General features: G+C 43.6%; 49 protein-coding genes, 3 pseudogenes and 1 other annotated feature (1 of these 53 running past the window's edge). Of the genes and pseudogenes, 10 read left to right on the top strand and 42 right to left on the bottom strand.

Translation table 11 applies throughout. The features are described 5' to 3' along the window. The 8 genes from ACR8BL_RS00260 to ACR8BL_RS00225 all read right to left on the bottom strand — a co-directional run. A protein-coding gene (locus ACR8BL_RS00260; protein WP_434750745.1) for a GntR family transcriptional regulator crosses the window boundary here: on the bottom strand, window positions 1-72 show its 5' portion. It extends 603 nt beyond the left edge of the window; 72 of the gene's 675 nt are visible here — the first part of the coding sequence; its start codon is at window positions 70-72; its stop codon lies beyond the left edge, outside the window. A gap of 105 nt (window positions 73-177) precedes the next feature. Beyond that, window positions 178-1,821: an ABC transporter substrate-binding protein gene (locus ACR8BL_RS00255; protein WP_434750744.1), complete on the bottom strand. Its 1,644-nt coding sequence runs from the start codon at window positions 1,819-1,821 to the stop codon at window positions 178-180. 38 nt (window positions 1,822-1,859) lie between these two features. Then, the gene (locus tag ACR8BL_RS00250; RefSeq protein ID WP_434750743.1) at window positions 1,860-2,732 is read right to left on the bottom strand and encodes a carbohydrate ABC transporter permease; all 873 of its coding nucleotides are present in this window, start codon (window positions 2,730-2,732) and stop codon (window positions 1,860-1,862) included. Between the two features lie 12 nt (window positions 2,733-2,744). Next, window positions 2,745-3,674 carry an ABC transporter permease gene (locus ACR8BL_RS00245; protein WP_434752961.1) on the bottom strand — a complete coding sequence of 310 codons (930 nt, stop codon included), beginning with the start codon at window positions 3,672-3,674 and terminating at the stop codon, window positions 2,745-2,747. Between the two features lie 658 nt (window positions 3,675-4,332). Continuing rightward, entirely contained in the window at window positions 4,333-5,124 is a 792-nt protein-coding gene (locus tag ACR8BL_RS00240) for an HAD family hydrolase (RefSeq protein ID WP_434750742.1), read from the bottom strand. A gap of 28 nt (window positions 5,125-5,152) precedes the next feature. Continuing rightward, window positions 5,153-5,665 (bottom strand): hypothetical protein, encoded by a 513-nt coding sequence (locus ACR8BL_RS00235; RefSeq protein ID WP_434750741.1) that lies wholly within the window; start codon window positions 5,663-5,665, stop codon window positions 5,153-5,155. A gap of 132 nt (window positions 5,666-5,797) precedes the next feature. Next, window positions 5,798-6,007 (bottom strand): DUF896 domain-containing protein, encoded by a 210-nt coding sequence (locus ACR8BL_RS00230; RefSeq protein ID WP_434750740.1) that lies wholly within the window; start codon window positions 6,005-6,007, stop codon window positions 5,798-5,800. A 95-nt stretch (window positions 6,008-6,102) separates the two neighbouring features. Beyond that, on the bottom strand, window positions 6,103-6,486 hold the full coding sequence (locus ACR8BL_RS00225; protein WP_434750739.1) for a LysM peptidoglycan-binding domain-containing protein: 384 nt from the start codon (window positions 6,484-6,486) through the stop codon (window positions 6,103-6,105). A gap of 294 nt (window positions 6,487-6,780) precedes the next feature. Here ACR8BL_RS00225 and lexA point away from each other — a divergent pair, with 294 nt between their 5' ends. Then, on the top strand, window positions 6,781-7,407 hold the full coding sequence (gene lexA, locus ACR8BL_RS00220; protein WP_056689962.1) for a transcriptional repressor LexA: 627 nt from the start codon (window positions 6,781-6,783) through the stop codon (window positions 7,405-7,407). 155 nt (window positions 7,408-7,562) lie between these two features. On the opposite strand, the gene ACR8BL_RS00215 is transcribed toward lexA, so the two are convergent. The 3 genes from ACR8BL_RS00215 to ACR8BL_RS00205 all read right to left on the bottom strand — a co-directional run bounded on the left by ACR8BL_RS00215 (window position 7,563) and on the right by ACR8BL_RS00205 (window position 12,867). Then, a complete protein-coding gene (locus ACR8BL_RS00215) occupies window positions 7,563-8,867 on the bottom strand; it encodes an aldehyde dehydrogenase (RefSeq protein WP_434750738.1) in 1,305 nt (434 codons plus the stop codon). A 600-nt stretch (window positions 8,868-9,467) separates the two neighbouring features. Next, window positions 9,468-9,812 carry a hypothetical protein gene (locus ACR8BL_RS00210; RefSeq protein WP_434750737.1) on the bottom strand — a complete coding sequence of 115 codons (345 nt, stop codon included), beginning with the start codon at window positions 9,810-9,812 and terminating at the stop codon, window positions 9,468-9,470. Between the two features lie 4 nt (window positions 9,813-9,816). Next, the gene (locus ACR8BL_RS00205) at window positions 9,817-12,867 is read right to left on the bottom strand and encodes an RHS repeat-associated core domain-containing protein (RefSeq protein ID WP_434758303.1); all 3,051 of its coding nucleotides are present in this window, start codon (window positions 12,865-12,867) and stop codon (window positions 9,817-9,819) included. A 239-nt stretch (window positions 12,868-13,106) separates the two neighbouring features. Here ACR8BL_RS00205 and ACR8BL_RS00200 point away from each other — a divergent pair, with 239 nt between their 5' ends. Next, complete coding sequence (locus ACR8BL_RS00200) at window positions 13,107-14,567, top strand: hypothetical protein (protein WP_434750734.1); 1,461 nt, start codon at window positions 13,107-13,109, stop codon at window positions 14,565-14,567. Window positions 14,568-15,108: 541 nt separating this feature from the next. Here the strand turns inward: ACR8BL_RS00200 and ACR8BL_RS00195 are convergent. Then, window positions 15,109-16,152, bottom strand: coding sequence for a fibronectin type III domain-containing protein (locus ACR8BL_RS00195; RefSeq protein ID WP_434750733.1), 1,044 nt, complete (start codon window positions 16,150-16,152; stop codon window positions 15,109-15,111). Window positions 16,153-16,343: 191 nt separating this feature from the next. Between ACR8BL_RS00195 and ACR8BL_RS00190 the strand changes: the two genes are divergently transcribed. Next, window positions 16,344-16,661 (top strand): SOS response-associated peptidase, encoded by a 318-nt coding sequence (locus tag ACR8BL_RS00190; protein WP_434750732.1) that lies wholly within the window; start codon window positions 16,344-16,346, stop codon window positions 16,659-16,661. A gap of 172 nt (window positions 16,662-16,833) precedes the next feature. Here ACR8BL_RS00190 and ACR8BL_RS00185 read toward each other — a convergent pair. Then, window positions 16,834-17,831, bottom strand: a pseudogene (locus tag ACR8BL_RS00185) (arsenic resistance protein). 107 nt (window positions 17,832-17,938) lie between these two features. On the opposite strand from ACR8BL_RS00185, the pseudogene ACR8BL_RS00180 reads away from it, so the two are divergent. Together ACR8BL_RS00180 and ACR8BL_RS00175 are read left to right on the top strand one after the other, a co-directional pair. Further along, a pseudogene (locus tag ACR8BL_RS00180) lies at window positions 17,939-18,289 on the top strand (Ada metal-binding domain-containing protein). An 8-nt stretch (window positions 18,290-18,297) separates the two neighbouring features. Continuing rightward, a complete protein-coding gene (locus ACR8BL_RS00175) occupies window positions 18,298-18,477 on the top strand; it encodes a helix-turn-helix transcriptional regulator (RefSeq protein WP_434750731.1) in 180 nt (59 codons plus the stop codon). Window positions 18,478-18,649: 172 nt separating this feature from the next. On the opposite strand, the gene ACR8BL_RS00170 is transcribed toward ACR8BL_RS00175, so the two are convergent. The 9 genes and pseudogenes from ACR8BL_RS00170 to ACR8BL_RS00130 form a co-directional block, all read right to left on the bottom strand. Next, window positions 18,650-18,820: a hypothetical protein gene (locus tag ACR8BL_RS00170; RefSeq protein ID WP_434750730.1), complete on the bottom strand. Its 171-nt coding sequence runs from the start codon at window positions 18,818-18,820 to the stop codon at window positions 18,650-18,652. 225 nt (window positions 18,821-19,045) lie between these two features. Next, on the bottom strand, window positions 19,046-19,492 hold the full coding sequence (locus ACR8BL_RS00165) for a hypothetical protein (RefSeq protein WP_434750729.1): 447 nt from the start codon (window positions 19,490-19,492) through the stop codon (window positions 19,046-19,048). A gap of 22 nt (window positions 19,493-19,514) precedes the next feature. Next, window positions 19,515-20,168, bottom strand: coding sequence for a hypothetical protein (locus tag ACR8BL_RS00160; protein ID WP_434750728.1), 654 nt, complete (start codon window positions 20,166-20,168; stop codon window positions 19,515-19,517). A 125-nt stretch (window positions 20,169-20,293) separates the two neighbouring features. Then, on the bottom strand, window positions 20,294-20,587 hold the full coding sequence (locus tag ACR8BL_RS00155; RefSeq protein WP_434750727.1) for a hypothetical protein: 294 nt from the start codon (window positions 20,585-20,587) through the stop codon (window positions 20,294-20,296). A gap of 370 nt (window positions 20,588-20,957) precedes the next feature. Beyond that, on the bottom strand, window positions 20,958-22,088 hold the full coding sequence (locus ACR8BL_RS00150; protein ID WP_434750726.1) for an IS4 family transposase: 1,131 nt from the start codon (window positions 22,086-22,088) through the stop codon (window positions 20,958-20,960). A gap of 395 nt (window positions 22,089-22,483) precedes the next feature. Next, window positions 22,484-23,029, bottom strand: coding sequence for an SMI1/KNR4 family protein (locus tag ACR8BL_RS00145; RefSeq protein WP_091000102.1), 546 nt, complete (start codon window positions 23,027-23,029; stop codon window positions 22,484-22,486). A 122-nt stretch (window positions 23,030-23,151) separates the two neighbouring features. Beyond that, window positions 23,152-24,000, bottom strand: a complete 849-nt coding sequence (locus tag ACR8BL_RS00140; protein ID WP_091000104.1) for an HNH endonuclease signature motif containing protein — start codon at window positions 23,998-24,000, stop codon at window positions 23,152-23,154. A gap of 190 nt (window positions 24,001-24,190) precedes the next feature. Next, window positions 24,191-25,145, bottom strand: a pseudogene (locus ACR8BL_RS00135) (IS30 family transposase). A gap of 153 nt (window positions 25,146-25,298) precedes the next feature. Next, window positions 25,299-26,468, bottom strand: coding sequence for a hypothetical protein (locus tag ACR8BL_RS00130; RefSeq protein ID WP_434750724.1), 1,170 nt, complete (start codon window positions 26,466-26,468; stop codon window positions 25,299-25,301). A gap of 708 nt (window positions 26,469-27,176) precedes the next feature. Here ACR8BL_RS00130 and ACR8BL_RS00125 point away from each other — a divergent pair. After that, entirely contained in the window at window positions 27,177-28,361 is a 1,185-nt protein-coding gene (locus ACR8BL_RS00125; protein ID WP_434750723.1) for a tyrosine-type recombinase/integrase, read from the top strand. Window positions 28,362-28,430: 69 nt separating this feature from the next. Here the strand turns inward: ACR8BL_RS00125 and glnA are convergent, their stop codons facing one another. The 19 genes from glnA to ACR8BL_RS00030 all read right to left on the bottom strand — a co-directional run bounded on the left by glnA (window position 28,431) and on the right by ACR8BL_RS00030 (window position 53,453). Further along, window positions 28,431-29,759, bottom strand: a complete 1,329-nt coding sequence (gene glnA / locus ACR8BL_RS00120; protein WP_090916813.1) for a type I glutamate--ammonia ligase — start codon at window positions 29,757-29,759, stop codon at window positions 28,431-28,433. A gap of 130 nt (window positions 29,760-29,889) precedes the next feature. Continuing rightward, entirely contained in the window at window positions 29,890-30,303 is a 414-nt protein-coding gene (locus ACR8BL_RS00115) for a MerR family transcriptional regulator (protein ID WP_056689944.1), read from the bottom strand. Window positions 30,304-30,385: 82 nt separating this feature from the next. Further along, window positions 30,386-31,639 (bottom strand): aminotransferase class I/II-fold pyridoxal phosphate-dependent enzyme, encoded by a 1,254-nt coding sequence (locus tag ACR8BL_RS00110; RefSeq protein ID WP_434750722.1) that lies wholly within the window; start codon window positions 31,637-31,639, stop codon window positions 30,386-30,388. Window positions 31,640-31,730: 91 nt separating this feature from the next. Further along, window positions 31,731-33,017, bottom strand: a complete 1,287-nt coding sequence (hflX, locus tag ACR8BL_RS00105; protein WP_434750721.1) for a GTPase HflX — start codon at window positions 33,015-33,017, stop codon at window positions 31,731-31,733. 112 nt (window positions 33,018-33,129) lie between these two features. After that, complete coding sequence (locus ACR8BL_RS00100) at window positions 33,130-34,101, bottom strand: AAA family ATPase (protein WP_434750720.1); 972 nt, start codon at window positions 34,099-34,101, stop codon at window positions 33,130-33,132. A 113-nt stretch (window positions 34,102-34,214) separates the two neighbouring features. Then, complete coding sequence (locus ACR8BL_RS00095; protein WP_110899344.1) at window positions 34,215-34,778, bottom strand: DUF402 domain-containing protein; 564 nt, start codon at window positions 34,776-34,778, stop codon at window positions 34,215-34,217. Between the two features lie 302 nt (window positions 34,779-35,080). Then, on the bottom strand, window positions 35,081-37,726 hold the full coding sequence (locus tag ACR8BL_RS00090; RefSeq protein WP_434750719.1) for a PBP1A family penicillin-binding protein: 2,646 nt from the start codon (window positions 37,724-37,726) through the stop codon (window positions 35,081-35,083). 167 nt (window positions 37,727-37,893) lie between these two features. Then, a complete protein-coding gene (gene hfq, locus ACR8BL_RS00085) occupies window positions 37,894-38,136 on the bottom strand; it encodes an RNA chaperone Hfq (protein WP_090916826.1) in 243 nt (80 codons plus the stop codon). A 570-nt stretch (window positions 38,137-38,706) separates the two neighbouring features. Beyond that, on the bottom strand, window positions 38,707-39,663 hold the full coding sequence (miaA, locus tag ACR8BL_RS00080) for a tRNA (adenosine(37)-N6)-dimethylallyltransferase MiaA (protein WP_434750718.1): 957 nt from the start codon (window positions 39,661-39,663) through the stop codon (window positions 38,707-38,709). Further along, a complete protein-coding gene (locus ACR8BL_RS00075) occupies window positions 39,644-40,429 on the bottom strand; it encodes a class I SAM-dependent methyltransferase (protein WP_434750717.1) in 786 nt (261 codons plus the stop codon). Before ACR8BL_RS00075 ends, miaA begins: the two co-directional genes overlap by 20 nt. A 17-nt stretch (window positions 40,430-40,446) precedes the next feature. Beyond that, a complete protein-coding gene (gene mutL, locus ACR8BL_RS00070; protein ID WP_434750716.1) occupies window positions 40,447-42,753 on the bottom strand; it encodes a DNA mismatch repair endonuclease MutL in 2,307 nt (768 codons plus the stop codon). Window positions 42,754-42,775: 22 nt separating this feature from the next. After that, window positions 42,776-45,523, bottom strand: a complete 2,748-nt coding sequence (gene mutS, locus ACR8BL_RS00065) for a DNA mismatch repair protein MutS (RefSeq protein ID WP_434750715.1) — start codon at window positions 45,521-45,523, stop codon at window positions 42,776-42,778. Window positions 45,524-45,724: 201 nt separating this feature from the next. Next, window positions 45,725-46,975 (bottom strand): putative amidoligase domain-containing protein, encoded by a 1,251-nt coding sequence (locus ACR8BL_RS00060; protein WP_434750714.1) that lies wholly within the window; start codon window positions 46,973-46,975, stop codon window positions 45,725-45,727. 217 nt (window positions 46,976-47,192) lie between these two features. Beyond that, on the bottom strand, window positions 47,193-47,753 hold the full coding sequence (locus ACR8BL_RS00055) for an outer spore coat protein CotE (RefSeq protein ID WP_090916840.1): 561 nt from the start codon (window positions 47,751-47,753) through the stop codon (window positions 47,193-47,195). Between the two features lie 75 nt (window positions 47,754-47,828). Beyond that, the gene (locus ACR8BL_RS00050; protein WP_434750713.1) at window positions 47,829-48,806 is read right to left on the bottom strand and encodes an aromatic acid exporter family protein; all 978 of its coding nucleotides are present in this window, start codon (window positions 48,804-48,806) and stop codon (window positions 47,829-47,831) included. 350 nt (window positions 48,807-49,156) lie between these two features. Beyond that, window positions 49,157-49,918 carry an ABC transporter permease gene (locus tag ACR8BL_RS00045; protein WP_434752960.1) on the bottom strand — a complete coding sequence of 254 codons (762 nt, stop codon included), beginning with the start codon at window positions 49,916-49,918 and terminating at the stop codon, window positions 49,157-49,159. Between the two features lie 80 nt (window positions 49,919-49,998). Then, window positions 49,999-50,793, bottom strand: a complete 795-nt coding sequence (locus tag ACR8BL_RS00040; RefSeq protein ID WP_434750712.1) for an ABC transporter ATP-binding protein — start codon at window positions 50,791-50,793, stop codon at window positions 49,999-50,001. A gap of 6 nt (window positions 50,794-50,799) precedes the next feature. Further along, window positions 50,800-51,807, bottom strand: coding sequence for an ABC transporter substrate-binding protein (locus ACR8BL_RS00035; RefSeq protein ID WP_434750711.1), 1,008 nt, complete (start codon window positions 51,805-51,807; stop codon window positions 50,800-50,802). Window positions 51,808-51,938: 131 nt separating this feature from the next. Continuing rightward, window positions 51,939-53,453, bottom strand: a complete 1,515-nt coding sequence (locus ACR8BL_RS00030; protein ID WP_434750710.1) for a carboxypeptidase M32 — start codon at window positions 53,451-53,453, stop codon at window positions 51,939-51,941. Between the two features lie 224 nt (window positions 53,454-53,677). Here ACR8BL_RS00030 and ACR8BL_RS00025 point away from each other — a divergent pair, with 224 nt between their 5' ends. The 4 genes from ACR8BL_RS00025 to ACR8BL_RS00010 all read left to right on the top strand — a co-directional run bounded on the left by ACR8BL_RS00025 (window position 53,678) and on the right by ACR8BL_RS00010 (window position 55,880). Continuing rightward, window positions 53,678-54,253, top strand: coding sequence for a beta-class carbonic anhydrase (locus tag ACR8BL_RS00025; RefSeq protein WP_434750709.1), 576 nt, complete (start codon window positions 53,678-53,680; stop codon window positions 54,251-54,253). A gap of 173 nt (window positions 54,254-54,426) precedes the next feature. After that, window positions 54,427-54,993 (top strand): PadR family transcriptional regulator, encoded by a 567-nt coding sequence (locus ACR8BL_RS00020; protein WP_434750708.1) that lies wholly within the window; start codon window positions 54,427-54,429, stop codon window positions 54,991-54,993. A gap of 102 nt (window positions 54,994-55,095) precedes the next feature. After that, entirely contained in the window at window positions 55,096-55,593 is a 498-nt protein-coding gene (locus tag ACR8BL_RS00015; RefSeq protein WP_434750707.1) for a hypothetical protein, read from the top strand. Window positions 55,594-55,598: 5 nt separating this feature from the next. Beyond that, window positions 55,599-55,880, top strand: a complete 282-nt coding sequence (locus ACR8BL_RS00010) for a YxcD family protein (protein ID WP_090916857.1) — start codon at window positions 55,599-55,601, stop codon at window positions 55,878-55,880. Window positions 55,881-56,049: 169 nt separating this feature from the next. Here ACR8BL_RS00010 and tyrS read toward each other — a convergent pair whose 3' ends face one another. Continuing rightward, window positions 56,050-57,312 (bottom strand): tyrosine--tRNA ligase, encoded by a 1,263-nt coding sequence (gene tyrS / locus ACR8BL_RS00005; protein WP_434750706.1) that lies wholly within the window; start codon window positions 57,310-57,312, stop codon window positions 56,050-56,052. A 114-nt stretch (window positions 57,313-57,426) separates the two neighbouring features. Then, window positions 57,427-57,667 (bottom strand) — a binding site (T-box leader). Window positions 57,668-57,671 lie beyond the last annotated feature (4 nt).

Genomic DNA, 57,671 nt, shown 5'->3' with positions numbered 1-57,671 from the left:
AAGAATTCGTTCTTTTAATAAATTATAAGAATAAGCCCGGGTAGAGCCTCTCTTTTTTTGATTAAGTACCATGCCTTGACCTCTTTCTCTAAGCCATATTCCCTTCATATTAGCACAAACTACCGTTCCACTTAAATATTCTTAGTGAAACGGTAGCTCGGCTTCAAATCATACAAATTATTGTTTGTTTTCCTTATACGTCTTATAAGTGTCGTTAGCCATCTTCACATAATTAGACAAGCCCTGACTCTCCAGCTCTTTTAGAAACATATCATATTCGGATAACTTCCGTTCACCTATTATAAACTTCAACGTATTTTGGTCTGTGTAGTCTTTGAGCGGCGTGCTCATAAGTGTTACACGTTCACGATCTTCGGAAGAATACGGGATAGGCGGTTCAGCCGGAATTACTTCTTTTGTCTCTTTCATATTTTTCTGGAACTCAAGTTCTTCATCGCTAAACATGGATTGAAGCAGTTCTGTTGTGCCTCCGTAAGCAAATACGCCGCCAGAGAATCCGAAGTCAATGCGAAGGTCTTTCGTACCTTTAGGATTCAGTCCATTGTAGTTAATATCATCTGCCAACTTACGTTTGCCGCCTTCTTTAGTGTAAGTCTCGTTCTCTACACCCCACTTGGTGAATTCCTGTCCTTCGTCACTATAATACAACCAATCGATAAATTGTAAAATAGCTTTGAAATTGTCACTATCTTTAATCTTCCCAGAAATCATCACACCGTTTTCGAGTCTGGATCCCGACATCAACTGCCCTTTCGGCCCACCCGGAACCGTAATCTTGGCAATCGAGAATTTCCCTTCACCCAACGTTTTATTCATATCATTCCGATGCAATACAAGTGTCTGTGAGTTACCGTTAATCATAAATGATTTACCCGAAACGAACTTTTGAATAGCTTGATCATCACCTTGTGTGAAGCTTTCCTTATCAAGGAGCCCTTCTGCTACCATTTTGTGAAAAAACGTCAGCAATTCTTTGTACTCGGGCGTCGTTGCCGTGGCGACAAATTCATCCTGATCGGCTTTGTAGGTCAAGCCGTTTCCATATCCCCAGCCAGCCTTAGTCCCGAAACCAGTAGCTGCAATGTTAAGTGTACTGTTGAATTTGAAACCGTCTGAGAACGGCATGGAGTCAGGATAGATTTCTTTTAATTTTTTCGCTGCGGTATAAAGCTCATCCCAGGTTGTAGGAATGGCAATATTATTCTCTTTAAAAATATCTGTTCTTACGATCAGTGTATAATCCGGCCATACTTCCTCATGTAACCCAGGTAAAACGTAATACTTGCCGTCCTCCTGACGCAGTCCTGCAAGTTCAGGTTCGAGTTTCCACTTTTCAATTTTGTCCTTGAAGTTTGGCATCAAATCGATGTAATCACTGATCGGCAGAACAGCTCCAGAAGATACAAAGGCAGACTCTTCACCCCGATAAGTCTTTGGAATAACCAACGGGGCATCGCCAGAACTGATCAAGAGCGATCGCTTCTGCGGATAGTCACTCATCGGCACGATGGTTGGCTCCAACGTAACCCCTGTCATCTCCGTTATTTTTTTGAATAAGAGCCAGTCTTTTTTGTAAGGATACGTCGGTTGATCACTATATAAAATAGAAAGATTAAAGGGTTCCGTCGCTTTGAAGGTTTTGCCCACTTTATAACTCTCCATCGCTGATTTCGTGCCCACTTCCGAAACATCTGGTCCTGTTCCAGCACCACTGCTGCAAGCAGCAAGTACAGCCGACATTGTCATTGCCAGAATCATCTTACCAATCAATTTACGAGGCTTTCTTTTCAATCCATTCATCCCCTTTTGTCTAGTTTCTAAACCTATGTGTGCACAGGTTACTGCTTAACAGAACCCAACATGATACCGGTTACAAAATATCGCTGTACAAATGGATAAATGGTTAAAATAGGCAGAATCGTTAACACCATCGTTACCGATTTGATGTTGGCGGCAATCTGAGTCAGATTATCCGCTGAAGTTGCTCCGGCAGTAGCACCGCTTGTTGCTCCGGCAATCATATTACGTAAATAGATCGTAACTGGAAACAGCTCTTTTTTGTCCAAATACAAGAAGGCCGGGAACCAGGAGTTCCAATGTCCAACAGCGTAAAACAGCACCATCGTAGCCATGACCGCTTTACTGAGAGGCAAAATGATACGCAGCAAAATACCGTATGTGTTCAACCCGTCAATGGCCGCGGCTTCCTCTAACTCTTCGGGCATGTTTTCAAAAAAGGATTTCATGATGAGCATGTTATATATACTTATTGCACTTGGGACAACCAGTGCCCACATGGTGTTATTGAAACCAAGGGAATTGATCAGAACGTAGTTAGGAATCAAACCACCGCTGAAAAACATCGTGAACACGGCAAACATGGTTAGAAATTTACGGCCCATCAATCTTTTTTTAGACAGGGCGTAGGCGAAAATGGTCGTCATAAACATGGATATTAACGTACCTACCACCGTGTAAATGATCGTATTTTTATAGTTCAACCAGAACATGTTGTCCTTTGAAATAGTTTTATACGTATCCACATTGAACCCTCGCGGGAACAAACTTACCTTGCCTGAGTTGATATATGCTTCACTACTGAAGGATTGGGCAACAACGTTAAGGAAGGGGTAAAGTGTTATAAAAACGATAAACAGCAAGAAAGTAACATTGAACACTTTAAATACTTTGTATGATCTGGATTCCTGCATGGTGCTCCTCCTTTACCATAAACTTCGTTGTGTCAGTTTGCGTGAAATTGCGTTTACAGTGAAAACCAGAGTCAGCCCAATAATCGATTCAAACAAACCAATCGCTGTGGCATAACTAAAGTTGCTAGATTCAAGACCTACACGATATAAATAAGTCGATATTACATCTGAAGTCTCATAAATAAGCGGATTATACAAAAGCAAGATTTTTTCGAAACCTACAGCTAGGAAGTTCCCCATGTTCAAAATCAGTAACGTGACAATCGTTGGCAAGATGCCTGGAATCGTTACGTGAATGGTTTGCTTCCAGCGATTCGCTCCATCAATACGAGCTGCTTCATACAAAGAATCATCAATCGTCGTTAGTGCTGCCAGATACAAAATGGCTCCCCAGCCCATACCTTGCCAGATTTCTGAAGAGATATAAATGGTTCTGAACCACTCTGCTCGTTGCATGAATGGAATGTTATCGCCAGTAAAAAAAGCAACAAGGCCGTTGATTGAACCATTCACTGCCGTTAATTGCAGAACCATACCGGCTACGATAACAATCGATAGAAAGTGAGGCAGATACGACGCTGTTTGCACAAATTTCTTGAATCGTTTACTCTTCACCTCGTTGAGCAACAGTGCAAAAATAATCGGCACCGGAAACGTAAATAACAACGCAAGCCCGCCGAGCATAAGGGTGTTACTGAAAACTCGCCAGAACGTAGGGTCCTCAATGAACATTTTGAAGTAACGCAGGCCAACCCATGTTTCTCCAAAAATATTGCCACCTGGCACAAACCGTCTAAAGGCAATAATATTGCCTAACATCGGGCCATATTTGAAAATAATCAGATAAATGATGGGAAGAACTAACAGCGAGTACAATTGCCAATCTTTACGAATCAATGCGCCGGCTGTTCGCAGCCTACTTTCTTTACGTGAAGATATCATCGGTGTAGTTGCCTTAGATGTTTCAGACTCCATGTGTCATTCACTCCGATCCATAACTTGATTAAGAAATAATATTTATTCGTTGCCTAGCATGGATATCTTTGCTCATAATGCAGAGGATACCCGTGCTGTTCGATTCACCCCCACTACAAAATAAAATCTAAACGGTCTCATAATTTTGTTTTTATGTACAATCAAACACATGAAAGATTGTGCAATCTAATTAGCTTATATTGCTTGAAAGCTGTTAGACTTAGAAATCTTCATTATGAAGCGCTTACAAAATCATAAATGAATTATTATTCATTTCAGTTTCTTACGGGTTCGTATGTTATTACTTTTATAGGGTTGAACATACACTTACACATAAACTTATAGATGATCTGAATTAGATTGGATGAGGTTACAAAACAGATATGAAAAAACTAGTCATACTAGTATGTTAGTTTTATTTTAAATCAGCTGTTTTTGAATTTCAACATCTTTCGACAAAAAAATACATAATCACCTCTAACAACAGTTTATAAACATAAATATGCTGAGTATGAGCAGACAAAAAAAACATTGGTCATGACTCATGAACAAACGATCATTCATGTCATAACCAATGTTTGATAATTAAACGAAATGTGTACAGACTTGCTTGAGTATACTTTTTTTAGAAATTAGCGATTAGACCGTCTAATTCAGACAAATGTTTAATCTCATGATTCGGCGAATAAGTTTCATTGTTCACTTTATTCTCACGGTTAATCCATACAGCACGAATCCCCGAAGATAGTGCCCCACGAATATCTGTTGTTAACTTGTCGCCTACCATCATGCTTTCTTCAGGTTTAACACCTAGTCTACTTAGAGCATGTTCGAAAATGGACGGATCCGGCTTCCCCTTACCAAAGCTGCCCGATATAATAATCTCATCAAAGAAAGGTGATAATTCCGGAACACCATCCAGTTTCTCTTGCTGCAGAGCAGGACATCCGTTAGTTAAAAGCAACAATTTGTACTTTCCTTGCAAATGACGCAGCGTATCCAGCGTTTCTTCATAAACATGCGGCCTGGATCTGCGTTGTGCCCCAAATTGGGAGGCCAATCGTTCTGCAAGCTCTTCCTGATCGACACCCAACTTAAGTAAACCACGGCGCCATGACTCTTTACGATAGATCGGCGCCAATTGTTCTAACTGGCGAAATTCCGGTTGTTCTCCTCCCGTAAAGTTCGCCCAGAGTCCTTCAAAAGGGTTGATTCCAATCATTTTGGTAAAAGGAAATGTTTCATAGGATTCATATAGTTCACGTGCTTCGTGACGAACAGCCTCTTCGAGTGCTTCAGCATTAACACCTGTTTCTGTTGCCGCAATCAGACAAGTTTCATGAAATGCTTCTCGAACACTGCGTTCGTCCCACAATAAGGTATCATCCAGGTCGAACATAATCGCTTTCAACGCCATTCCGATCATCTGCCCCTTTATACATTAATTACTTATCAATGGTTTCCACGGTGATCTGGTGTGCTTTTGCAAATTTCTGCAATCGCTCGGTTATTGCATCTGTATCGTAACGGTTTAATAACTTGGTGAAGACCCATCTTTTTCCGCGACTATTGTGTTCAATCACAACAGTACCTGGTTCAAATCGGAACTTGATAATATCTTCAACACCTATAGAGCGTTCGCGATTACCCTTCGTTGTAATGATCCGATTGCTGCTGATTTTAATGTAAGGACGGCGAAGCATAAAAATGACTGCCAAAAATACATAAAGCAACATCGTGACCCAATCCCATGTTGTCATTGGTTTTTGAACCAAAAAAGTACTCATGAACAGGTACAGAAACGCCAGACCAATCAAAAAGATGGGGAATAACAGGCTTCTGCCTTTGTACATATCCTCACCTGGACCTCGTGTGATTGGTTGACCACTTTTTTTACGTTGCTGATTCAATTGCTTCGAATTCTTCCGAACCGTTCTCTCAAACGAACGCCGCGACATGTAACTCCCCCTTATGTGTCTTGTATCGGCTTACATAACTATACTGCAAACCGATATTCCCCCTTATACTAAGCATTCCCAACTAACATGAAGAAACCTAAATATCATGACGATATGTTTAGGTTTCATTAATTAATGTTTGAGTTTGCCTTGGTGGCCTTGGTCTTTGTCGTCATCAACAATCTCAATCGAATCGAGCTGCTGTCTGAAGTTGCTACGAATGTTACCCAAATAAATCTCCCTCAACTTGGCACGTTCAACAAGTTCTTCCTCTGACAGTCCAGTGGATTTCTGCTTGCGAGCCAATTCGTTAATGCGTGCTACCAGACTATCTATATCCAAGCTTGTCCCCTCCAAAAATACAAAGTCATATTAACTTTGACATGATAGAGGCAGCTTGTCAAGTTGGCACGCGTCAACGCACATTGATCCGAATTTTATTTAACAAACAGAGGTAATGTTAGGACTTGACCTGTCTGAATTGTCGTTGATTCCAGTTGATTTACTTTTTTGATTGCTTCTATATAAATACGTGTGTCCATCGTCGGTGGTTTATGTTCCAAAGAAATACTCCATAACGTTTCTCCCTGAGATACAGCGATCTTGCCTCCGGGTAGCAGATCATTCTCATTCTCATTACCAGCAAACACAGTTAGAACAGTGCTGCACCCAATAAATATAATTAATGATGCAATAACCAGTTTTATTAATCCCTGAGAAAGTTTAAACCGAGTTATAAACAGTCTAAATTCCCCTATATTAGACTTCACAGCTTCTGAATTTACTGGTTCATAAATGCTCTGATACGTAGAATATCTCATTTCCACTCCGCCTCCAAACGTTTGTTCCTATCTCTTGTAAACAATATAACACGAACATTTGTTTTGTTCAAGACTTTTTCAGAACAATTGTTCGCTATTTTTGCGACATTAAATCGTCATTTTCCGAATTAATATGATGTATAGATTCGTTTTGAACGCTCTTTTCCAGCGAAAAATGAGTCTAAATAGAAAAAAACCTTGAAATAATGCGCACTCTTTAGAACTTATGTTTGTACGAACGGAGGTTCTATGTTATAATTTTCCCAAACGTTACTAAAATGGGGTTGATACGGTATGTCGAAGATATCCAGCAGGCAACAGGCTATCCTGGAGTTTATACGAAATGAAGTCCGTTTGAAGGGGTATCCTCCTTCCGTACGAGAAATTGGCGAAGCCGTTGGACTGGCTTCCAGTTCCACAGTGCACGGACATTTGGATCGTTTGGAGAAGAAAGGGCTGATCAGACGTGACCCGACCAAACCAAGAGCGATTGAGCTATTGAGTCAGGAAGAGTCTGAGCATTCTCATCAGTTCGCCCATAGCGTTGCACGTATTCCAGTTGTGGGTAAAGTAACAGCGGGTGTTCCGATTACAGCAACAGAGAACATTGAAGATTACTTCCCTCTTCCTACTCATTATGTAGGTGAACAGAAAGTGTTTATGCTTTCCGTTGTTGGTGATAGTATGATTGAAGCCGGAATCGTTAATGGAGATTATGTAATTGTTCGTCAGCAGCAAACAGCTGACAATGGTGACATTGTCGTTGCCATGACTGAGGATGATGAAGCAACAGTGAAGACGTTTTATAAGGAAAAAGATCATATTCGCCTTCAACCGGAGAATGCCACGTTTGAACCGCTACGGTTGAAACACGTTAGCATTTTAGGCAAGGTCATCGGTCTTTTCCGAGATATTCATTAATGCACCTGATCTATTAAATTTACTAATTCGTTATACCTGATGTAATACGAAAGAGGTTGCCCTGACTACAGGACAACCTCTTTCTTTTCATGCAACAATTCGAATCATATAATCTGCTGACAAATATCGAATTAAAAATTGCGTTAGAAACAAAATTATTTGCTGCGTTTAAGAATACTTTTGTGATGCGAAAATACTTCAAAGCTTTGTTGTCCATGATATGACCCCATCCCGCTCTCTCCCACACCGCCAAAAGGCAAATAATGCGAGGTCATATGGAACAATGTATCGTTGATGCAACCTCCACCAAAGGAAACCTGATTCAATACCTGTTCCTGCATTACTTCATTCTGAGTAAACAGGTACAATGCCAGCGGCTTAGGCCGGCTGACAATTTCCTCAACCATCGGATCAAGATCAATGTATTTTAACACAGGCAAAATAGGCCCAAAGATTTCTTCCTGCATCACTGGTGAATCCCAGGCAATATCGCCCAGAACAGTCGGTTCAATCATAAGCTGATCACGATCTGAGCGTCCTCCCATTAACGTCTTGCCATTCGTAAGGAAAGCGGACAAACGATCAAAGTTTCGTGTGTTGACGATATGCGGAAAATCAGCATTTTGCATCACATCATCCCCATATACATTACTTACCTCGGCTCTGATCTGTTCGATCAATTGATCATGTACCTCTTCATGTACTAATAAATAGTCTGGCGCAACACAAGTCTGGCCTGCATTAAGAAATTTACCACGCACAATGCGTTGTGCCGCCAATTGCAAATCAGCATCCTGATGTACAATTGCCGGACTTTTGCCGCCTAGTTCTAACGTCACCGGAGTCAGGTGCTCTGCAGCAGCCCTCATAACAATACGGCCAACTCCTGTACTGCCTGTGAAGAAAATGTAATCAAACTTCTCTTTAAGGAGAGCTGTGCTCGTTTCAACCTCACCTTCCATAACTGCAATGTACTCCTGAGGATATATTTCCTGGATGAGATCGTAGATCATACGAGATGTAGCTGGTGTAAGCTCCGAAGGTTTGATGACTGCACAGTTCCCTGCGGCTATAGCACCGATCAGCGGCCCAAATGCCAATTGAAAAGGATAATTCCATGGTGCAATAATCAATGCAACTCCATAAGGTTCAAGGTAAATTTTACTAACGGCATCTGCCATTGCTGAGTTCGTTGGAACGTTACGCGGTGCAGCCCACTCACGCAAATGTTCCAGCGTATAGTCCAGTTCACCTAGCACGATACGAATTTCGGAGCTAAATCCTTCAGCCTCTGATTTGTTAAGATCAGCACGAAGTGCATCCAGAATACGCTGTTGATACTTCTCAATCCCTTTTCTTAAATTATGCAGAGCCTGAATCCGATACTCTACTGGTTTGGTCTGTCCTGTATTAAAAAACGTACGTTGTGTAGTCACAAGTTGTTTCGCTTGTTGTTCCAAGAATATCATCTCCAATTAATTTCTAAAAATTATATTGTTCAAAATTTAAAATAAGTATATCTCTTATATATGAAACTTACAACATATTATTGAAACAGGTTGGATGTAAAAGAGAGAGAATGAGCACTGATTACAGATAACATCCTTACTCTTTTCAATTATTACTTGCATTTTAAGATTTTTTTATAAATTTTCATATGTTGAATTTATTAAATTTATAATCCTACACATTTTTATTTAGTTTAGTTTTCATTCTCCTAAAGGATTTAACAAAGACATGACCATAATTTCACACAAAAAATGATATACATAATAATTTGTGTAATTTAAAGGCGTAGTATATTTCGACTTTCTTAATTCATCTCTGTTTATGAGAGATATAATTTGAACAAGAAAACTATAGTAAATCATGTGATAATACTGTTTAAAATACTGAATTTAAACTACTGACATAAAGAAAAAAAATGCACCCTCAAGAACTTCATCGGATAAACCATGGGTTTAATCCAATGTCTATTCTAAGGGGTGCACTTCATACGCAACTCAGACTAATGATGGCCTCAGTATGTTGCTAAATCCACTCTATAATACACTCTAAATTCACTCGGTTACACTCAAAGCTTGATTAATTATTTTCATATCAAACACCTCTTTACTATGATCTGCAACTGACAATATTTTTAACCAAAAAGCGTCACCTCCAGCATAACTTTCAATGGCCTCTTGAATGTTCTTTTCTGTCAGTTCTTTGACAATAATATCGGGTTGCGCTGGGGGGATGAAAGTAATTCCCTCCCTCTCCATGAAATTAGATAAACCTAAAGGAGTAGTGCATACGAATGTGTATCTGCTATTATCCTCCAATTGAATAAAAACATCACAATTTCCGTTAGATGGGTTAAGTTTATCTAATGGAGTTGGGAAAGTTATTTTTTTAATTTTCATTTTATCAGTCTCCATATATTTTTTTAATGATATCAATTACATCTTGTTCATTTTTTTTATTTGATTTAGCTAATACTTGCATTTGATTACCTCTCATTCTGAAAAAGACTCTAGCTCCACTGTTTCCACGTAAATAGCTTATCCCCCCCGTCAGAGTCTCAGTACCTTTCCCAGGATTCGTATTACCAGCCAAATATTTTTTGACTAGTGAGTTGGCTTCTTTTTGAAGATTTTTATCCTTGCCCATTTCCTTATCATATTTAAATAACCCTACATCGTTTTTTATCAGATTAGTAACGCGACTAGTTGAACTCGTAGAAAGTGCAACTCCAATTATCATATCTTCCATTGTGTATACATCTTTAAACATTTTTGATAATTCACCGCGTGCCCAAGCCTTTTTTTTTGGAGTGTTATCTTTTTTGACATAATAACTTCCAGTAGATAAGCTATATAAATACTTGAACCTCGCATTATTTTCAAAAATATTATATCTATACCCTTGAACTTGTTCACCTAGAACACTTCTAATTTTCCACCATGCATCAGATTTATTTCCTTCAGCAGTAGCAATATCAAGGTAAGTATTCAATTGAACACCATCAATAGCATGCCCAGTTGAATCAGTGTGAATAAGTGGGTTATTAGCAACATAAGCATACAAATTCAAACTGAGCGGGTCATCCAGCTCACCCTCAAATGTATCCTCGTTAATGAATCTGCCTGTATTTGGATCGTACCATCTTGCCCGTAAATACTGCAACTGCGTTGTATCATCCCATAGCTCGCCAGAGTACAAGAATGGGTTATAAACTGTCTCCTCTTTCGACTCCAGATTGCCCCACACGTCATACTGATACTTGTTCAGTAACACGCCATGGGCATCACGCAACTCGGTAATATCTCCGTGTCCGTTGGACTGAACATACGCTTTGCTACCATCGGCATAGACAATCGCTTCCAGCTTGGCACCGCGAATATAGTTCGCTTTGAGTTCTAGCGTACCGTTGCGCACTTCGGCTTCGGCAATGATCTGAGCGCCATCATCGTAGTAGTAACGCGTAGTTATACCATTCTCTGTACGCTCAACCAGCAGGTTGTCACCGTTGTACTGATATCCGACTTTTGTATTGTCTGTAGTAACTTGGGTCAAACGATCCCTGGTATCGTACTGATACTCGCTGGTCACCGCGTTAACTTCCTTGTCGGACTGCATCGTCAGGCGGTTGCCTTGTTTATCGTACGTGTACTGCTCGTTATTACCACTTGCTGTTACAATTCGATCCAACTGATCATACGTAAAGTCGTCCTGTACGCCGTTCTGAATACGCTTTGTTATATTTTTGTTACTATCATAACTGTATTTATACCAAACGACTGTATCTTGACCACGATCTTGCTCTAGCTTCATCAGATCCAGACCGTTATACGTCCTAAAGATACTCACATTATTTAGAGACTGGGACGAATTCAACAATCCATTCGAATAATAATTGTCGCGAGCATCAGGTGCATCTTTAGTTGTACCAACCGAAGTCATTCTGTTCATTACATCATACGTGGTGTAAACGGTGTTGCCAAATGGCCCTTTCATCTCGGTCTGGTTACCATTGAGATCATACGTGAACTCAGTAGTCAACCCATCCGGATAGGTCATTTTGGTTAATTGCTCCGTTGCAGGGTCATATTGATACCTCGTCGTACCCGTACGGTCAGTCATGCTCGTGCGTTTACCCACGACATCGACAGCGAAGCTAATCGTTTCGTCCGAGCTTACTTTACGGAGCAAGTTACCGCGCTGGTCATACGCATAGGTGAATGTATTACCATTGCGATCCACATATTTCGTCAGGTTACCGCCAGGTGTATAGTAACTTTTCGTTGTGTTGCCTGACTTATCCTTCGTCTGAATCCGGCGATTCAGCTGATCATACGTGTTCTCTTTGATGTTACCTGCTGGATCAATCGTCTGGAGCAGATTACCAGCTAGGTCATAGCTGTATTGCGTCTGTTCTCCATTGGCGCTGGTCACTTGACGAAGCTGACCCATGACATCATAACGGAATGCCGTCACATTGCCATTACCATCGGTTTGCTCCAGCGTTTGACCACTGATGTTGTCGTATTTATTTTTTCCGAGTGTACGGAGTACCTCATCCAGCTGCGTTTTCTCTTCCGTTTGGATGGCTTTGCCCCACTTATCATAGGTTGCAATCTGCATGTAGCCTTCGGCATCCGTACTGGTTGCTGTGCGAGCGACATCATCGTATTTCATCGCTGTGGACGTACTATCGGCTCCAGTTGTCATCACTACGCGGCTCCAGTTGTCATACGTATTCCGTGTGCGATTCCCCAGTGCATCGTCTGTCCAAGCAGTTCGTCCATACGGATCATACCCGGTACGCTGAGTCACCACATAGCTGTTTCCTGAGAAATAACCATTCTCGATGGCCTGGCCTAGTGAATTCCATTTCTGTAAGCGTTGCTGACCCAATTCATCCGTGACTTTGATCATATTGTTGATATCATCGTAGTCTGCACGAAGCGTGGTTCCGTCCGTTTGTGTTACTTCGACAGTACGACCAATCGCATCCACACGATACTTGGTTGTACGCTGCTCTGCGTCCGTGGATGAGATTAAACTACCCGTAGTCGTATCATATTCAGATGATGTGCTTACTGGTGTTGTTTGACCATCCACATCGGTCACTATCATGCTCAGACGGGTTGGAAATGCATTTTGATAACGACCATCATATTCGAGCGTCGCATTTCGTTCCTGTTTTCCATCCGAGATACGCTGAGTTAACAGGTTACCGTATGCATCGTAAGTGTAGTCAGCCTGTGTCAACAGTTCACCACTGGCACTATCTTTACGATTTACGATTTGCTTAATGTTACCAAGGTTATCCCGTGTAAGTGCTGTATATCTCTTGTTGGTCGCGTCCACCATGTCGGTAGCACTCGTTAACCAGTGTCTAGTCTCATCATACGTACTGCTCGTGGTGCGTCCTGTTGCATCCGTTACCGAGGTGATATTACCGTAGTCATCCAACTGTACGGTCGTCGTTAATACATCTTTGGCCTGGTTATCCGTTACGGTCGTTACAGCGTTGATGACTTTCGCAATAATTTCGCTAGCTATTGAAACTCTTAAAGTAATAAAGGTGGTAACTCCCGGTCATATTTTAGACTTGTTCTCAAGTATGATCGGACTTCAGATTTATTTCAGTTGAATGAACATCTAAACAATGGACAATATATTCAAATGAAAATTAAAAAGGTGGTGTGTATATGTCACATCAAATTCATGGTGTATGGACATATCGAAGTTTTTTTAATATCACAGAACACGTAGAAGACTTTAACGAACTACGTTTCGGGCAAGGAGAGTTGGTATTTGAGATTGCAAATGAACAAGGAGATTTACGAGGACAATTGGCATTTCGTTCGGCCCCCCCAAGACAGGACGATGCTCGTCTTTCCCTATTTGGTTCAATGGAGAATGGAACCCCCGTCCGCATTAGATTTCAGGGTGAAGGTATTGAAGAAACTGCTGCCTCAGGATGGGTATATGATTATGTTGGCTACTTAGTTCCAAATTGGCTTGATGGTGTAAATCAAAGAAAGGCTATTGTTGGTTCGGTTATAAGGACTGTTCCTCACGGAGACCGACCAGCAGGAGTTGTCGGATCTTTTATAGCAGTACATCATGAGTTCCTTGAACCGCGCGATGTCATCCCCCTCCCAGATAAGGTGACTGATCTAGTTGCAGCAAGACATCACCGCCTTCACCATACGATATGGCATAGTGTTAGAAATTTTTGGTTGATTTTAGATGATGTACAAAGGGACAAAATTCGGGCACTTGATTGGCAGCCTGGTGAAAACCTTGAAAATGAAAGGCCAGCAATAAGTGAAATTGGAACACCGTTCACAAATAACGGATCTGGTGAGGACTTTCTTTTCATGCATAGACAGATGATAAACGAAGTAAATTCTCTGTTGGAAGAACCTATCAGAGGATGGCCTTCTATTCCTGCGCCAGGTCCATTAGTAATTGAACCTAATTACCAAGAACCAAATCTAAAATTGCGCCCCCCAGGAAACCCTGATGGATTTACTTTACCACCAGCTTGGTTTGATCCAACAGATGAAACAACAAATCGAAGAATTATGACTCTAAAGACAGACGAGCATTACTGGTCTAGGATGAGGTGGTGGGATCGGGAATTTAAAAATCCGCAATATCTTAGTACTTTATCTCTCGGTCAACTTGGATCTCTGATCGAGTGGACAGTTCATAATGACATGCATATGCGTTGGGCTTCAGTACCACGTGACCCCTCAACTGGTGATCCAATATCGTCGGGTCGACAGGACGAAGATATTGATCCTAAGTGGGACAATCCCAAATATGATTTTCTCGGGGAATTTTATTCATCACATGTTAATCCTGTGTTCTGGAGATTGCATGGGTGGGTCGATGAACGCATTAATGACTGGTTCAAAGCTCACAATCAATCTCACCTAGGGGAAGTAGAGTCAGAAGAGATTGATGGTGTGACATGGTTCAAAAAAGGGAAGTGGGTACAAAATGCGCATCCATGGGTAGGACCAGCTCATTCTCACCATGATGTTGGAAAAATGGAAGAGGTTAATAAAATACTATTTAATTCAAATCAAACCTTACGTCAAAAACTGACGCATCGGACTAAGAAATTAACGTGGTTTGGAAGCTTTACTAATGATTGAAATAGTCACATAAATACAGTTACGCTAAAGGACGGGCGGATCATAAAACAGGGCATGCATGGAAATTTGATTGCTTCCAAGGGAGAATACGTGCGACTGAGATCATTGTAATCCCAGTGCTACGGCGGAAACGGTCGTTAAAAAGCCTCAGGCGCATAGTGGGTATTGAACTACTTTGGAAATACACTAGCTCAGCAGACATTATGGTATTTCGACGCTCAAGCCTATAGGAAATATTTTCAAACTACATGTATTGTTCATGAGTTGAACAGAGAAAGGCTTCGGTGATTTGTCCAATATAAAGCAACGAGAGGGTCGCGTTCTGAAAGCTACGGATTACATGTTTATATTGAAATGTTACTTAATCCGAAAACATCTGTATAAAGCTCTGCTGGCAAAACGTCGGCAGAACTTTCTTTACGTTTAGAGGTGATTTTCACCTATACTTTCGGATAGATAAATAGCAAGGCATTTCAGTGTAATATAAAAGAATGATCAAAGGCTACCGCAATACAATCGCGGTAGCCTCTGTCAGAAATTATTAGTATTCACTTACTTCAAACGTTAGGACACGATCAAATAGGATGTAATCCTTACGACTCTTGAACGGCCCTTTGTTATTGTCGTGCTTATCAATAGCGTATGATGCCTTACCACTTCCTGTTTGTTTTGTTTCATACCAATCGATGAAACTATTTACTTCTTGCATACTAAGATCGAATTCTTTCTCAAGACCTGTGGTCATAGTTACGACAAGGATTGCTCGGTTACCTGATGGCTCTTCTGGTTCAACGACCAGCCCTTGAGGAGTTGCAGATGCCTCATTGGAAAATTCAGATTCGACACCATTATTAACTGCGCTCACTACAAAATAATAAGTGGTTCCATTAGTCAGGCCAGTAACAACAAAATTGCCATATTCATCTTTTGTCGCTGTTACAGTTTCAGTGTACTTCCCAGCTTCTGTTCCATATTTAACGATATAACTTGCCGCATTTTGGATAGAGTCCCAGTTCAGTGATACCAAACTATTTCCTGCAGCCGCATTAAGTCGAATCCCCTTAACATCCTCAATTTTGAGATCTATTGCATCTAGCGTAATATTTTTACTAGCCACAAGATTCTTAACCACTACATTATATTCACCGAAAGGTAAATTGACTTTCTCAAACACAATGACTTGATTATTGTTAACTTCTTTGACCCCAGAGAAGGTTTCAGATACACCATTAATTGTGATTTGAATGTTACTGCTATCGATCGTTTTGTTCGTAGATCCTAATAAACGGAATGAATTTCCTGTGAATTTAAACGAATAGCTTCCAGTTTGTGTGTATTTTTGAGATCCTTTATAATATACCGCATTTGTATCTGTTGACCATGCTCCAGTATATGTAATTAGAGGGTCTTTGTCGTCATATCTAACCCATCCCTCTTCAGGAGCTGTCAGTTTATCGCCAACCGATGCCGCATATGTACTTGAAGTAAGGGAAACTGTAGCAATAATAAACATAACACCAAACAAATATCCTATCTTTCTAATAAAACTTTTCTTCACAACTATTCCTCCATATAATTTAATCAAACTTTCGAACTACTATTAAATTACGCTTCCTTCTAACTTATGTCTAAACATAAACTTGCTGATCTATAAATATCATCCAATTAATTGCATTTTTATTTTTTATTGGATGATATTCTCCACAAATTACCCGTTTCTATTCTTAAATATTTGAGTAAAATTACATATTATAGAGTCTCAAAGGAGGCATTATCATGTGTGGAAGATTTTCAATCACAGACCCTTTGGATGAAATAATGGAACGGTACATGGCTTCCATTGCTGATGGATTCGAGTATAGACCAAACTACAATGCAGCTCCCATGCAATACATTCCGGCAATCATCGGTAGCAAGGGTGGAAATAGATTGGGTGCACTGCGATGGGGACTCGTCCCTTCCTGGGCAAAGGATGATAAGATCGGTAGCAAGATGATCAATGCTCGGGCTGAGACACTGGCTGAGAAGCCAGCCTTCAAGCGCCTGATCAGTTCCAAACGTTGTATCATTCCGACAAACGGATTTTTTTATTAAATGTCAATAAAATATTAATATGAACATATTGGATCTACTAATATATAAGATGTTCAACATTTTATATATTATATATCAACATTATCAGAGTCCTTCATGGAAAAATAGAATTCAAAAAAAATAACCTTCCCGTTTTTCTATATGGGAGGTTATTTTTTGATCTCTGAATCATTTACTCTTTCTTCAAGTCCATTTTAGAATCTGTGCTACGTAATACTACATTGGGAATAAAGCGTATGTAGATAAGCTCTCCCGCAAGCTCTACAATAGTCTGTGTTACAATAATTGCTGCAACTAGTGTGCTCCAGTTGTCTGGTAATGCTAATGCAAGAGGAAGTACAACAAGCGAGTTCCGTGTTCCTGAACTAAAAATCACAGCTCTCCCTGACCCAATATCCAAACGAAACCATTTTACAATAAGGCGTGAAATGAAAGGCATTATAAACATAAATGCAATATAGATCGGAATTACTTTGATAATCAAATCCCAATATTCAGAGAGCTTACTGATTTGTGAAGATACAACAGTAAATAATGTAAGAGCCATTAACGGGACAGGAATCCATGAAGAAGCATTTAATAAAAATTGACTACTATGAGTTCTTACTGAAAAAGTTGTAAAACAATCGCCATAAGAAGCGGTAATACAATAATGATCAGGAAAGCTTCAATAAAAGGTCCTGGGTTTACAACTTCGGCTGCTTTTTTACCCATAAAAATCCATAAGTATAGAGGTAATAATAGCATTTGTGTAACAAAAAGAATGGGTGTTGATAATAACATAAGTTTTTCATTCCCACGGCCTAAATGAGTAAATACAATGACATAATCAATACACGGCGCTAGTAAAACAAGATATACACCCAGTAATACTGGGGTTTCTTGAGGAAAAAATTGAGATAAAAACCAGACTACAATAGGCACAGCTATATAGTTTGCGGTTAGAATAGCCCAGATAAAACGACGATTTCCGAAAGACTCTTTTATGGATACAAAAGGAATTTGAGTGAACATTCCAAACATTAAAATACCGATTATAACAGATATAAGTATGTGATTATCCAACACCATCATTAAATTTGGGGCTAATAATCCAAGCCCAACAGCTAGTACTAATACAACGACATAAAGCCAAATTTGAGTTTGTTCCAGTTTCTCCCGTGTTATCATTTATTTTTAATCTCCTTTTTTCTAATTTTCTTTCTATTATGCTGAAGTGTTTAACACATTGCTTTTATATATTTGACTTTTAATTCGAAATAAAGAGGCGAGTAATTATGGAAGTCTTTCAATGGCAAGCGATCAAATTAAACGATTCCAATTATGATGGGGAATTTTTCTATGCATTGAGGAGCACAGGGACAGTTTGTCGTCCATCTTGTCCATCCAGAACACCTAATAAAAAGAACATTTGAATATTTTATGTTGTAGAAGAAGCATTAAATTCAGGATACCGGCCATGCAAACGATGCAGACCAGATTGCATGGACTGGAAGGGTACCAAAATTGAATTAGTCTTGCAAATTAAAAATTACATTTTTCAACACTATGATGAAAAACTGACTTTGAACCATTTAGCAAAAGCTCTTGCTGTTGATCCGCATCATCTCCATCGAACTTTTAATTAGTAACTAGTATGACACCATTGCAATTTTTGCATGATACTCGTATCCAAGAAGCTACAAAGCTATTAAAGACAAGTTCTTTATCAGCAACTCATATTAGCTTCATGGTGGGGTATACAAGTCTTTCTCATTTTTCTACAGTATTTAAAGAGCATACTGGTGTATCTCCTTCTATTTTTCGGAAAATTTGACACATGAAAAATTCCACTCCTTAGCACAGTGAATTCTTACAGTAAAAGTAGCCGAGTACAGGGAACAAGTGAAGAATCCTGGATTGTTGTTAAGAAACTTGCAACTCAAGTGAATGATGATCAAGCAAGCCAGAATCGTCGGCTTGCTATTTCTGATCTAATGTGAGCTGTTTTATGGTTTAGGGAAGGATTCAAACTGTTTTTCCAACCATGCTTCGGTTGAACGAGCAATGTACTGCTCGGCACTGATAAGACGCTCAATTAGTTGCTCTTTGGTCATTTGTTGATAACGAAGTCGAACCGTATTTAAATTCCGATCTAATTTAATTTGTGAAAAGTTCACTTTTAAGCCTTCTTCTGTGAGGTTTTTTTTCTACGTGTGATATGTGCTTTTTTATATGTTTTACTGTGTGTTTTGTAATATTCATATAGTTCTAAATTCGATCGTATACTATTTGGATGAATTCCTTTTCCTTCTGGATCAAGAACTTTTGACGTTCTAGAGATATTTGCGAAAGAAATATCCTTTGATTCGGATCGGAGAAGATCTATAGATTTTATTCCTAAATTAATTGTTCGTATCGCTCTTTTTTCTCTTGCCGCTTTGAGCCATGGACGTTGCTGTTGTTTGTGGTCTATACTGTATTTCAGGCTCATATATTTCATCCTTTCTAAACTTCTCAATTAATTCGATTTCATAGAGTTCCTTTTCTGCATTTCGTGTTGCAACCTTCATCTTATTTGCTTCAAGAGGTTGCTTTTGATCCTCCCATAATTTCACACTTTGTTCTGCCCATATTTTATAAACGATCAGTTCTTGTTTTTTCTTTGGATCAGGTACTTTCGCTCCGCAACCTACACAAGCCATCTTTACAGGGCATATTGCATCAATGGAACAACTTCCACCCAGTGCTTGTGTATAAACGCCGACTTTCTCTTTTGCCTCCTCTAATGCTTCAACTAACTCTTCTGGTCCGCGCAGTACAGAGGAGTTGATCTCAAGATGGGTAGCCATGATTTCTTGAAAGTCGTGAGTTTTAAGTAACCCCTTCCGCGTGAGAACCTTCACCAGCAGCAACGCACTCGTTTCCCTCAGCATTGGAGTTTAAGCCGGTAGCTTGTGTCATAGACCCTTCACTGTGAGCATTATTTCCGCTAGCTACAGTAAATTGACCTTCGGCATGAGAATTCAATCCAGATGCCGTTGTATTCGTACCTTCCGCATGGGATGCATCACCGACAGCCGCCGCCCCTACTCCTTCAGCGTGAGAAGCATTCCCACTGGCGTCTGAATCAGCACCCTCCGCATGGGCTCCATATCCAGATGCAGTGTTTCGAGAGCCTTCAGCATGCGCGGCGTGTCCTGATGATACGGTAAGGTAACCTTCAGCATGGGCCTCATAACCGGATGCTGTTGTATAGGCTCCTTCAGCATGGGCCGCATCGATTGTAGCCAGCGTCATATACCCTTCGGCGTGAGATGCAGCTCCCGAGGCGAGTGTATGGCTTCCTTCCGCATGGGCTGAATCCATGCTAGCATTACTCTGATATCCTTCCGCATGGGAAGCCGATGCGCTTGCTGTTGTCTGATATCCTTCCGCGTGAGAAGCAAAACCGCTTGCGGTCGTCGTATTTCCCTCGGTCTCAGAACAAAGTCCCGAAGCATTCTGTTTACAGTCTGAATCTGCCATTACCATTCCTCCTAAATTAGATATAATATACTCTATTAAATTTAGAAGGATTGGACACGGCATTTTACCCTTATAACTGTCTCTTTTTAGGACAAGGGGAAATATAGTAGACAGTTCATTCCTCCTCAATATTGTGTCCAGTAATCCGTGTTATTTGGCTTAATGGTCTGTGGTGACGCAGGAAGCCGCGGCTTTTCAGATTCCCGCTCCCAGCCTTCCAGAATAACAAGATTGCTGGTGTCTGATCGATCTTCCCAATGTATATATTCCGCAGCCACAAGAGCGTCCAGAGCAGTCAAAACTTCCGGTTTATGTTTACCCGTCTTGACCGTTATTTCATGGATTGTAGGAAAACGTCTGCGCCCACCTTTATAGTTATACAAGATACGGAGTACCTTACGTTGAAAATCCGTTAGCATGATATCACCTCATGATTATTATATGCGAACACACGTTCTTTAATCAACAACAAAAATACCCAGTCACTTTGACTAGGTACATTAATAGTAGCACTCATGGGAGAGAGTCTTAGTATTATCTCCCATTATTATATTTTGGATTCATCTGATGGTTTTGCGCACCTTATATCATGCACTATTTCTTTCTCAATATCGCAACCTTTGTTTCACCTTCACCAGTTAATATCATATCAAAATGATTATGGAACCATTCTGATCTTTTTAGCTTTCTTTTGATTTTAGAGAAAGTTGAATTTTCTCTGTAGCCCTCGATCTCAGGATCAAGTCTGAATATATATTCATTTGAAAACACGCGTGTTGAATATCTAATTTATGTAAATTTATTTTGCTGAAACACCGAACTTAAAAAATGTTCATGTTGCATCACCAGTCGCCATTCGACGGGTAATTGTTCCGTAAGAAACAAGCGAAAAAAACGAATAAATGAAAGCTGCACATGCTTAGGTACGTTCATTTTTGCCGACTCAAAGAGACTTTTGAGGATCACATAAGCGATTAAAGCTCCGTACAACTGACCATAAACGGCGTTTTCCGTGGTTCCAAATAAGGTAGGCACATTCAGATTTTGCTTGATCCAACGGAAAAAGACTTCGATTTCCCAGCGAGCTTTATACATTTGTGCAATTTGCTCACCGCTGACCTCCATTAAATCGGTAGCCACTCGAATTTCTCGACCCTCGTAATCCTTAAACATCACCACCCGGTGACGTTCCTGGCTACGATTTTGGGGCGTACCTAGCTGGCATGAGATGTCCCGGATCACATTAGATGCCTCTGATGGATGTCTGCGGAGAGAGCGTGGCTCGTGCAAATTGACGTTATCTCGGAGCCTGACTACATAAGACTGCTTGCTCGTTTTTAAGCGATCCAGTCGCTCCAGTTTTCCATAGGCGCGATCCATGATCATAATGAAATCGGGATGCACAAGCTGCTCTGAAATGGGTCCATCATGAACCGATCCCGTCGTTTCTTCGACCTTTTCAGGGACATGTTGCGTTTCTCGCAGTGCTACATGAAGTTTAATTCCTGCTTTCTTGCCGTGGTATGGCGCCCACGGCAGACGAGTTTCCCCTACCGTAACCGTGGTTGAATCCAGCAAGAGCAGCTCTTTGGGAAAAGCAAGCTGCCGGCGAAAACGACGATTCTTTTGAGAAACCAAACGATGAAATAACTCTTTTAACACCGAATAAGGCACTTCGGCCGCTTTCGTCGAAATGCGTGAATAATGAGCTGATTTAAGCCCTGCCGATTGGGCCAAGTCCGCCCCACTTCGGTAACTTTTCCACCGATGTACAGCGGAAAGTGTCCAAAACTCGAGTAACCAATGAACTGAAAATTGGCGTGATGTATCCTCATATCCTGCATTCTTAGCAGCCTGTGCTACTGTTTCGGGTGAGAGAAGGGATTGAAGAAACGAGAGAAATCGGTTAGAATTTTTCATGGAACCGCCACCTTTCGGAGTTTGTAGGGGTACAAACATTTTACCGAGGTTGCGGTTCTTTTTCTACCTTTTATTGGTTATTCAACACGCGTGACATAACATGATAAAAAAAACAGCTCTTACGCAACGGTCCTATGCGGGCTCGTTTATTCAATTATATCACTTCTTCGTCGTGTTATATAAAGAGAAGACGACGAACAAAAATCATTAAAACTAGGGAAAATGGATATTCTGGATGTTTCTCCATCACTCTAATCTCTACTGATTAACAGCCCCAAAATACTAAAACAAATGAGAACGATTAAAAGTTAAAACAGACCCTCAGACTGACTCTGGAGGTCTGTTTTTCAGGTAAATATCTGTACTGATTTTCTATACTTAATAACATTATTACTTCAATCTACATGTAATTTTTTTACCGCGGTGTTCTCATCTTTGTACATTTTCCAATAAGGAAAACCATAGGTACTAATAAACTTATCAAAAAAACTCAAAAGGTCATCATCACTTAGCAACCAAATGTAGTCCTCTCCTATAGCAGATGTTGCATATACCTTATATCCATTGTCATTAATTTGAAGCAAAATATGAATAGAAGTACCAGCAGCAGTAGCGATGACAAGCATGTTAGAAGGATAGAAATCTACAAATGCAAAATAATAATCAATTACACTTTCAACAGAACAAATTTCACATTCCAAATTTCCAAATTGCAGCCCATTAACTAGCGTTAAGAAGCTTTTATATTCACATGGTAAAATCAACTCACACTCACTTTCAATTAAGGCTATATCGGAGCTTTGAGCAGGTGGATTCATTTTAAAAAAATAATCAACTATGGCGCCCATATGGTAAATCTCTGATTTACTATTGCTTATTTTTTTAACCATATCAACCAATAATTCAATATTTAATGGTTGGAATAAATCATCTTCATTCATAAATTCACCACTTCCCCTCTCTATAGAGAATACATATAAAACCTTTTATAGAATTGTAACACATATAAAAAAATGGCGGTTTAGCCTTTTTAGCTATTCCGCCATTTTTTTATAGAGTTTAATTAGTAGCCCGCGAACCAGGCTGTAACACCTTTGTGCATAAGTTTATTCAAATGTATCAAGTTGCCCATCGTGTTATCTCCGCCATATTCTAGTGGCTTAATATGATGGACATCATAATCTGTAACATCTAATTTTGCGCTATAGGTTTTGTTATACCATGTTTCATATGTCTTATTTAAATTACTTGGACGTGTATACAAAGCACCTTTAGTATAATTTGCAGGTGGCTTAGCTAGAGTTTTACCAGATGTACTATCAGTATGAACAAAAATCCATATGTTACCTGTTTTGTTTATCAATTGCGATGATCCAGTAACTGGCGATCCAACACTCTGATTAGCTTTTCGCGCAGTAAGCTCTACAACAACTTTATAGTGTCCTGTTGCACGCGGAATACTAATATTATAGGTTTTAATATAACTTGCATCAGTTACCTTTAGTCTGTCTACTTCCGTATAGATACCATTTTCTGTATCTGATCGTGTGATTTTAAATATTGCATCTACCGGTGGTTTGATCAGTGTGCCTGGAGCATCAATATTAAAAGAGTGCTTGTGTTCTTTTTTGGATGAAACATAAGTGTAATCATGTTTAATAGTAATTAAAATAAATTTTGATGCAAGACTACTTTCAGAGTCAGCTGATTCAGGTGTGATAGTAGAAGAAAAGAGTGTTTCACTGAAAGAAGTAGGTAAATCTTCAGGCGATTCACTATCAATTGAGTAGGTGTTGAAAATTTCAGTTGAGTGATCATGTAAATCAATTTCTTCAGGTATTGTTGCAAATGCTGAGGTACTCATAGTGAAAAACAAGGATAAAGCTACAATCATTCCAAATAATTTTCTCATACAACACTTTCCTTTTATTTGTATTTTACCATTTATGTGATGCTCTGAAGATGAATATTTGGTAATACATTAACAATTCTACAATATTTATATAATTCCTCTTTTTATAAATTAAATTTACTTATTAAAGAATTTATAACATAATATGAGCTATCGAAAGATCTTCTTGCCTTTTCCACACGACGGATTGTCAAGCCAAGTGCGACAGTTCCTCTGAAAAGGATTCGTGAGCAGTTCTCCAACTCAAGCATTTACGTGGTCTGTGATTGATCAAGTCTAGAGCGTTTTCTAGAGCCTCATCCGTGATTTAGGCGATCCATCCCCTTGGGGAAAAATTCTCGCAGGAGCCCATTGGCATTTTCATTCGAGCCACGTTGCCAGGAGGAATAGGGATCTGCAAAATACACCCGCACCCCATGAATGGCTTCCAGACTTTTGTAACAGGCGAACTCCTTGCCACGGTCTGCGGTAGCGGTTTGAAACGCACGGACAGGGTACTGCGAAGCCGCTACCCCAAAGGCAATCTCCATGGACAATGCGGTACGATCCGGCATACGAATCGCAGTGTACAAGCGAGTTTTTCGCTCAATGAACGTGGCTACGCATCCCTTACTTTTTCCGCGACCTGAGACCACCATATCGAGTTCCCAATGACCAAAGGTTTCTCGGTGACGAACCTCTTTCGGCCGCTGAGAAATAGACTTGCCCACGGCAAACCTGCCGCGTGTCTCTGCGGGCTTCTGCCGCTTCCCTTTGTGCCTGAGGACGGCAAGCACAGCTTTCACCAGACGGCCAGTATACAGCCAACGATAGATCGTTTTAAAACATACCATCGCATGACCCTCCTGCCGCAATCGCTCTACGATCTGCTCCGGAGACCAGGTCGCCTGAAGCTTTTCTTCGATGCGATTCGCCAGCTCCAGATTCCACTTGCCTTCAGAAACGGATGCCTTACGCCGATGGATATAGCCCTCTTGAGAAGCCTTTGCGCAGTACGGGTGTTCTGCTGCATTTCGGCGGAGTTCCCGGCCAATCGTGGAAGGATGTCTGCCAAGTTCTTTGGCAATTGCTCGGGTACTTTTCCCCTACTTGTGGAGGATTTCTAGCTTGCTGCGTTCGATTATGCTAAGATGTGTGTAGCTCATGGTGGATTCTCCTTGTGTGAACGGTTGTGTGAGAACTTTCATTCTACACGAATCCGGCCATGGGCCATTTTTTATTTATTTCCAGTAGGTGTCGCACTTCATATTACAATCCGTCGTTTGAAAATGGGTTTGCCATAATCCCTATGCCCTCCACTATTCAGGAGCATTACTCCATTTATACAGCACTTTCTCAGCAACATATTTGATAAGTGCTAGTTCCTTTTCTATTATTTCATCATTAAGGTTAGGTATGAAATTAACATCCTTAGGTGCTTCTTTGGAATGTATTAACGAACACCTAACTGTATAAATTCGTGTAGCTACCGATTGAACATTTTCTCTAACATTCAAAGGGATAAGAGCAGGATATATCTCTGAAGGTTCTGTATAGTGCCTTCCCCTATCCGTAATTTCTTCAAGCCATGATATAACTTCCGAAGCAGTTATTGAGTTATTGGTTATATATTTAATTATTAATAGTTCGTTTGGCTTAGGAAGCCTTGCTTCCTTTACGGCTCTTGTAAAGAAGAACTCAAGAACCTGATAATAAGCCAAATATTTATGTCTTGGTATCTTAGTATAGTTAGCAAAATTGAAATACCTTAATGGAGTTTCCTCTAAATCACTACCACTCAAACATAATTGTGTTTTAGTAGCTTGCCCTTTTAATTTACTAGCACTTTCAAATCTTGACCTTTTGAAACCTAAGTCTAGATAAACATTACATTCAAATAATATCTGTTCTATAAACTTATAGAATTGCCCTGTATTTTCAAACAGTTTATCATTCCAAATATGCAGGGTAATATCTTTTTCATTGTTTCTCGCATGTTCGATAGCACCATAGTCGTCCTCTACAATATACTTGTCATAAAACGTATGCCAAAAAAGGTCACTCATTTGACCAATATGACCTATCACTTCACCATTCTTCTCTAAGGTTATCCCACCTGTTTGTACATAGTCATAGCCTTTAATTAACTTTTTCTTGGTTGATTCATCAGCAAATTCAATTAACACTTCATAATAGTTACCGCAATAAGCTGTTGAACTGTCATATCTAAAATAGCAATAAAACATTGCAGGACTCATATATTTCATGACATCATCGAACAGGTATCTACCCTCTGCAACAGTAATGCTTGAAGACACTTGTTTTACTATTTCAACTTGTTTAGACAAAGAGTCTTCAAACTCAGCTTTCATTCCGACTCCATAATTATTTCTAAAAAAATTAATGTAATCTTCCGCATACCACGTATTTATCCATTCCTTTAATCGCTCATCTTCAATATTTCTGTGTCCATATAAACCGCCGCTCATGTGTATCACTCCTAACTCATTTACATTACCATAATTCCCCATATAAATACAGAACCCTTCCGCCATGTTGGAAGGGTTCTGACACCGTCACATCTTGTTTAATCTTTTCTCACTAACACTGAACAACACTCCACATGTATCGAGTACGTGAATACTTTAAGCTCCTTCCTGCAAACTCAGCGTTGCCGATGCGATATCCAGTTCAATTCTCTGCTTTATTACTAGCAGTAATATGGTTCACAGTAGTTTAATCTTAAACTAAACTGCTCGCTAGCTTAATGAATTACAGCAGTGACAAGTAGTTAAATACTTATTTAATCGGTAATCAGATCATTTCCTTGTCCTTTTCGGCAATCGGTACAAGTTCTGGTCTCGAACTTTAAAGCTAAAGTATGGTCAAATCCTGTGAAATAGGGTAGAATTGTTTTAGTTACTTTTCCGCAAGAAACTTCTGCACTAATCCAAACATAGTTATTGGAGCCAAATATGACTCCTTCACAAACGAGCCTTAGTTACCGAAGGCTCGTTTTTTGATGATTTTTTTAAAATATGTTTTCCGACTCTAATTCGTAGCTCTTTCTCCTTTTTCATCTTTAACCCAGAACATTTCACTACTCTGCTCGATATTGATTAACTTACGCTTACATCGCCGTGAGGCGGTTTTACATACACAAAAAAAGAACTAACGTTCTGCTAGGAGGAATGAAATTGGCAAGTTTCAAAAAATTAAAAAGTGGCTGGAGGTATCGGTTAAAGTACACCGATCCGTTCACTCAACAACAAAAGGAGAAATCCGAAGCTGGTTTTCGAACTAAACCAGAGGCTGAACTGGCTGCTGCTGAATTTTTAAGGCAGCTAAAGCAAGGGTTCGAACAAACCGACATTCCTTTGGTAGATTACATTCGTAATTGGATTGATAATTACAAAAAAGGTGTTGTAAGAAAGAACACAATCAAACTTCATGAGAACAATCTTAACATCCATATCAAACCCTATTTTAAGCGTCTGATGCTCCAGGATTTAAAACCAGATATGTATCAAGTCTTTTTGGACTCTTTATTTAAAAAGGGACTCAGCAAGCGCACGGTCGAGATCATCAACTCTACTGTATACTCAGCCATAGAACATGCGATGATTCAAGGGAAAATATTACGCAATCCATGTAAAGGTTCAATTATTAAAGGAGAGCACAAAAAAAAGACGATCCAATTCATTGATTCAGAGGATATTCCCAAATTTCTTCATACGGCACGAGGCGATGCGTACATTTATTGGATTTTCTTCAAAGTGCTTATTGAAACGGGGTTACGAAAAGGTGAGGCTGGCGCTCTCAAGTGGTCGGATATCAATTTCAAAGAAAAGACGATCCGCGTGGATGAAACACTCGATTTTCAAGCCGGAGACGAGGGCGAACTTTTCGGAGATACAAAAACCAGAAATTCTACCCGCACAATTAGTGTAAGTAACGGAATTCTTAATGATTTAAGGTATCATGCTTCATGGCAGAATCAAAATAAGATCAATTTAGGGGAGTCAATGTACAGACACGATCTAAATCTGGTCTTGTGCAGGAATGATGGTAGTCCTATGCCTAAATCCAGTCTCTTTAATGCTTCAAAGAGGATTTTGAGAAAGGCTGGTTTGAGTGAGGAATTAACGATTCATTCCTTGAGACACACCTATGCCGTGGTCATGCTTGAAGCTGGGGCTGACATCAAATTTGTACAAGAGCAGCTAGGACATGGCAGTGTGCAAATTACATCCGATGTGTATGCTCATATTTCTAAAAAGCTAGAGAAGCGTAACATTGATAAATATGAAGAGTACACTTCCCGTATTTTTGGATCAGAAAATCAAAAACCGGGGGACGTTTGGGGGATGCAACCTCAATAGAAGTGCAATTCCCTCAAAACGTCCCCCGGCTCATTCCTTCAAAACCCCGTAGTTACAAGGTTTTTTCGATTAGTACAACGTAATATATTGATCGCGTTCCCATTGGTGGACTTGTGTACGGTACATGTCCCACTCAATTTCTTTCAGCTCGTAGAAGTGAGCCAGGGCGTGGTCGCCGAGAGCGTCACAGATGACTTCGCTGCGGATCAATTCGTTCAATGCTTCTTTCAGGTCAGCTGGCAAGCTAGGAATACCTTCTTCCACACGCTCTTCTTCTGACATGATGTAGATGTTGCGGTCAATCGGAGCTGGTAAGGAAAGCTCACGTTTGATTCCGTCCAGACCCGCTTTCAACAACACAGCCAAAGCCAGGTAAGGGTTAGCAGCTGGATCCGGGTTACGAACCTCAACACGTGTACTCAGTCCACGTGAAGCTGGAATACGGATCATTGGGCTACGGTTACTTGCAGACCATGCTACGTAACAAGGTGCTTCGTAACCTGGTACAAGACGTTTGTATGAGTTAACAGTAGGGTTAGTGATTGCTGCAAACGCACGAGCATGCTTCAAAGTTCCAGCCATGAAGTGACGTGCAGTTTTGCTCAGACCCAGCTCGTCAGACTCGTCAACAAATGCGTTCTCATTACCTCGGAACAACGATTGGTTACAGTGCATACCGGAACCGTTCATACCAAACAATGGTTTTGGCATAAATGTAGCATGTAATCCATGTTGACGCGCGATCGTTTTAACAACCAGTTTGAACGTTTGGATCTGGTCTGCCGCTTTCAATGCATCAGCATATTTGAAGTCGATCTCGTGTTGACCTGGAGCTACTTCATGGTGAGAAGCTTCGATCTCAAAGCCCATCTCTTCAAGTGTAATAACGATATCACGACGACAGTTTTCGCCAAGATCTGTTGGCGCAAGGTCGAAATATCCACCTTGGTCATTCAATTCATTCGTTGGGTTTCCTTTTTCATCCGTCTTGAACAAGAAGAATTCTGGTTCAGGACCAACGTTGAAGGAAGTGAATCCCATTTCTTCGGCTTCCTTCAGGTTTCGTTTCAAGATGCCACGTGGATCACCTGGGAATGGGTTGCCATCTGGAAGATATACGTCACAGATCAGACGAGCGACACGATTGTCTGAAACCCATGGGAAAATAAGCCAAGAGTCAAGATCCGGATAGAGGTACATGTCGGATTCTTCGATACGAACATAACCTTCAATGGAAGAACCATCAAACATCATTTTGTTATCCAAAGCCTTCGTCAGTTGGCTTACAGGAATCTCAACGTTTTTGATTGCTCCAAGCAAGTCGGTGAATTGCAATCGAACGAATCGTACGTTTTCTTCTTTGGAGATGCGGAGAATGTCTTCTTTTGTATAACTCATGATTCCTCTCCCTTTCTTATCTGCGTATTTGGCTTGCATGTTATATTTGTACATTAGAATGTTCCACGGGTCAAGGAGTCTGACATCAGAAGTTTGAAATTCACCTTACCCGCCTCGTTAGGTGAATTGATTATTTTTTATTAAAAAACCGAGAAAGTTCACCTTGGATGAGAGACACTTGACCAGGTCTTTTGCCTGACACAAGTTGCTGCTTCAGCAAACGGTGCAGTTGTGTATCTGACAATTCTCTGCGTTTAACTTCCGTATCCGGCGTGATCACCGTTGCTTCTTCAGACTCTTTTGAAACGGGATTCATCACCTGTTTGATGCCTGCAATGTTAACTCCCTTTTCAATCAGAGCTTTAATCTCTAGCAATCTCTCAACGTCGTTAAAGGAAAACAGTCGCTGATTACCTGAAGTTCTTGCGGGAACAATCAGACTATGCTGTTCATAATAACGAATCTGTCTCGCAGACAGGTCGGTAAGCTTCATTACAATACCAATTGGGAATAAGGCCATATTTCTGCGAATTTCGTCACCCATGTTCATCAACCTTCCAGTCATCTATTCTTGACCCTATTGTACATTTAGTTGTTACAAAGTGTCAATGACATGTTAGATAAACTCACAATAATTTACGATCTTTCATCGCTTGTAATGCCATTAAAACGCCATATTTGACATGGGAGTAGGTTAATCCACCTTGCATGTATCCTATAAAAGGCTCTCGAATCGGTGCATCCGCTGATAACTCCAGGCTGCCTCCCTGAATAAACGTACCTGCCGCCATAATGACAGGATGCTCATATCCAGGCATATCCCAAGGCTCAGGCACAACATGGCTATCAACAGCTGCTGCTTTCTGAATACCTTGTACAAAAGCGATTAAATGCTCAGCAGAACTGAATTGCACAGCCTGAATGAGGTCGGTACGCGGCTCATCCCACGCAGGCTTGGTCACAAATCCGGATGCAGCAAACATCGCGGCAGCAAAAATGCTTCCTTTAATTGCTTGACCGACAATGGTCGGAGCCATGTAAAGTCCTTGGTAGATGCCTCGCGTTGTGCCAAGCATAGCCCCTACCTCGCCCCCAATACCGGGTGCAGTCAAACGATAAGCCGCCAGTTGTACATATTTCTCTTTACCGCATATGTAGCCTCCGGTTTCTGCCAGCCCGCCACCAGGATTTTTGATCAATGAACCTGCCATCAGGTCCACACCAACTTCCGTAGGCTCACGTTCCTCCGTAAATTCGCCATAACAATTATCTACAAATACGATAACGTCTGGTTTCAACGCTTTAACACGCGTCACCATATCAGCGATTTCAGCAACGGTAAAAGAAGAACGCCAATCGTAACCACGGGAACGCTGAATGCCTATAACCTTCGTCGCTGGGGTAATCAGCCGTTTCACTGCGTCCCAATCGACTTCCCCTGTGGATGTCAATGCAGTTTCAGCGTAGCCAATGCCAAAGTCACGCAGTGATCCCGTTCCGTCACCAGGCTCCCCAATAACTTTATGTAATGTGTCATAAGGCTTACCTGTGATGTACAGCAATGCCTCACCAGGACGTAACACGCCGAACAGAGCTGTGCTAATCGTATGTGTACCTGAGGCAAAATGAGGACGTACCAGTGCAGTTTCTGCACCAAACACATCGGCATACACCTCGTCCAGAACCTCACGTCCACGATCATTATAGGCATAACCTGTAGAGCCAGCAAAATGAAAATCGCTCACTTTTCTGCGTTGAAATGCATCAATAACCTTCCATTGATTGTGATCAACAATGCGATCGACCTGGTGCAACTGCCCTTCAATCTGACATTCCACCCGCTGTTGAAGTTCTACAATGTTTGAATCAAATCTTGCCATCTTGCTTCATTCCCCTTTTATAGCACGAAACTGATGTATTCGAGTCAAATCAATTCTCGTGTCAACTTATCACATTAATATGTCATGAAGGTTACAGTTCAATGAAATCTTCGAGTAAATAACTAAATTTCTCATATTCACCTTTTTGCAGCTCAACTTGGTAAATGACATCATTCTCTTCATATTCCGTTCCAACAACATCACCTATCTTATAAAGTACAGATGTCAGATCCCCGCGCTCCGCCGGAATACGGAACCGTTTGGTATCTCCCGTTAGCTCAGCTTGAATCAATTCACGAACCTTGATCAAGTCTAATTCATCCAACGCACTTATTTTGATATGCTTATTATCTAAAGGAAGCATTTCTAGCTGCTCCGCCGTGCAGGCATCTTTTTTGTTATAGAGTACAAGCTGAGGCTTATCCCCTGCACCAAGTTGTTGCAAAATGGCATGAACCGTACTCATCTGATCCTCGCGCATTTCGGATGAAGCGTCTACTACATGTAAGATCAGGTCAGCTTCATTTACCTCTTCCAGTGTAGCTCGAAAAGCAGCAACCAGATCATGAGGAAGATTCTGAATAAATCCAACTGTGTCCGTCAGAACAATCTCCTTGCCACTTGGCAGCTCCATCGTACGTGAAGTTGGGTCGAGTGTGGCAAACAGCTGATCCTGAATATACACATCTGCAGATGTTAACTGTTTCAGGAGTGTTGATTTACCCGCGTTTGTGTAACCTACTAAAGCCACTTGAATAATACCCGTTTTTTTACGGCGCTCCCGGTGCAGTTTACGATGACGTGTGACCTCTTCAAGATGACGCTTCAAGTCATCAATACGTCCCCGGATATGACGACGATCTGTCTCCAGTTTGCTCTCACCAGGACCTCTTGTTCCGATCCCGCCACCAAGCCGTGAAAGATTTTTACCGTGTCCGGACAAACGTGGCAGCAAGTAACTATGCTGGGCCAGTTCTACCTGTATAATCCCTTCTCGTGTACTGGCACGCTGGGCAAAGATATCCAGAATTAGCTGTGTGCGGTCAATGATTTTCAGATCCAGTGCCTCTTCCAGATTTCGAACCTGTGCGCCTGACAACTCCTGATCAAAAATAGCTGTCGTTGCTCCCAGCTCGTCCGCAACCAAACGTAGTTCCTCCACCTTACCTTTACCGATAAACCATTTGGTATCCCGGGTTTCCCGGTTTTGGGTTAATACACTAAGCACTTCAACGCCTGCGGTTTCAGCAAGCTTCACAAGTTCCTGTAATGAATATTCATGATTAATGCCTGAACGCTTCACCTCATCGGTAACCAGGCTGACCAGTATCGCTCGGTCTTTTTTAGTTGTTTCTGTATCATGTGTGCCATTTGTCATATGTAGATTCACTCCCCTGTTTCGTGTAAGTTCATTAAACCACAAAAATCCCGTGGCATGGTTAAAGCCGAACCGGTTAGCCCGGCCGGCTCTGTTAAAAGGTTATTATCGCTTACTTTCGTTCAAACTTCAAATCCTCTGTACGAATGGTCATTAGCTCCAGCTTGCCTGGACTTCCATCCTCGTATTGCTCCAGCAAACGAACAGCCTGATGCCTGATTGCTCTCTCGATCGCATTCCTTACATACCTGGCGTTACTGAACGCGTGCAGCGAATCATTCTTCTCCTGAAGAAGATTCTGCTTTAACTTGAGTATGGTCTGTGGCATCAAAATATAATCACGCTCTTTAGCCATAATTTCAGAGATTTGAATCAATTGGTCAATCGTATAGTCTGGAAATTCAACTTGAATCGGAAAACGGGAAGGTAAACCCGGATTTGTCTGCAGAAAAAAATCAATCTCCTCTGAGTACCCCGCCAAAATCAGAATAAACTGATTTTTATGATCCTCCATTGATTTTACCAATGTATCAATCGCTTCCTTACCAAAATCTTTCTCCCCGCCGCGAGCCAAGCTGTATGCCTCATCAATAAACAAAATGCCGCCAAGGGCTTTCTTAACCAAGTCTCTCGTTTTCTGTGCCGTATGACCAATGTATTCACCCACAAGGTCGGCGCGTTCTACCTCAATAAGATGCCCTTTACTGAGCACACCCATCTTCTGAAACATTTTGGCAACGATTCTGGCTACTGTTGTTTTGCCCGTTCCGGGGTTACCTTTGAAAATCATATGATATACGTGTGCACCGCTAATCAGGCCAGCCTCGGAGCGCATCTGCGCAATCTGAAGAAATGCATAAATCTCAAACACTAAATCTTTGATATTTTCGAGTCCAACCAGCTGCTCCAATTCACCCTGAATCTCCTGAAAATGCGCATGCTTTGTTATACTTTTGGCCGCTTGTACTGAGAGTGCTTCATCTTTGGCAAGTATTTGAGGTTCTTGGTTACGTAATACCACATTAATTTGTCTGGATGGTCTGCCCCCCGGTTGCCCTCCTGCAGCCATGACCCGTCCGTTCATTCGCCATCACCTCTATTTTATCGGGCTGATCTCTCCTGATTATTAATGTATTCTATCAGGTGCCCAGATATTAGAAGGATGTACAAGAAAAGTTTGGGGCAGAAAAATTCGTTTCAGACCTGGATGTTTTTCCGAAACTCACCGTTCTCAAATAACGTCTGTCTGTGCTTCAGTGATAACTGAAAGTATGGAAATACGTGAGCATCAATTGCGTGCAACAATTCCTTTGCCGTTTTGTTCGCGAGATCATAATCACCCGTTGTAATATGTTTCCGGGACAAAGCATCCTCTAGCTCATCCTCATCCAGCAAAAAGATCTCCCCATCCTTAAGCACAACAACATCCAGGTAAAGATCATCAAACCACGGAACGCCCTGATCCGTAATTCCTTGACTGCGGCAAGTATCGATGTACCACTCTACAATCCGTTGCTGATCATCAAACATCGCTGTAACGACAAAGTGTTCTCCCTTCGGATAGTATTGCAGCCAGGAATATCCCTTGTCAGCAATACAGAAGGTAGTACCTCCATACGTCTTCCACAAGGGTTCTTTCAAATCCTGTATGGTATACAGCGTGATATAACCTGTAAAAATTTTGGACTGAACGAACCGGCATGTAAATTGTCGGTTCGTAATCCGGCGCCAGTTTGCGCGATCCCCGAATTTCCGTTTCATACGAACCCCTCTTTGCCGACTGCAGATCCACGATCTGCATTTTAGATTGGTGAACACTCATACGTTGACTAGAGCGCAAGCACACAGAATCTGCTCTTCATAACGTACTACGAATAGCTACAGCTTACCATATTTAGAGGATACACTCAAAACCACGATTTCTATGTTATTATCCGCGCATGCATGATCCGGGATATCCTAGACTAGCTTACCTTTTGTGCATGAAAAAACTGCTTCGCCGGACGAACCGGGAAGCAGTTTTGAGAAAACGTATATTCTAATGTAAATCTATGATCTTGTACTTATCCTCCTGAACCGGATTGAGGTGTGGAAGGAGCTTCTGTCCCTCCCCTGTCCCCGTTGGTTCCACTGTCTGGGGGAACGACCTGACCCGGTGTAGTCACTTCACCATTACTTGAGCCATCGCTCCCAGGACTTGTGGTCTCTTGGCCTGGCGGAGTACTACCACCATCCGGCTGACCGTTGCCAGGACCCGATCCACCATTGTTACCATTCCCGTTATTCCCATTTCCATTATTGCCATTCTCGTTGCCATTGCCATTGTTGCCATTCGGATTGCCGTTATCGCCTCCGCCATTATCCGGATTATCCGTACCTGGCACCTCAGGATCAGTACCTGTTCCAGGGTCTGTACTCGGATCTGGCTGCTGCGGTTCGACCTCTTGTGCCTCGATCATAAGCGAAACGGTATTCGATGGGCTGGTTTCCTGTCCGGAAGCTGCATCATAGGCCGTTACATAATATTCATAGGTTAGACCCGCCAGCGCACTTAAATCCTGCGCACTCGTTGAGCCAACAGAGTCGATCAAATGCGTGAATTGAGCTTCTGAAGTCTCCTTACGATATACACGATACTGTGTATTCGCATCACCTGTTCCCGTCCAGTTGAGGGAAACGGTCTGCGTCGAAGGATCATAGGATGCATTCAATCCGCTGACTGATAATGCCGGTTGCTCTGGTTTCTCCACAGGTGGAGGTGCTTGACCACCAGCAGGCGTTTTGAACTCTTTTACAGGAACACCTTTTAAGGCATCCCCCATGACTTTGGCAAAAAACGCTGCTGACAACTTACTGCTGTTCTTCAGCATATGTTTTGCATCCGGATTGTCATAACCCATCCAGACGGCAGCAGTCCACTCTGGCGTATATCCAACAAACCATACGTCGCGGTTAGAACTGTTTCCAGCAATACCACTTTGCACCGTTCCCGTTTTACCCGCTACTGGTCGATCCAGACGTGCCGAGCGTCCCGTACCGTCATTTACTACATTTTGCAGCATCTGAGTAAGCTGGTACGCATTTTGCTCACTCATGACACGTTTGGTCTCTGATTTATCATGTTTGTAAATGCTTTTATTGCTGCTGTCCTCAATACTTTTAATCGAGTAGGCTTGCTGATACTCACCAAGGTTAGCAAATGCGCTGTAGGCTTGAGCCATCTCCAGCGTGTTGGTCCCTTTGCTAAGACCCCCAAGAGCAATCGCCAGGTTTTTATCCTGATCCGTCAGCTGAATACCTACACTTTTCGCAAAATTAACCCCGGTATTTACCCCGATCTTATCCAGCAGCCAAACAGCAGGAATATTTTCCGACTTCGTTATGGCTTCCGTCATACTGATCGTGGAAGAGTACCCATGAAGGTTGCCTGGACAATAGTTGCTGAAACATTGCTTCGCGTTACTAAGGGCGGAATTTGCACTATATTGTCCTGACTCAAGTGCCGGAGCGTACGATACGATTGGTTTAAATGCTGATCCTGGCTGTCTCCGGCTTTGTGTTACACGGCTGTACCCTTTGGTCTGGTAATCACGTCCGCCGAGCAAGGCAACAAGACTGCCATTTTCATGATTCATAATGACCATCGAACCTTGAACCTGTTGATCATCCTTACTTGCCTCAAACAAACTATCTTCTGAGAATGCACTTTCCATAGCCGTTTGAGCTTGTGCATCCATCGTTGTGAAAATTTTAAATCCGCCAATGTTGAGATCATCTTCCGTCATGCCTGTTACACGTTCCGCTTCACGGAGCACATAGTCAATAAAGGCTTGATACTTTCTGTCTTTCTCAGGCGGCGTATATTTATAAACCACGGCTTTTGCTTCGTTCATCTCCGCCTCGGTGATGTAACCTTGCTCATACATTAATTGCAGAACAACACCACGGCGCGTTTTCGAATCATTTGGATTACTTAGTGGATTGTATGCAGATGGCCCTTTAGGCATAGCAGCCAAAGTAGCAATCTGCCACAGTTTCAATTGTTTCAAATCACTCTGCCCAAAATAAAACTCCGATGCAGCCTTGATCCCGTAACGTTGATGACCAAAGAAAATCCGGTTCAGGTACATCGTCAAAATTTCGTCTTTGGAAAACTTACGTTCGAGCGCCATTGCAATCGATACTTCAGTCGCTTTCCGGAAGAACGTTTTATCACGGGACAGGAACATATTTTTGGCCAGCTGCTGTGTCAGCGTACTGCCACCCTCTACCATGGAACGTGCCATGATATCTTTGACGGCCGCACGACCAATGGACCAGATATCTACACCTTGGTGATCATAGAAACGTTTATCCTCTGTTGCAACAAAGGCTTCCTTGACCAATTTTGGGATATCATCGGATTCCACAGGGTCCAGCTTTTTAATCGAAAGTTCACCAATAATGTTGCGGTTGCGGTCATATACCTTAGACGTTTCATTAATCGTTGTTTTATCCATGTTGGCGGTAAGCAGGCGTTCACCACTGATTAAAATAAACAGATATCCGCCTAACGCACAGAATATGGCGATTGCCATCGTGAAAAATAAAGTCCATCCAACGCGTTTCCCCGTAATTTTTTTCTTTTTAGAGGTCTTTGGTTTCGCTTTTTGGTTTGACTTGTTATTGGTGTTGCGATTGTTAGACCTCGATAACGGATCGTTTGGCATGTTACCTCCTGACTCCCTTTCAGTTGCATGTTTTCTATTTCTCTGGCGAGCACAAGCTTATATTAAACCTATTTTGCCCGGAATGAAAAGAACAACCCTTATTAGGTTGCTCTGTTTCATTACCTATACTTGTAGACGAAATGGTTTGTGAAAAGGTTTCGGATTTTTTAAGCTTCGCCGCCGTTGTCTTGCTGCATCAGCGATACGCTGCGTTGCGGCGTGAACGTGGAGATGGCATGCTTGTAGACCATTTGCTGGCGTCCGTCGCTGTCAATGACGATCGTAAAATTGTCAAATGCCTTGATCGTCCCGCGGATTTGGAAACCGTTGGTCAGATAGACCGTAGCCGGAATGTTTTCTTTCCGCAGTTGGTTCAAGAACGTATCTTGGATGTTGATGGACTTGTTCATTAGCCGTACCCCCATTGGTTCATTTGAATTCGTAGTGTAAGTATTATTCAATATCGCTGAGTAGCTTTCGTGCTATTATATCATGAACAGTTTCATATAATCCACAAAAACCCCTTGTCCCCTTTTCCGCAGCTTCTGAAGCAGAGATTTTGGAATTAGAAGACTTATCCATTATACACTGCCTTTCAGATTTGCAAAAGAGGAACAAATTTCACGTAATAACCGTGTAACAAGGCTTATTGATACAAATTGCACAACGTTGTACCGGGTTATATAACATCACACAACTAGTAAATAGTTCCTGATTTTTACGATAATTCACACGATGAGAACGCCACCTTATTGACTGAGTAGCAGAGCAGACTCTCACATATTCTGACTCAAAAACCTCTATTCCCGAGGAGTGATCACTTAAAATTTATCCTGAAATAATCTGTTTGAATCATATTTGGAGAAGCATTATTTTCATATGGTAGCGGCTAAAGAAATCCAGCAATTCTATCATCATAAAAAAACCTCCAGCTTTTCAATTTTCATGAAAAGATAGAGGTTTCATCTGTGTGACCAAGGTCAATTCAATTTACGTGTAATCAGTTCGCTCACATGGTTGTAATGTGCTTCGAAATTTCCAGTGTCTGTCATATCTACCCACTGAATGTCCTTCATATGGCGGAACCATGACAGCTGGCGTTTGGCAAAGCGGCGTGTGTCCCTTTTGAGCCATTCCACCGCGGCTTCCCAGCTAACTTCTCCTTGCAAGTACGCGGCAATTTCCTTGTAGCCCAGGCCCTGCATGGAAATATGCCCCCGCGCAACCCCGCGTTCCAGCAAGACTTTTACCTCATCGACCAGCCCTTGCTCAATCATCAGATCGATTCGCTCTTCGACGCGTGCGTATAACTTCTGGCGATCCATCGTCAAACCGATGATGAGCAGATCATACGGAGACTCTTTTTTCTGAACAGCCAGCTGTTCCGACCACTTCTCTCCCGTAAGATGAAAAATTTCAAGCGCACGTACAATTCGTCGTTGGTCGTTCGGATGAAGACGATCCGCACTAGCTGGATCAACTTCTCTGAGCCGGTCATGCAGTGCCTGTGCCCCGTGCTGTTGAGCATAGCTGAACTGCTCTTCTCTGAAAGCTTCGTCTGAACCACTGTCTGAAAATTGAAAGCCATAACAGACAGACTCTACATACAAACCTGTTCCACCCACGATAAAGGGCAGTTTACCGCGTGCATGAATTTCAGGAATCAAACGTGTGCAGCTCTCCTGGAACTCAGCCACGGAATATGGGTATTCCGGCTCATGTATGTCAATCAGATGATGAGGAATCCCCCTCATTTCTTCCGGCGTTATTTTCGCGGTTCCGATATCCATCTCTCGGTAAACCTGCATCGAATCTCCCGAAATCACTTCACAGTTAAAAGCCTGTGCCAGCTCAATGCTCAATCTTGTTTTGCCTACAGCGGTTGGTCCAACCAGCACTAGCAGCTTTGGTTTTGTTTTAACTTCCGATCTCAACATTAATCACTCCGTACAAGGTTTTTGCATTGGCCCGATCCAGCACCTGGAATCCAAGCCTTTCAAACTCTGCGCTGCCGCGTTTTTCTTTCATGACCACTCGCTTGCGGGCGACTCTTTTCGCTTCTCTAATGCTCTCTTCCGCTAACGCATGGGCATTCGCATAGTCCCGTAAAGGCTGAATTGCACTCGAATCCATCATCGGTTCACGGAACATCGGATCAAAATAAACCGTGTCACAGCTACTGTCAGGCAAAGAACGAAGCAGTTCCAGATGATTCTGATTCCGCAATTCAATGCGCCGGAACGCCTCGTCTATGGAAGGCTCATTGCTCTCATAATGGGACATGCCATCAAGTAGAAGTGTATAGAGCGGCTCGGAGCTTTCACAGGCAATTACACGGCCTTGAACACCTGTCGCCACCGCAAATACAAGTGCATCCGAACCGAGTCCTGCGGTACAGTCCACAACGGTATCTCCTTTGAGTACAGCACCTGCTTCCAGCATCGGATCAGACTCTCCACGTAGAACACGTTTGGCACGTACAAACCCCATACTCGGGTGGAATTCAAGCTCCGACGCATCCTTTCGGAACAAGCGTGCTCTACCTTTTAACACCACCAGAATCTCCTGTATCCCGTACTGCTCAAGCAATTTGGGCAGAGATGTTCTGTTGCGTGCTACGTAGGTGCCACCAGTTGAAGCAGCCAGTGCTTGCGCACGTTCAACCAGAGTGGCCGCCTCCTTGTCACCCGTCGTTATATACATAATATCCCCCTATAAAACTACATCACTCGTTTAAATAATTTCTCCAGATCATATGTTGAAAATGAAATCACAATCGGCCGTCCATGTGGACAGGTGTATGGCTGCCGGCATGAAGCCAGACGCTGTATCAACACCTCAGCCTCCCGATCCGTAAGCTTCTGATTTGCTTTAATCGAAGCTTTGCAGGAGCACATAATCGAAGCTGCTTCCCGCATCTTGGCCACATCAATGCTACGTTCGCTGAGAACCCATTCGGACATTTCCTCAATAACGTCTTTTTCGTCCCCTTTGGGGAACCAGTAGGGGTGAGACCGTACGCGGAAGGTTTGTCCGCCGAAATGTTCCAGATATACCCCTGCCTGTTCAAACCAGGCAAGTCTTGCTTTTAGCTTTTCTGTCTCCGAAGGTGTGAATTCAAGTGTAATCGGCAGCAGCAGTTCCTGCGAAGCCTGAGCCGGATTGCCAAACTTCTCGTAATAGTACTCGTAATTCACCCGTTCATGCGCCGCATGTTGATCGATCAAATATAACCCTTCATCGTTTTGTGCAATTAAATACGTTCCGTGATGCTGACCAATCAGACTAAGTTCAGGGAACGCAGGCATGGAAGGATCTGAGTGCATTGCAGCTGAAAGTTTGGCTGGATCAGGCATTGCTGTCCTTTTCCAGCTGCGATCTCCTTTTGGACCTGTCGAAGTGTAAGGTGTGCGGCTTTCCCTCACTGGAGCGCTGTAAGATGGTGAACGATATGCGCCTGTTTGACCCTCGGCAGCATCTCGGGTTTCAGTTACACTCGCCACAGTCTCTTCGCCAGGGTTAGGATTAACCCCTGCGCTTTCGCCAGTATTCTTACTTGAATTTACATTAATGCTTTCTCGCGTATCTGTATCCAGATTCTCACTCTTCATTTCCCTATATGCTGGAGCAGATTCCGGTGGCGCTTTAGGCAGAGGATGCGTTTGCGTTACAGCGGACGCCAGCTGCTCTACTACTGATTCTGACCCATTCGCAGTGCCTGCACTTGTTTCTGTCACTGTTTCAGGCTCCGCTGGCGCATCCAGATCCGAATGATCGTCTTGTATTACTCCAGTTGATACGGGAGATGCTGGAGCAGATGATGAAAACAACGTTTTGGAAGACAGCGTCTGCCCCGTGTCCGTCACATCTTCACCATCTCTACTGTCTTTAAATGCTTTACCAAGCGGACCATCCTGACCATAACCTTCGATAGTATCCTTTTCTTTCACCGGGCCGCGCGGGAACAGAAATTGTTCCTGAATAAACGAACTGTCATCTCCACGTCTGATCTGCTGCTTCCGTACTTGTGGAATCAATACCTCCTGGCGCAATATACTACGCAGCGTGGTTTCCACAAACTCGTAAAGCTCCGCCTCTTTGCTGAAACGAACCTCCAGTTTCGCTGGATGTACATTCACGTCCACAAGCGAAGGGTGCATTTCTAGTTGCAGTACCACCAGTGGGAAACGATTAATGGGCAACAGCGTGTGATAAGCTTTCAGAATCGCCTGGTTTAACCCATAGTTACGAATATATCGACCATTCACAATCGTTGACATTCCCGCACGGTTCGCGCGTGTCCATTCTGGCAGACTGATCAGACCGCTAATTTTGTAATCCAGGTTCTCTCCCTCAATCGGCAGCATCGCTTTAGCCGCACTCGTGCCATAGATGGCTGCGACCACTTGTAACAGATCGCCATTACCCAGCGTCTGCAGCAACGTATTTTCATTGTGGCGAAGGGTGAACGAAATATGAGCATGCGACATCGCCATCCGATATAACACATCCGAGATGTGCCCCAGCTCGGTCTGAATGGTTTTCATATACTTTAGTCTGGCAGGTGTATTGTAAAATAACTCCTTCACTACAAACTCCGTTCCTTGTGGTGATGCAGCATCCTCATGCTCGCAGAGCTTACCGCCTTCAATCACGATACGCCGCCCTCGTCCGTCGTCTCCGCTAGCGGTCAGCACTTCCACCTTGGAGACGGCTGCAATACTTGGCAGCGCCTCTCCGCGAAACCCGAGACTTGTGATCTGGAACAGATCACGTCCATGGGTTATTTTGCTGGTTGCATGACGATAGAAAGCTGTTTCCAGATCATCCGGCTCAATACCTGAGCCGTTATCCTTCACCCGGATGCGAAGCAGGCCACCTTCTTCGACCGCAACTTCAATCTTTGAGGCGCCCGCATCCACTGCATTTTCCAGCAGTTCCTTAACGACGGAGGCAGGACGTTCAACCACCTCACCTGCCGCGATCTGGTTGGCAATATGTTCATCAAGCACATGAATTTTCGCCACTGACTCTCCTCCTCCCGGTTAATCAGGATAATTGCTGTGCCTTTAATTTAAGTTCATTTAAGATTTGCATTGCCTGCAAAGGCGTCATGTTCATCACATCAATCTCTTTCATATGACGGATCAGCTCGCGGGCAGGTTTATCTTCCACCACAACTGTTTTTGTAGGTTGCATACTTGCTGACTGCTCGTCGTCGAAGATCGACAGCTGTACAACCTCCTGCTGTCCCTGTTTGGACAGATTCTTCGTACTATCCTCCCGAATGAACGGCTCCTCCGCAGAATTCGATGATTCCCAATGAGTCGCTGCTTGAGCTCCAGACTGCTGTCCAGATTGCGCTCTGTTCTCACTCGTAAACTCGCTGCCAACGGCCACCTGTGATGCCGCTTGTTCGAAGCCTTGTAGCAGTCCGTTCGCACGCTCAATGATGCTGTCAGGCAGGCCCGCAAGCCGTGCACAATAAATGCCATAACTGCTGCTTGCCGCCCCAGCAATCAACTTGCGCAGGAAGTTCACCTTGTCTCCGCTCTCCTGAACCGCCATCGAATAGTTAGCCAGCCTGTCCAGACTTTCCTCCAGATGAGCCAGTTCATGGAAGTGTGTCGATACCAGCGCTTTACAGCCAATCACGTCATGAACATATTCAATGACTGATTGTGCAATCGCCATCCCTTCACTGGTTGAAGTTCCGCGACCTAATTCATCGATGATGATCAGACTGCGCGGAGTTGCTTTTTCGGTCATAACCTGAATATCTGCCATCTCCACCATAAACGTACTTTGACCGCCAATCAGATCATCCGCAGCACCAATCCGGGTGAATATCCGATCCATGATCGGTACTTCCGCTTGACCCGCAGGCACGAAGCAACCAATCTGCGCCAGAATCGAGATGAGCGCCACTTGTCTCATATACGTACTTTTCCCCGCCATATTTGGGCCGGTAATCAGCAGAATACGTGCTTCTTCCTTGGTCATCCTGGTGTGATTGGCAATAAAAGCCCCATCCCGCATGACAGCTTCTACGACTGGATGCCGTCCCTGCTCGACAACCAGATCATATCCATCTGTCAGCACAGGCCGCACAAAATTCCGCTCCGCACTAATCACAGCAAAGGATTGATATACATCAATTTCAGCCACTTGCTCAGCAAGCTTCTGTAGACGTGCAATCTCTTTGTTAAGACGCTCACGCAACTCTGCAAACAGACCGTATTCAATATCGACCATTTTGTCCTGCGCTTCAAGGATCAATGTTTCCTTCTCTTTCAGTTCGGGCGTGATATAACGTTCAGCATTCGCAAGTGTTTGTTTACGCTCATATCTCCCCTCAGGAAGGGAAGCCAGATTGGATTTGGTAATTTCGATATAATATCCGAAAACTTTGTTGTACCCGATTTTCAGCGAGCGAATGCCCGTGGCTTCACGTTCTCTTGCTTCCAGCTCGGCAATCCACTGTTTACCGTTCACCGAAGCCTCTCGCAACTCATCCAGACGAGCGTGGTAACCTTCGCGGATCAAGCCTCCATCTCTAACCGACACTGGCGGTTCGTCCACAATGGCCTGTCCAATCTCATCACGTAAATCCGCGCAATCATCCATCGTTTCAGCAATGTGCCTAAGTGTTGTAGACGAAGAAGCTTCACAGTGCTGGCGCAGATTCGGAATTTTGTCCAGAGACGATTTGAGCGCATTCAGATCACGACCATTGGCATTACCAAAAGCAATTCGTCCCACCAGACGTTCCAGGTCATAGATGTCTTTCAGCTCAGCTCGCAGATCCTCACGAAGAATAAACTGATTGTACAGGGTGTCTACCGCTTCCAGCCGTTCATTGATTTTTCCTTTTTGCAAAAGAGGTTTATCCACCCAGCGCCGCATCATTCGAGCCCCCATGGATGTCTCTGTGCGATCCAGCAGCCACAGCAATGAACCCTTCTTGGAACGTTCCCGTACGGTTTCCACCAGCTCCAGATTACGGCGTGTAAACGGGTCCAGAATCATATAATGATTCGGCTCATACGCAGATATCTGTGTCAATTGTCCCAGCGAGCGCTTCTGCGTTTCACTTAGGTACGAAAACAGGCGGGCTACACATGCTTGACGCTCCGGCTCCAGCCTTGCCCAGACCGACTCCCCAAATTGCTGACGCACAAGGTCTTCCTTGCTTTTGGTCCAGGCGGTGTAGACCACCGGACGCCCAATCGGAGAAGACTCGGATTCTACCAGTTCCAGAAGGGGTGCATCTCCCAGAAGTTCAGACGGCTCGTAGATACCAATTTCGTCCTTAAGCCATTCCTTGGAATAAGGGACAGATGTAACGTACAGTTCTCCAGTAGACAGGTCACAGGCAGCAAGAGCGAGTGTGTTTTGGTTACCGGTCAGACATACCATATAGTTGTTGGACTTGTCTCCCAGCGTCTTGCCTTCCATCACAGTTCCCGGTGTAACCACACGAACGATCTCGCGACGTACCATGCCTTTGGTTACTGTCGGATCTTCCATCTGCTCACAGATGGCTACTTTATACCCTTTCTCAATCAGACGCTGTATGTAATTTTCAGCCGAATGATAGGGCACGCCGCACATCGGAATTTTGTCGTCCGTTCCCCCGTTACGTGCTGTTAATGTGATTTCCAGTTCCCTTGAAGCATTGATTGCATCATCGAAGAACATTTCGTAAAAATCACCGAGTCTGAAAAAAAGAAATGCATCCTGTGCTTCGGCCTTCACTTGCAAATATTGTTGAATCATTGGCGTATACTGAGCCATGATATCGATCCACCATCCGTTCCTATGATGTCAGGAAGATATATCCCTGGAAGGCAATAAGGCGGTCAGGCACCAAAAACGCACCTCCGCCTTATGTTCGGGCTATCCGCCTGTTCCTTCAAGGGCATACCGTTTCATATCTTCCGTATCTTAACGTATTAAAAGTCCTATATTTCATTATAACAAAAAAATGCCGCTTCTTCATGAACCTGCCCGAATATTCCAAAGTTTACGGATATCCCGGCTCTCATCCCAGGTATGCCCCCGTCTGAACTGCCGCATCAAAGGAGCCGCATACCGCTCATAACGAGCATATGCGCTCAATTGCTTGAGATCATCCATCAGCGAGGGAATAGATGCCATCATGGCTTCTCGCTGCCCTTCATAAAACGAAGAATGTATTTTCGCTTCCGCCAGAGGATACTGCTTTAATTCATCGTAGTTGCACGCGATCAGACCTGCGAGGGCAACCACACCTTTGGCCACCACGGGAGAAACGAGAAAACTCGGCAAGGTTCGATATTCAAATCCGCCATAAGATTTCAGGCGAAAGTCACCGAGTGTCCCATACCTCGGCCGTCTGCCCGATCCGCGCGGATCTTGCAGCACTGCGAGTGGCAGCGCCAAATAATTGTCCAGTGCACGCAGTAATCTGCCCGTCAGTTGCACACCACTAAAATGAATGTGACCACCTAGCGGAAGCCCTCGTTGCGGCATTCCCCCTGCCTGCCAGATCAAAGAGGGATCACTAATGCTGCGTGAGGCCGCCGCAAAAGCCCGCAGCAGATGAGACAACAACTCACGCGGCTCAGCACTCGGTGCGGGCCGAAGCTCGGCAACGGGATACACACGTCTGCCTCCAATCGTTACCGAATCACAACCTGCGACACCCGTTCGTTCGAGAAAACGGGAGGCAGGTACGATTTTGGACTCAGGCATCTGCACCAATAGAAACTCCGGGTCCATCCCGAGCACAGGAACCCGGTCGCCCTGCCGTTCCTGATTTAATAAATCCTGATGTCGCTGCCAGCTTTCCCTGTAAAGCACAGGAAGGTCTGTTACACCTTTCCACGGGCTTGGATCAACCGAAATGACTGCACACCCACCATTCCCCGAAGATTCCAAGCGGACAGCTCCGTGATCCAGCCCTAATGTGTACAAGGTCTTGATCGCAAGGCGCTCTACACGTTTATACACGGATGAAGCTGACTCACGCTCCAGTTCCCCTTCTTGCCTTGCTCCCATTCCGCTTGTGTCTTTGCGTCTAACCCGAATCGCCTGAAGACAACTGATATCTACATCATATCGCACACGCAACCCAGGTTCCCGCTGGCGCTGATCCCTTGTGGTCAGCACTTCGACCCCCGCCTGTTTTAACCGCGCTATTCGTGCACCAGAGCTCAGACGTGTATAAGCCCGGACAGCCTCTTCGGCTTCTTCCATGACGTTCATTCCATCCCCCCTCTCGCCATACTCCTGCTTATCAAAAAAAAGACTCCGCAGCTGCGGAGCCTTCCCGTTAGATTCTTCAGGTACATGATCAGGCTCGTCACAACCCATTTTTTGTACTTTATGAAAGAAAGAGGGCTTACGCCCTCTTCACCGCACCGTGTGGTGCATATGATACCTTAGGTTATGGAAATTCAAATTTCCATTCGGGATGAGCAACTTACAGCTCATCATCCAGCAGGTCTGGATCGAGATCATCATAGTCTCCATCCGCGCTACCATAGTCATAATCCTTGTCTTCGTAATCACCGCATCCATCTGTGCATACCTTCACACAGACTTTCGTTTCAGCCACGAGCTCTACAGCGAATTCCCGCTCAACCCGGATAATTACGCTGCCGCCACCCGAGGACACTGTGGCTTCCACACAGCTAGGTTCCTGCGTTGCATCCGCAGATACCTCTACTGTGGAAGTCCGGTGTTTCGGGTCCAGGTAGGACAAAGGCACATGTTCTACATACGATACCGTTTCTTTAGCTACATCTGTCTGAGAATTTTTGTCATAGGAATACCAGATGTTGATATCGTAAGTACCAATAACTTCAATCCCGTCCCCCGCTGATACGGCTTCATACTGGTGGTTGATAATCCAAGCCCCCAAAATACTGGTCGGACCATTTGGCGGAGTCACGGTATGTGTTACGGTAGAGAACTTACGACCTTTGCCGCAGATCGCCTTCGTGATAATCTCTCTACATTGATGTTTATGACTCAATGACATCTTTAAACCTCCTCCATACAATCATTCACTACAAGTGTATGCAGGACATCCGTCTAGGGTGACAACTATTTTCTATTATTCGTTTACAGATTGGGAGCGATCTGATATTGGAGAGGGAGCTTTGTCCTTCTTGGCGATTTTCAGATACATTGAAAGCTCGCGGCACAGCTGGAGAATAGCGGAACGCATCTCGAATTCTTCACGTGTATCGGGCAACTCCATTTGTCTGAATTCTTCCTGCACATCCGCCAGCAGTTTTTCTGTCCGTCCGGTATACGATTCGGTCAACACATCTTGACTGAGCTGGTCGAACAACTCCGCCACCATCTCGGCATGAGGCATCTTCTGATAGACCTGGGATACAAGGTGCATCATGTGCTGGATGGAATCCAGTTGGGTTTTACGCATATAAAAGTATACACTCCAGCCTTCGTTCGGATGAATGACCTGGTTCTCCAGTGAACGTTTGGCCGCTTCGATTCCACCGAGTACGGCTTTATCCGCTTCAATTAATTCTTTGCCAGCCCATACTTCATTAGGGTTACGCAAGGTTGTCGCGAACTCCTGGAAAATTTTCGAAAACAACTCATCAATCCGTTTACGTATCCGGAACATCTGTGGATCAGCCGCCGGCATATAAGCCAGATTCACAATCATTGCAGAACCAAGGCCAATCAAGAGCAGAGCAATCTGTACGAGAATGACATGCACATCCATCTCTCCACCGCTAAATACCCGAAACACCACGACTGAACCTGTAACTATGCCTTCCTTAAAGCCCACCCGAACAATGACCGGGAAAGCCGTTAGTATGTATACTGCCAGCACCCAATAATGGAAGCCGAGAAAGTGAAAAAGTACACTTGCAAACAAAAGACCGACTACCGAGGCAAAGAAACGTGCCGATATCGTTCGAATACTCCTTTTTCTAGTTACATCTACGCCCAGAATCGCAAGCAAACCTGCTGACGTAGGTCCTGGCAAACGACACCAGTCCGCAATCAGTACAGCCATCAGCGCTGCGATTGCTGTTTTAATGACTCTAAAACCCATTTAACATTCCATCTCCTCTAAGCTGTACAAAAGTTCGTAGTCCATATGTCATCTGTTTAGTATGACTCAACCCGTTACAAACTAGACGACATCAACCGGCATGCGCAAAACATGCCGGTCACAGAAACATACTACGAAGAAGAAACAACGGCCCTTGCTGCATCAGAATCAGTAGTTGCTGCCAAAGGACAGCCGCTAATCGTCTGTGTTTCTGCCCGGCACTGAAGTACTTCCTTCCATTAAATATCCTACTTGATTTTACTATTGGGGGCAACGTGACACCTTTTGTGAAATTGTGTACATATGGTGAAGGATTATAAACGAATCTCTCGGCTACCCTTTATTTCGAGTTATCTTCTACGGCCATTTAACAGCTTACGTTCTGCATAGACGACCAGCTGATACATCCCGGTCGCTACGGCTGCAATGATCAGCAGGCTCGATAATACAAGTGTGAAGTTGAATACCTGGAATCCGTAAATAATTAAATAACCCAGCCCCTGTTTGGCTACCAGAAATTCACCCACGATAACCCCCACCCAGGCCATACCCACATTTACTTTTAACGTAGATACAATCGTAGGGAATGAAGCAGGGAACACAACCTTGGCAAAAATTTCAGAACGATCCCCTCCAAATGTGCGAATGACCTTGATATAGTTGGGATCAACTTCATTAAAACTGTTGTATACAACGAGTGTTGTAATGATTACCGTAATGGAGAGCGTGGTCATCACAATGGCTGTAAATCCAGCTCCGAACATCACGATAAAAATCGGTCCGAGCGCAACCTTGGGCATGCTGTTAAACACAACCATGTAGGGGTCGAGGACTTTGGACAAAAAAGGAGACCACCAGATCAGAACAGCAAGCAACGTTCCGACAAGTGTCCCCAGTAAAAAACCGACGACCGTTTCACCTACGGTTACCCCGACATGTGCCCATATTTCACCGCTGGCAATATCCTTGCCCATCTGTCCAAAGATTTTACTCGGATAACTGAAGAGGAGTACATCAATCCACCGCAGTCTGCCCGCCAGCTCCCACAGTAGAAACATACAGACTAAGATGGACAGCTGAACCGCAAGAATATGATGCCGCCACTTAGCCATCTTACGATTGTGGTCACGATGAAGTTCTTCCAGCCATAATTCACGTACTTCCTGCTTGCCTTGTTCTGAATGGTTTTGACTCACGTATCTTTCTCACCTCCTCCAGACTGAACGAGTTCGTTCCACAGCGACTGAAACAGCTCATTGAAGCCCTCTTGTTCCCTTGCATGAAAGGGCTGTGCCTGTCGAATATGTTCAGGAATGTCGAAATCTCGCCGGATACGTCCAGGATTACGATCCAGTACAATGACCCGATCGCTGACCGCAATCGCTTCTGACAAATCGTGTGTGACCAGCACAGAGGTTTTACCATACTCTTTTAACGTATCCGAGACGAGATCTTCGAGCTGCAGTTTGGTCTGATAATCCAGTGCCGAGAAAGGTTCATCCAGCAAGAGAATTGCAGGGTCTGTGGCAAGTGTTCGAACGAGGGCTACACGTTGTCTCATACCCCCTGATAATTCAGACGGATATTGTTCCTCTGTCCCGCCAAGCCCCATACTGATCAGAAGTTCACGAGTACGCTCTCTGCTCTGCGCTTCCAGATTGCCTGTCAACTCAAGACCGATCAGTGCATTGTCCAGAATGGTGCGCCATGGGAAAAGGTAGTCCTGTTGCAGCATATAACCCATCCGGGCAGAGGGTCCATGAACTGGCTTGCCTTCAACTTCGACCGTTCCTCGTGTGGGCTTCAGCAGTCCAGCCATAATCGACAATAACGTTGTTTTGCCACATCCGCTCGGTCCTACCAGACTCACAAATTCTCCTTGGTTGATCTCCAGACTTAAATCCTCAATGACAAGTGATGCTTCGCGTTCACTGACATACACATGAGAGATATTCTCCAGTCGGATCACGTTCCCGGAATCAGCCATTGATGCTCACTTCCTTCCCTGGAGTGCCTGTTCTGCAAAGGACGGATTGACAATGGTGTTCAGTTCAACTCGTTCTTTTAATTCTCCCGCAGCTCTCATCACACTCAGCAAATTGTTCCACTCATCGCCATCAATGATCGGATCTGTTGCATACGTGCCTTGTTCCTTGTATCGCTTTACACTACTGGTTAGAATCGCTGGGTCAATGTCTTTGAAAAACGGCGTGATCACTTGTGCAATCTCCTCCGCTGTATGAGAGTCCACCCAAAGTTGAGCTTTGTGCAAAGCATTCGTGAATTTTTGTACAAGCTCTTGGTTTTCGTTCAAATAACTTTGTTTGGTCATAAAAACCGTATAAGGCAGATTCCCGCTTTCCGTTCCAAACGATGCCACTACTTTTCCTCTGCCCTCTTGTTCAAAGATCGATGCCTGCGGTTCAAACAGCTGGACATAATCCCCCGTGCCTGAAGCAAAGGCAGACGCAATATTGGCGAAATCCACATTTTGAATCAGTTCCAGATCACTTGACGGGTTAATACCATGTTTGTTTAGAACAAACTCCCCGGCCATTTGCGGCATGCCACCTTTGCGCTGCCCGAGAAATACACTTTGCCTTAATTGCTCCCAATCAAAGCTGTCCGGGGCATTTCGTGCGAACAAAAATGTTCCGTCCGTCTGGGTGAGCTGAGCAAAGTTAATGACCGGGTCTTCTGCCCCCTGTTGATAAACATAGATGGACGTTTCTGCTCCCACCAGCGCGATATCCACCGAACCCGCCAGCAATGCCGCCATCGTTTTATCGCCGCCAGCCGTTGTTTGTATATCGACTTCAAGCCCTTCTTCTGCAAAAAAACCTTGAGCCGCGGATACATATTCCGGTGCGTAAAACACAGAACGAGTCACTTCACCAATCGTTATCTTGCCTTCGTTCTTTTCTTTGTTGCAGCTCGTCAGCGCCACAATGAGAATCAACAGAATCACAATGCCCCGCACAAACCATGGCGTATATTTCATCCTATTTCCCTCCTTTACTGGATTCAGCAGCTTCTCTTTACTATGAATATGCCGAGGCCCATTAAAAGGTTAAGAACTTGCACACAAAAAAAGGCCAACCAGAAATTTCTGATTGACCTCCATCAGGCACATTATAATTTATAAATTTCAGTATATTTGGCTTCCAAATAGTCAGCCAGGTAATCCGGATTCAGTTCTTCACCGGTCACCGCAACAATTAACTCCGACGGAGTACGGCTCTTACCATAGCGATAGATCTTGTTTGTAAGCCACTCTTTGATTGGAAGCAGGTTACCTTGAGCAATCAGACGATCGTACTCCGGCATTTCTTTACGCAACGTATGCATGATCTGTGCAGCATACATATTACCCAAAGAATAAGATGCAAAATAACCGAAATCTCCACCGGACCAGTGTACATCCTGAAGCACACCCTCACCATCGTTGGTTGGTATAATTCCGAGGTATTCCTTGTATTTGGAGTTCCATGTTTCTGGCAGATCCTTCACTTCAAGACCTTCATTGAACAGCATTTTCTCAATCTCATAACGAATAATAATATGCAAATTGTAAGTCAGCTCGTCCGCTTCAATTCGGATCAGAGAGCTCTCTACCCGGTTAATGGCGCGATAGAAATCTTCAAGCTTCACTTCACTCAGTTGCGGGAAATGCTGCTGCAGATCTTTGTAATAACGTGTCCAGAAGGGCAGGCTGCGCCCGATCATATTTTCCCAAAGACGAGACTGTGACTCGTGGATGCCCATCGATGTGCCTTCCGCCAGCAATGTACCCGCCAGACTTTCATCGATATTTTGTTCATATAGGGCATGTCCACCTTCGTGCAGGGAGCTAAAGATGGCACTTGTTACATCGTCCTGCAGGTAGTTGGTCGTAATCCGGACGTCACCTGGATTCAGGCCTGTTGCAAATGGATGCACACTTTCGTCCAGACGCCCTGCTTCAAAGTCATACCCCATCTGTTCCAGGATGAACAGACTGAATTTCTCCTGCTGATCCGTCTCAAAAATCTGTTTCAGGAAATCAGTATTTGGCTTGTTCTCAGCCGCATTGATTTTCTCCTGAAGTGGAACGAGACGTGCCTTGAGGCGGGCGAATACAGCATCTACCTTTTCCACAGTCAGGCCGGGTTCGTACATGTCCAGCAAGGTATCATACCTTGTATCCTTGACACCCCAGTAGTCGATAAACTCCTGTTTGAGCTTCACGATATCCGTGAGATATGGCAAGAAACCGGCATAGTCACTGTTATGTTTGGCATCTTCCCATGCCGTCTCCGATTTCGCGGTAAGCACAGTATATGTCTGGACTTTTTCCGGCGGAACTGACTGACTGCGATCATACTCCTTCTTGCATTCGTCTACCAGACGGCGGTCGGTATCTTCAAGTTGTTCCAGCACGTTCGGCTCAGTCAATGTATCCAGATAAGATTTCATCTCAGCGGAAGTTTGCAGTTTGAATGCTTCGGTCGAAAGCATACCCAGCGTTTCCGAGCGAGTCGGAACTCCTTTTTTCGGCGCTCCTGTGCGCAAATCCCAGTGAAGCAAACCGATGGCTTCATGATAACTTTTTATTTTACGGGCCAGAATAAGGAAAGATTGCAATTGCTGCTGTGTTTGTTTATCCATTGTTACCGTTCACCTCTTCAAAAAAAATTTGTACACCCTATTGATGATACTTTTTGCATTGCGTATAATCAACTTTTGACAGAAGCATCTTGCATTATTCTACTTCAAAAAAGAATATCGCGGTCTGCTGATCGCGGCATTCAACTAATCAAAGGCGTGTAGGACAGGCTGCATCTCATGCAAATGACCGTGCTCGTCGTATTGGATAACAGGAGGCAATGGACATGAACAACATTCAAGAGATTTTGGCTTACAACAAATCATTTGTCGAGACTAAAGAATACGAGAAGTATACGGTTAGCAAGTTTCCAACCAAAAAGATGGTAATCATCACTTGTATGGATACCCGTCTTGTCGAGATGCTGCCGAAAGCGATGAATCTGAAGAATGGCGATGTAAAAATCATCAAAAACGCAGGCGCAATCATCTCCCAGCCTTTTGGTAGTGTTATGCGTTCCGTGCTGGTAGCTATCTATGAGCTGGGCGCAGACGAGGTATTGGTGGTAGGTCATACAGAGTGTGGTATGGCTTCTCTGCATGCTGAAACGATGATTGGTCACATGAAAGAACGTGGAGTTTCCGAAGAGGTCATGTCCACACTTGAAAATTCGGGCATCCGTCTTCAAAAATGGTTGCGCGGGTTTGATAGTGTACAAGAAGGGGTAAAAGGAACTGTGGAAGTCATCAAGAAACATCCATTACTTCCTCCCAATGTACCTGTTCACGGTATGGTCATTGACTCGGCTACGGGCGAACTTGACCTTGTCGCTGACGGGTATGAACAGCAGGCATCTCTCTAAATGGTTTGGAGTGTGGACCTTCATGGTTCGCACTTTTTTTTGTCTAAATTGAGGCAGTTATCCTCTCAGGTTGTCAAACCATACAGTTTCAGTGTACACTTTTATGAAAGCGGTCAACGAACGCAAAACGTTTGTTTTCGTTGGCCTAGCCCTAATATTAAGGAGACATGTGCATGAACATACTTTCCTACGGATTGCTCGGGCTGCTTACCCGCGAGGAGTCTTCCGGTTATGATCTGATGCTGAAGATTCAGCCGCATTGGCAGGCCAAACACAGCCAGATTTACCCGCTCCTGTCCAAGATGGAAAACGATGAGTTACTCGCCTCCCGCTGGGTACAACAGTCTGACAAACCGGACAAAAAAATGTATGCAGTTACGGAAAAAGGCATTCAGAAGTTACTGGAGTGGATGATTACTCCGGTTACGGCTCCCGTTACACGTGATGAATTCAATCTTCGTATTCTCTGTGTCGGGATTGCTGAAGACGGCAGTATGAGACGCATTCTGAACGAGCGTAAAAGCTGGTTTATGGAGCGCATACGCTATTACGAGGATCTGAAATCACGGATACCGCAGGATAACCTTCGTGTAGGCAACCGGGATTTTGGAAGCTACATTCTGGTACAAAAAGGGTTAATGCATGCCCAGACGGGTCTGGAATGGTGTCATTGGGTGACCCAGCTTCTCGATGGTCAAGCTGCTATTCAAGACCCAAGTCCAAGTATTTCAGAAATTTAAATTAAATTTTGAAACGTTCCAACAGGTGGACCCGTATTACATGAGTAAGGCCCATTTTGGGCGGAAATTAAACAAATTTAATCAGGGGGTACGATCTATACAATGAAGAAAAAATTCGGAGTTAAACATCTAATGATGGTTTTCATGGCATTTACACTACTGTTCGCAACGGTTGGTGTTACGAATCCGGACAGTGCTGATGCAAGACGAGGCGGCGGATTTAAATCCGGTACGAAAAGTTATAGCAATACCCCTAAGAAATCCGACAATAACGTAAGTCAGTCGAATTCCCGTAACAATTCCAATACTGGCGCAGCTGCGAATAACCGTGGTGGATTCTTTGGCGGTGGCGGCGGATTCATGAAAGGTATGATGCTGGGTGGTCTTGCTGGTATGCTGTTCGGCGGACTCTTTGGCGGCATGGGAGCACTGGGTAACATTCTTGGATTGCTCGTTAACGTAGCAGCAATTATGCTGATTGTAATGCTCGCTATGGCATTGTTCAGAGCGATTACCAATCGTCGCAAGCCTGCAGCAGATGGCCGTTATGACCGTCGTGACGACCGTGACGATGATCGTAACAGAAACGGACGGTACTAAGGTCTATGGTTCTGAGTATGGATGAGATTGTGAATGCGATCTGCATTCACATGGCAGAGCGCAAAGGTGTACGACCTACGGACGTTAATGTAGAACTGAGCTGGGAAGAAGATACAGGTTACTCCGCAGAAGTCTGGATTCAGGGACGCAGTCAGTTCCTTGTGGAATCCAATATGATTGAAGCGATTCTTCGCTACTTGCACAGCGAGTACAATATTCGTGCGTACCGTGAAGATGTCACCTTGGATCTGGATGAAGAGATCACCGCGATTGTCAATCAACATTAGAATATAGCTAGCTACCAGCTTGTTATACAAAAGACCGTCTCTCCTCTGTCATCTGACAGAAATGGGAGACGGTCTTTTTGATTGTTTGATTTGTGATTGTATAACGTGACTACTCACACCTGTAATGTCGCTAGTTTACAAGCATATGTTACACTCGCACTCTTAGTCACTAGGATTGGAGTTTAACCAAGCTATAATTCTTTTTACCTTTGCGGATAATGATGAATTTACCGCCGATTGCGTGCTCTGCAGATACCGTGAATTCAAGCTTGGTGATTTTTTCACCGTTCATGGAGATAGCTCCTTTGGTCACGTCCTCACGAGCCTGACGTTTGGATGGCTCCAAGCCCAGATCCACAAGCCAGTCTACAATATTTTTAGCTTCACCGTCTGTTTCATAGGTCGGCATTTCCTTGAAACCCTGCTCAATCTCATCTGCTGTCAGGGAACGAATATCGCCACTGAACAGTGCTGCGGTAATGCGCTTCGCCTGCTCCAGCATCTCTTGGCCGTGAACAAACTTGGTCATCTCCTCGGCCAGGGCCTTCTGTGCTTCACGTTTATGCGGCTCTGTCTCTACCTTCACCGCCAAAGCCTCAATCTCTTCTTTGCTCAGGAATGTGAAGTATTTCAAGTATTTAATGACATCCCGGTCATCCGTGTTCGCCCAGAACTGGTAGAATTCAAACGGTGTCGTTTTGTTCGGATCAAGCCAGATCGCACCGCCAGCTGTTTTACCAAACTTCGTACCGTCCGATTTCAGCATCAATGGGATGGTCAACCCGAATGCTTTCGCTTCGGACCCTTCTTTTTTACGAATCAGATCCAAACCACTCGTAATGTTACCCCATTGGTCAGAACCACCGATCTGCAGCTGCACATCCTCGGTCTGGAACAGATGCAGGTAATCCAGAGATTGCAGAATCTGGTAGGAAAATTCCGTGAATGAAATTCCGCCTTCCAGACGACTTGCCACCACATCTTTCGCCAGCATGGTGTTCAGGTTGAAATTTTTCCCGTAGTCACGCAGGAATTCAATGACGTTAATCTTATGTGTCCAGTCGTAGTTGTTTACCATACGAACCTGATTATCACCTTCGGTTACAAACAGCTTTTTCATCTGCGCAGTCAGCGCATCTACATTGGCTTGGACTTGTTCCAACGTCTGCAGAGAACGTTCAGCTTGACGACCGCTTGGGTCACCAATGGTGCCTGTGGCGCCGCCAATGAGGATCACCGGACGATGACCGGCCAGTTGGAAACGTTTCAGCATCATAAACGGAATCAAGTGTCCGATATGCATACTGTCACCTGTAGGGTCTACCCCGCAGTACAGGGAGATCGCTTTCGTTTCCGTCAGTTCACGTAGCCCTTCCGCGTCCGTTTGTTGATTAATGGCATCGCGCCACTGTAGTTCTTCAATAATATTCATTCCAATAACCCCTTTTCTTTGCTCAAAATTCAGTCATGACTTACGTTCTGCTACGAATTCAAACGGCTACTTTGATTTTTGGACACAAAAAAATCGTCGCCTTGTCTTCATAGACACAGGGACGATTAGAATAACCGTGGTACCACCCAGTTTGCATGGATAACCTCTCCGAACGTTCATACGCTCAAATCAGTAATCCATACCACTTTCAGCAAGTTATCGTTTGCCCATCCGCTTGGCATTACCCAAGTACTCCAGAGTGTAATTCGCAGCCCTTGTATGTATCAGGTTCCATCAAACCCTGACTTTCTGTAACAGGGACAAAGCCGCTACTGCGCTCTATCAACGTAATTCATGTA

The organism is Paenibacillus amylolyticus, from assembly GCF_051136285.1.
Lineage (GTDB): Bacteria > Bacillota > Bacilli > Paenibacillales > Paenibacillaceae > Paenibacillus > Paenibacillus amylolyticus_F.
Note: the sequence above shows the minus strand (reverse complement) of the source record. Positions and strands in the feature narration are given on the sequence as shown.

Coding starts and splice junctions, on each gene's coding strand:
- ACR8BL_RS00090 (WP_434750719.1), bottom strand. CDS start 37,726: ATGCCAAACGATCCGTTATCGAGGTCTAACAATCGCAACACCAATAAC.
- ACR8BL_RS00115 (WP_056689944.1), bottom strand. CDS start 30,303: ATGGGTGACGAAATTCGCAGAAATATGGCCTTATTCCCAATTGGTATT.
- lexA (WP_056689962.1), top strand. CDS start 6,781: ATGTCGAAGATATCCAGCAGGCAACAGGCTATCCTGGAGTTTATACGA.
- hflX (WP_434750721.1), bottom strand. CDS start 33,017: ATGACAAATGGCACACATGATACAGAAACAACTAAAAAAGACCGAGCG.
- glnA (WP_090916813.1), bottom strand. CDS start 29,759: ATGAGTTATACAAAAGAAGACATTCTCCGCATCTCCAAAGAAGAAAAC.
- hfq (WP_090916826.1), bottom strand. CDS start 38,136: ATGAACAAGTCCATCAACATCCAAGATACGTTCTTGAACCAACTGCGG.
- ACR8BL_RS00240 (WP_434750742.1), bottom strand. CDS start 5,124: ATGGCGTTGAAAGCGATTATGTTCGACCTGGATGATACCTTATTGTGG.
- ACR8BL_RS00155 (WP_434750727.1), bottom strand. CDS start 20,587: ATGCTAACGGATTTTCAACGTAAGGTACTCCGTATCTTGTATAACTAT.
- ACR8BL_RS00025 (WP_434750709.1), top strand. CDS start 53,678: ATGAACAACATTCAAGAGATTTTGGCTTACAACAAATCATTTGTCGAG.
- ACR8BL_RS00050 (WP_434750713.1), bottom strand. CDS start 48,806: ATGGGTTTTAGAGTCATTAAAACAGCAATCGCAGCGCTGATGGCTGTA.
- ACR8BL_RS00075 (WP_434750717.1), bottom strand. CDS start 40,429: ATGTATATAACGACGGGTGACAAGGAGGCGGCCACTCTGGTTGAACGT.
- ACR8BL_RS00045 (WP_434752960.1), bottom strand. CDS start 49,918: ATGGCTAAGTGGCGGCATCATATTCTTGCGGTTCAGCTGTCCATCTTA.
- ACR8BL_RS00055 (WP_090916840.1), bottom strand. CDS start 47,753: ATGTCATTGAGTCATAAACATCAATGTAGAGAGATTATCACGAAGGCG.
- ACR8BL_RS00040 (WP_434750712.1), bottom strand. CDS start 50,793: ATGGCTGATTCCGGGAACGTGATCCGACTGGAGAATATCTCTCATGTG.
- ACR8BL_RS00190 (WP_434750732.1), top strand. CDS start 16,344: ATGTGTGGAAGATTTTCAATCACAGACCCTTTGGATGAAATAATGGAA.
- ACR8BL_RS00145 (WP_091000102.1), bottom strand. CDS start 23,029: ATGAATGAAGATGATTTATTCCAACCATTAAATATTGAATTATTGGTT.
- ACR8BL_RS00165 (WP_434750729.1), bottom strand. CDS start 19,492: ATGGCTACCCATCTTGAGATCAACTCCTCTGTACTGCGCGGACCAGAA.
- ACR8BL_RS00250 (WP_434750743.1), bottom strand. CDS start 2,732: ATGCAGGAATCCAGATCATACAAAGTATTTAAAGTGTTCAATGTTACT.
- ACR8BL_RS00225 (WP_434750739.1), bottom strand. CDS start 6,486: ATGAGATATTCTACGTATCAGAGCATTTATGAACCAGTAAATTCAGAA.
- ACR8BL_RS00255 (WP_434750744.1), bottom strand. CDS start 1,821: ATGAATGGATTGAAAAGAAAGCCTCGTAAATTGATTGGTAAGATGATT.
- ACR8BL_RS00095 (WP_110899344.1), bottom strand. CDS start 34,778: ATGAAACGGAAATTCGGGGATCGCGCAAACTGGCGCCGGATTACGAAC.
- miaA (WP_434750718.1), bottom strand. CDS start 39,663: ATGTTGAGATCGGAAGTTAAAACAAAACCAAAGCTGCTAGTGCTGGTT.
- ACR8BL_RS00015 (WP_434750707.1), top strand. CDS start 55,096: ATGAAGAAAAAATTCGGAGTTAAACATCTAATGATGGTTTTCATGGCA.
- mutS (WP_434750715.1), bottom strand. CDS start 45,523: ATGGCTCAGTATACGCCAATGATTCAACAATATTTGCAAGTGAAGGCC.
- ACR8BL_RS00100 (WP_434750720.1), bottom strand. CDS start 34,101: ATGAACGGACGGGTCATGGCTGCAGGAGGGCAACCGGGGGGCAGACCA.
- ACR8BL_RS00030 (WP_434750710.1), bottom strand. CDS start 53,453: ATGGATAAACAAACACAGCAGCAATTGCAATCTTTCCTTATTCTGGCC.
- ACR8BL_RS00210 (WP_434750737.1), bottom strand. CDS start 9,812: ATGAAAATTAAAAAAATAACTTTCCCAACTCCATTAGATAAACTTAAC.
- ACR8BL_RS00235 (WP_434750741.1), bottom strand. CDS start 5,665: ATGTCGCGGCGTTCGTTTGAGAGAACGGTTCGGAAGAATTCGAAGCAA.
- ACR8BL_RS00035 (WP_434750711.1), bottom strand. CDS start 51,807: ATGAAATATACGCCATGGTTTGTGCGGGGCATTGTGATTCTGTTGATT.
- ACR8BL_RS00140 (WP_091000104.1), bottom strand. CDS start 24,000: ATGAGAAAATTATTTGGAATGATTGTAGCTTTATCCTTGTTTTTCACT.
- ACR8BL_RS00200 (WP_434750734.1), top strand. CDS start 13,107: ATGTCACATCAAATTCATGGTGTATGGACATATCGAAGTTTTTTTAAT.
- tyrS (WP_434750706.1), bottom strand. CDS start 57,312: ATGAATATTATTGAAGAACTACAGTGGCGCGATGCCATTAATCAACAA.
- ACR8BL_RS00245 (WP_434752961.1), bottom strand. CDS start 3,674: ATGATATCTTCACGTAAAGAAAGTAGGCTGCGAACAGCCGGCGCATTG.
- ACR8BL_RS00110 (WP_434750722.1), bottom strand. CDS start 31,639: ATGGCAAGATTTGATTCAAACATTGTAGAACTTCAACAGCGGGTGGAA.
- ACR8BL_RS00150 (WP_434750726.1), bottom strand. CDS start 22,088: ATGAAAAATTCTAACCGATTTCTCTCGTTTCTTCAATCCCTTCTCTCA.
- ACR8BL_RS00175 (WP_434750731.1), top strand. CDS start 18,298: ATGACACCATTGCAATTTTTGCATGATACTCGTATCCAAGAAGCTACA.
- ACR8BL_RS00160 (WP_434750728.1), bottom strand. CDS start 20,168: ATGGCAGATTCAGACTGTAAACAGAATGCTTCGGGACTTTGTTCTGAG.
- ACR8BL_RS00010 (WP_090916857.1), top strand. CDS start 55,599: ATGGTTCTGAGTATGGATGAGATTGTGAATGCGATCTGCATTCACATG.
- ACR8BL_RS00130 (WP_434750724.1), bottom strand. CDS start 26,468: ATGAGCGGCGGTTTATATGGACACAGAAATATTGAAGATGAGCGATTA.
- ACR8BL_RS00060 (WP_434750714.1), bottom strand. CDS start 46,975: ATGAACGTCATGGAAGAAGCCGAAGAGGCTGTCCGGGCTTATACACGT.
- ACR8BL_RS00020 (WP_434750708.1), top strand. CDS start 54,427: ATGAACATACTTTCCTACGGATTGCTCGGGCTGCTTACCCGCGAGGAG.